We start from the raw sequence: 56695 nt of genomic DNA on the forward strand, positions 1-56695 counted from the left end.
TGTTGCACGACAACGGCTTCCGGATCGCCGCGCTCACCCCCCGAGCGGATTCGAAATCCCTTCGCGACGCGGAGCTGGGCCGGGGTTCAGTGGCGGTGCTGCTTGGCTCGGAAGGCCCGGGGCTCACCGACGAGGCCATCGAGGCCGCGGACGTCGCGGTCCGGATCCCGATGGTCAGCGGGGTGGATTCGCTCAACGTCGCCACCGCCGCGGCGATCACCTTCCACGCGATGAGCGGAGCGTGATGGACGCCCGGGAATCCGGCTGGGAGCTGCACGCACGATCCGGTCGCGCGGTGCTGGTGCGCGGCGTCGGTCGCGAGGTCGACCCGGCCCGGCTGAGGCTGCCGGGTGCGCTTGTCGCTGCGTTGCACGAGTGGGCGCACGTGGTGGAGGCCGTGCAGGCTGAGGAAACCGCGGACAACGACGCGGAGCTGGTGTCGCAGCGCGGTCGCCAGTTGGCGATGCGGCTCGCGGCGGAGACCGGCGGGCAGATCGGCTACGTCGACCCGCTCAGCGGCGAACTGGACCGCATCGGCCGGCCGCGCTCGGCGCACGCGATACCTGGACGCCGTGGCGGAACGCTCGCCCCGGTGCCGCCAACGCCGTGGGGTCCGGGCCTGGTGGTCAGCGCGATCATCGGGGCGATCGTGGCGGTGACCCTGGTGGTGGTGACGCAGGGGCTGGCGGACGTGAGCGGAATCCTCGCGGCGGTGGTCAACCTCGCGGTCGCGGCCGGGTTCACGCCGTCGATCTGGCTGGGCCGGTACGTTCCGGTCTGGCGCTGGGTGGCCTACGGAACGGCGGCGGGCATAGTCGCCGCCTGGATAGCGCTGACCCTCAGCCTCCTCGGCTGACACCGGATCGCGGCCGACCACGCAATTTCAATGCGCGTTTTTCAATCTCTTCTTGCGTTCTGGTGCAGGTAGCGGAACCTCAGCGGTCTTCTCGGCTGTGGGATCCCGGGACTTGTGTATGACCGACCAATACGCGGCGCCGGGCTGTCCTCGCGAGAAGACTGCTGAGAACCCGCGGCGGTGCAGGCTGCGAAGGTGGGCCAAGGCGGCTACGCCGCTTGCGGCAGCCCCGGACCGTGGGACTTCAGGCGTCGCGGCTGCGGATCGACCAGGATGACAAAGGCTCAGATGAAAAAGGCTCAATGGAAATCCGAACTCTGATTTCCATTGAATCGGGGGAGTTGTCCACATCTGTCGGCGTGTTTTGGTCCGACACGCCGACAGAGTGCAATTTCCATCGAAATCCAAGTGACCGTGGACATGCCAACGGGCCGGGTGAGCTTGGTGCTCGCCCCGGCCCCGTTGGGTTTCTGTCGTCAGCGGTGGGACCGGACGCCGAGCAGGACGTCCTCCCACGACGGCACGATCGGATGACTCTTGCGCCCGCGCCGCGGCTCCGCCTTGCGCTGCGCGTCGTCCTCCGCCGCCTCGGCGGTCGCGCCTTCGGCGCTTTCCTCCGCCACCGGCTCTTCCGCCGGCTCCGTCGGCGGGCCGGTGTCCAGATCGAGGCTCGGAGCCTCCGGCCGCGCCGCGGCCACCGGCTCCTCCATCCGCTCCTGCACCGGCTGTGCCTGCTGGTCCAGCTGCAGCGCTTCGCGCGCCAGCTCGGTGACCGGCCGGACAGTCCGCAGTGGGCGGTTCGGGGATGGGTCGAGCAGGTCGGCGGCGTGGTCGTCGAGCGCGGCGACGGTGCCGCCGTGCGCGCCCGGGTGGAAGACCCAGTGCGCGCGGTTTTCCGAGCGCCCGGCCTGCCAGGTCAGCTGCACGACCCACTTGCCGTCTTCGCCGCGCCAGGAGCCCCAGTTGGCTTCGGAGTACTCGTGGCCGCGCATGCCGAAGGTGTGCGCGACGACCTCGCCGAGCGTCTGGACGTCCGGGCCGTCTTCGCGGACCGGGTGCGCGCGCTGCGCCATCTCGGCGATCTGGGCGCGTTCGAGCAGCACGGGGTAGGCGTAGCGCTCGACCCGGTGTTCCGGGATGCCGGACGCCTCCGCGATCTGCGCCACGGACGCGCCGGAGCGGATGCGGGACTGGATCTCCCGGGGCCGCATCTGGGCTTCCATCTCGATCTGGACCTGGCCGAGCCTGGTGAGGTCGCCGCGGGCTGCGGCACGCAGTCGTTCGTCGGCGGGCACGGTGAAGCGCTCGCCGTTCTCCGGGTCCTCGCAGATGACGGATTCACCGTCCTCGTCGAGCCCGACCACTCGCAGCGCTCGCATACGCCAGCCTCCCGCCGACCTACATGTCACCAAGCTGTGACAGTAACCCGGCGCGCCGCCTTGACGCGGGAGGCACGCCGGGCACGTCGTATCCGCATTGGTCGCTCTCTCCGGCCTCGATCTTGCCGGAAAGGTGGTGCTTGAGCGAACGGGTAAAATCACTCATTTTCGGTGAATGTCACCAATAGTGGCCAACTGTTCACTTAGTGGAGTGGCGTTCGGGCCAAAAGCCGCCGGGATCGGCCTCGATCCCGGCGGCTATGCGTGTCAGGAGAGCTGCGAAACCACCCAATCGATGGACTTCGTCAGTGCGGTGACGTCGTCCGGGGCGATCGCCGGAAACATGCCGACCCGCAGCTGGTTGCGGCCCAGCTTGCGGTACGGCTCGGTGTCCACGATCCCGTTGGCGCGCAACGCCTTCGCGACCGCCGCGGCGTCGACGGAGTCGGCGAAGTCGACCGTGCCGACCACCTGGGAGCGCTTCGCCGGGTCGGCGACGAACGGGGTGGCGAACTCCGACGCCTCGGCCCAGGAGTACAGCCGCTGCGACGACTCGCGGGTGCGCTGGACGCACCAGTCCAGCCCGCCCTGGCCGTTCATCCACTCGATCTGGTCGGCGAGCAGGAACAGGGTGGCGACCGCCGGGGTGTTGTAGGTCTGGTCCTTGCGGGAGTTGTCCAGCGCGGTGGGCAGCGACAAGAACTCCGGCATCCAGCGGTCGGACGCGCCGATCTCGCCGATCCGCTCGATCGCGGCCGGGCTCATCGCGGCCAGCCACAGCCCGCCGTCGGCGGCGAAGCACTTCTGCGGCGCGAAGTAGTAGACGTCGACGTCGGCCGCGTCGAAGGGCAGCCCGCCCGCGCCCGAGGTGGCGTCGATCGCGATCAGCGCGTTCTCCGAGCCCTCCGGGCGGCTCGGCGCGAGCATCACGCCGGTGGAAGTTTCGTTGTGCGCCCAGCCGATCAGGTCGACGGACGGGTCCGACACCGGCTCCGGCGCGTCGCCCGGCTCGGCGGCGACCACCACCGGGTCGGCCAGGAACGGCGCGGTCTTGGCGGCCTTGGCGAACTTCGAGGAGAACTCGCCGTAGGTGAGGTGCAGCGACCGCTCGCGGACCAGGCCGAACGTCGCGGCGTCCCAGAACGCCGTGGTGCCGCCGACACCCAGCACGACCTCGTAGCCGTCGGGCAGCGAGAACAGCTCCTGCAGTCCTTCCCGGACCCGCCCGACCAGGGACTTCACCGGCTTCTGCCGGTGCGAGGTGCCCATCAGCGCGGCGCCCGCGTCGGCCAGGTGGGCGAGCTGCTCGTCGCGCACCTTGGACGGACCGCAGCCGAACCGGCCGTCGGCGGGCTTGAGTTCCTCGGGCAGCTTCAGGGTCGTCGGATCGATGGTCTCGGCCTGCGTCATGCCGGCGCCTCCGGGCGTTGTTGTGGTGACTGTGCAGGTGGCGGGGCGTGCCTCCCGCGCGCCAGTGGCCTGATGACCGGCGCCTTTGCCGGCTCGGCTCAAGTGTTGCAGCAGGGTTTCCGAGGGGTGACCCCGGTGCTGCGAACAGCCGCACCGCAACTTACTGCGGACCATCGCAGTTGGCCAACATCCCGCCGGGCAACATCACCTGATCTTGGTCGGCCCTGCGGCGGCGGTCGGCCCCGCGGCGCGTGGCTCAGGCGAAGCCGGGGGCTCCGCAGCACTTCTTGTACTTGCGGTCGGAGCCGCACCAGCAGGCGTCGTTGCGGCCCGGCGGCCAGGCGCTCGCGAGCCCGCGGCGGGCGGTTTCGGCGGCGAACTCCTCGCGGGCGGACCGCTCGCCAGGGGCTATTCCGCAGGACGCGGCGAAGTCCACCAGCGCCCCGATCGAGCCGATGACCACGGCAGGTGCCGGGTGCTGCCGCAGGGCCCGCTGGACCTCCCGGCGGTGCTCCAGGTGTGTGGTGCCCGGGTACCAGGTCGGGCGTCCTCGTTGGAGCTCGGCGAATTCCTCCGGCGGCCAGTAGAGGACCGCGAGCCGTTCGGTCTCGTCGTGCCGCCGGATCTCGCGGATCTGCTCGCCGATCTGGCGGCCGTGGTCGGTCAGGCGGTCGAGGAGGTCGTCGAACCCGTCCTTCGGCAGGCCCAGCTCGCGGCGCAGGAGGCTGCGCTGGCGCAGCAGCTCGGAACCGGCATCGCCCTTCTCCAGTTCGACGTCCAGGCTTGGGATGAACCGGTTGACGCCGACGTTGAGCCAGCGCAGAGCCTCCTGGGGTGCGTCGACGAGCTGGTAAGCGATCGACGCCGTCGCGTAGGCCCACTCGCAGTTCGAGCCCTCGCGGAGCAGCTGCGCGAAGCGTTCCTCGGCCTCCGCGCGCCGCCCGTGGGTCAGCAGGAACTTCGCGTACGCGGCGGCGCCGTTGAGCACGTTGTTGTCGTCGTCGACCTCGGCCGCGGCGCGTAGGGCCCGTTCTTCGCGCTCGTGCTCGCCCGCGAAATGCCAGTAATCCGCCGCTTCGACGAGGTCGTTGCACTGCTCGCCGCTGGTCTCCGCGTCGGCCTCCAGCGCTTCGGCGTACTCGACGTGCAACCGCCGCTGCGCATCGGTGGATGTGACCGTCACCACTCCACGCTACCGCTGCTGGGAGGTGCTTCGGGGGAGCGGTTCGGGGCGAACGGTCCGTCCGCGTCGGTAGACGGCGCGAACGGATGTCCGTTCGCTTCACCTCCGCCATCGGAGACGGAGCACGCCGCGATCACACCGGGGCGATCAGCTGGTTGATGGAGTCCCATCCCGGGACGTCCTGCGGGGAGCGCGGGTTCGGGCCGACGTACTGCGCCGACGGGCGCACCAGGCGGCCGGTGCGCTGCTGCTCCAGGATGTGCGCCGACCAGCCCGCGAGCCGGGCGCAGGTGAACATCGCCGGCATCATCGCCGTCGGGACCTGGGCGAAGTCGAGCACCACCGCGGCCCAGAACTCCACGTTGGTCTCGATCTGCCGGTCCGGTCGGCGCTCCCGCAGGACCGCCAGCGCGGCCTGCTCCAGCTCCCGGGCCACCTCGAAGCGCGGCGCGCGGAGCTGGTCGCAGGTGTTGCGCAGCACCCTGGCCCGCGGGTCCTCGGCGCGGTAGACGCGGTGGCCGAAGCCCATCAGCCGCCCGCCGCGGTCCAGGATCGACGTCACCACTGCGCGCGCGTCGCCGGTGCGCTCGGCTTCCTCGATCATCGGCAGCACCCGGGCCGGGGCGCCGCCGTGCAGCGGGCCGGACATCGCGCCGACCGCCCCGGACAGGCAGGCGGCGACGTCGGCGCCGGTTGAGGCGATGACCCGGGCGGTGAACGTGGAGGCGTTCAGCCCGTGCTCGGCCGCCGATACCCAGTACGCGTCGAGCGACTGCACGTGTTCGGGGTCCGGTTCGCCGCGCCACCGGATCAGGAACTGCTCGGTGGCCGTCGCGGCTTCTGCGATCCGGGCGTGCGGAACCGGCGGCTGGTCGCCGCGCGCGGACTGCGCCACGAACGACAACCCGAGCGCACTGGAACGCGCCAGCTGCGCGCGGGCCTGTTGCTCGTCGATGTCCAGCAGCGGCGGAAAACCAGCGGTCGGCGCGATCATCGCCAGTGCGGCTTGGACGTCTGCCCGCACGTCGCCGGTGCGGACCGGCAGGACTGCGTCGTCGGCAACCGGCAGGCCGTCGCCGAAGCGACCGTCCACCAGCAGCGCCCAGACGTCGCCGAAGGACACCGTGCCCACCAGGTCCTCGATGTCCACGCCGCGGTAGCGCAGCGCTCCGCCGTCGCGGTCGGGTTCGGCGATCTCGGTCTGGAAGGCGACCACGCCCTCCAGGCCAGGGCGGAATTCGGACTGGCCCGCGTTGCTCATGGCTGCCTCGTCTCCTGGGTGTTCGGTGCCGCGCGTGCGCGGCTCGGGGGACGTGGCGGGGCGTCGTGAACACAGTGCCCCCGCCCGCGAGGTGAAAGCAATCGGATTCACCTGGTGAAAACTCCGGAATGAGATAGATCACACGATCCGGAAATAATTTAGTTAGCGGCGCAAAATTTTGGAAAATAGGTTGTCCCGGTTCAATTGTCTGTCCGCTGGTAAAGCTGCAGTACAGCGCCGGGTGTTGCCGGTCCGCGTGGGTTCAATAGATACCCTCCTCAAGGGCGCGACAAGTTGCTCGTCTACGTTGCGGCCCGCCTAGCGTGCGAGTGGCTGGACCGCGGACTGAAGCCGGACTACCCCGAGGCGGTGGCCGTGATCGCCGACCACGTCGCGGAGGGTGCTCGGGACGGCCGGACCGCCGTGGAGCTGATGCAGAGCGGCCGCCAGGTGCTGCGCGCCGACCAGGTGCTCGACGGAGTGCCCGAGGTGATCCACGACGTGCAGGTCGAGGCGACCTTCCCGGGCGGCACGAAACTGGTCACGGTGCACGACCCGGTCACCTGATGCGGCGGCCCGGCCGGTCACTGATCTCGAATCGACACGCGCGAGGAGTTGCCCACCGCGCTGGCCGAGAACGCCGTGGCCGCCGAGCGCCGGCTCGCAGCGGCGATCGGTCACCATGCGAAGGATCTAGAGGTTCATAGCTGATGAATGCCACGGAGCGGGCAACGGCACCCGCGGCACACGGCGCGTAGACCTTGCTGCGCGCCGGGCGTCCGAACGGGTGTGGGAACGATCACTGCATCGGTTGCGGAATCGATCGTGTAGCACCACTGATTCGGCGTCCGTTCGGATCCCGTTTACCGTCGTAGGCGTGGTTGGCGCCACCAATCGTGTCGCGTCGGCCGTCCAACCCGTACCGTCCGGCGAACAGCCGGAGAAGTCGAGTCGTGCCGCTGCCGGGCGAGTCAGGGAGGAAAAAGCATGTCGGAGGCAAACGTCGCGTTGCCGTCCATGCGGGTGTCCTACGAGGCCGGGGCACTGGATGAGTCGTCGCTCGCCGCCACCTGGCATGAGCAGCTCCAGCTATGGTTCGACGAAGCGGTGCAGGCAGACCTCGTCGAGCCGAACGCGATGGTGCTGGCCACGGCCAACCCCGACGGCATCCCGTCCTCGCGCACCGTGCTCTGCAAGGGCTTCGACCAGCGCGGCGTGGTGTTCTTCACCAACTACACCTCGGAGAAGAGCCACGACCTCAAGGCCACCCAGGTGGCCGCCGCGACCTTCCCGTGGCTGGGCCTGCAGCGCCAGGTAAACGTGCGCGGCACGGTGGAGAAGGTGTCGTCCGCCGAGACCGCCGAGTACTGGGCGGAGCGGCCGCGCGGCTCCCAGTTGGGTGCCTGGGCGTCGCCGCAGTCACAGGTGGTCGCCGGCCGCGATGCGCTGCAGTCGTCGCTGAGCGGCATCCAGCGACGCTTCGCCGACGCCGAGAAGGTGCCGGTGCCGCCGCACTGGGGCGGCTGGCGGATCCGCCCGGATTACGTGGAGTTCTGGCAGGGTCGCGCGGACCGCCTGCACGACCGCCTGCGCTTCCGTCGCTCCAACGACCTCTGGACTGTCGAACGCCTTGCCCCCTGAGCTGGGCCCCTGAGCTGGACCCCCTGAGCTGGGTCACCCGGGCGGTGCGCAATTCTCGCGAGGAAATGCGCACCACCCGGGTCTAAACGACAGCGGCGCGAAGCGTCACCTCGGGGGGTGGCCGCCGGGCGAGGGGCTGGCGTGATTTTTCGGGAAATCGCGCCCTGCATCGGCCAGGCCGCGTTTTCGCAGGTGGTCGAGGCCGTGTTGGTCCCGGCCAGTTTTGGGCGGGTTTTGTCCGGTTTGGCGGAAACCTGTTAGACATCGGTCACACGGGCCCGGAAATGGCATGCCGTTAGCCGGTCTAATCACTAGGGTTTTGCAGCTGTGCAACCCAGCAGCGGAGCCCCGACCAAGTCCCGTCGATCCATCAGGTCCCTGCTGAGCAAGGTCTTCCTCGACGCCAGGCCGCTGCGGTACCCGGCGTACCGCCGCCTGTGGGTGTCCAACATCGTCACCGCCGTCGGAGCGCAGTTCTCTGCGGTCGCGGTGCCCAAGCAGCTCTACGACATCACCGGCTCCTCCGCCTACGTCGGCCTAGCCGGGATCTTCGGCTTGGTGCCGCTGCTGGTGTTCGGCCTGTGGGGCGGCGCGATCGCGGACACCGTCGACCGCCGCAAGCTGCTGCTGATCACCAACGGCGGCCTGGCAGGCAGCGCCGTGCTGCTGTGGTTGGTGGCCGCGGCGGACGTCCGGTCGGTCTGGCTCGTGCTGGTGCTCTTCGCCGCGCAGCAGACGTTCTTCGCCGTGAACATGCCGACTCGCGGCGCCGCGATCGCCCGGCTGATCCCGGTGCACCTGCTGCCGTCGGCGCAGGCGCTCGGCGCCACTGTTTTCCAGTTCGGTTCGATCATCGGGCCGCTGCTGGCCGGCATGTTGTTGCCGATGCTCGGGCTTTCGGTGCTGTACCTGGTCGACGCGGTGGCGTTGTGCGCGGCGCTGTGGGTGGTGTTCCGGTTGCCGCCGCTGCCGCCGCAGGAAGGCGCCCCGAAGCGCGCCGGGCTGCGCGCGGTGCTGGACGGATTCCGCTACCTGGCAATGCATTCCGTGCTGCTGGCGTCGTTCCTGATGGACATCATCGCGATGGTGTTCGGCATGCCGCGCGCGCTGTTCCCGGAGATGGCGGAGCGCACCTTCGGCGATCCGCCGGGCGGCGGCGCGGCGCTGGGCTGGCTGTTCGCGGCGATCCCGCTGGGCGCGTTCGCGTTCGGGGTGTTCTCCGGCTGGCTGCACCGGATGACGCGGCACGGCGTCGGCGTCACCGCCAGCGTCGTCGCGTGGGGCATCGCGGTGATCGGATTCGGCTGGGCCGACTCGCTGTGGCTGGCGGTGCTGTTCCTGGCCCTGGGCGGCGGGGCGGACCTGGTGAGCATGGTCTACCGGAGTTCGATCATGCAGGCGGCGGCCACGGACGAGATGCGCGGCCGCATCCAAGGCGTGTTCACGGTCGTCGTCGCCGGTGGGCCGCGGCTGGCCGACACGGTGCACGGCTTGGCGGGCGCGGCGGTCGGCACCTCGACCGCCATCATCGCGGGCGGGGCCCTGGTCGTCGTCGGCGCGGTGGTCGCGGCCGTCCTGCTGCCCGCGTTCTGGCGCTACCGAGCCCCGGCCGCCGAGTAGGCATGACGGTGCCGGAATGGGTATCTTGCCCCGTTTGATCCGGCCGCAGCAGTGCGGTTCGACCAGGGGTGGGCAGACAACCGGACGAACCGCCCTGCACACTTCTCTGCTATGGCCAACGAACAGACCGTGAACGACGCTGCGCCCGGCGGTGCGCAGGAGCCTGGCCTCAAGAAGGTGATGGGCCCGAAACTGTTGCTCTTCTTCGTGGTCGGAGACATCCTCGGCACCACGATCTACTCCCTGACCGGCAAGGTCGCCGGTCTGGTCGGCGGGGCGCTGTGGATCCCGTTCCTGGTCTCGTTCGTGGTCGCCTTCCTGACCGCGTTCAGCTACCTGGAACTGGTCGGCAAGTACCCGAAGGCGGGCGGCGCGCCGCTCTACGTCCACAAGGCGTTCGGCATCCACTTCCTGACGTTCCTCATCGCGTTCGCGGTGATGTGCTCGGGCATCACGTCCGCCTCGTCGGCCGCACAAGCGTTCAGCGGTGACTACCTGGACGCGATCTTCGGCGAGGGCGTGCCGTCCTTGCTGGTGGCGTTGGGCTTCGTGCTGCTGCTGGCGGCGGTCAACTTCCGCGGCGTCGGCGAGTCTGTGAAGATGAACGTGGTGCTGACCTGCATCGAGCTCACCGGCCTGCTGATCGTGATCGGGTGCGGCCTGTGGGCGATCTTCGTCGGCAACAGCAACCCGGACCTGGTTCCGGACCCGAGCCGGTTGGGCCAGCTCAACACCCAGACCACGCCGCTGCTGGCGATCACGTCGGCTACCGCGCTGGCGTTCTTCGCGATGGTTGGCTTCGAGGACTCGGTGAACATGGCCGAGGAGACCCGCAACCCCGCCAAGAACTTCCCGCGCGCCCTGCTGCTCGGTCTGACCATCACGGCGTCGATCTACCTGGTGATCGCGCTGATCACCTCCACGCTGGTGCCCACCGACGAGTTGGCCGGGTCGAGCGGGCCGTTGCTGCTCGTGGTGCAGGCCGCGGCGCCGTGGTTCCCGCCGGTCGTCTTCTCCATCATCGCGCTGTTCGCGGTGACGAACAGCGCGCTGATCAACATGCTGATGGCCAGCCGCCTGGTCTACGGCATGGCGAACGAGGGCATCGTCCCGGCAGTGTTCGGGAAGGTGCACCGGGCCCGGCGGACCCCGTGGGTGTCGATCCTGTTCACCAGCATCATCGCGTTGATCCTGGTGAGCCTCCTGGACATCGGTTCGCTGGGCAGCACCACGTCACTGCTGTTGCTGGCGGTGTTCACGGTGGTCAACGTGGCGGTTCTGGTGCTGCGCAAGGACAAGGTGGAGCACCAGCACTTCAAGGCGCCCACCTGGGTCCCGGTGCTGGGCGCGATCCTCTGCGCTTTCTTCGCCAGTCCGCTGTCGGGCCGTCCGGCGACCGAGTACTACATCGCAGGGGCGCTGCTGGGGATCGGCGTGATCTTCTGGCTGATCAACTACTTCATCAAGGGCCAGACGAAGTTCGATGCCGAGGCGTTGAACAAGTGAGTCCCGATCGGGTCACCGTTCGCGGTGACCCGATCGCCGCACCGGCCGTACAGTTGGCAGGTGCATGATCCTGTTCCCGCCACCGGACGGCAGTTCGAGATCGCGTCCGGAGCCTCGCGCGCCGTGATCACAGAAGTCGGTGCGGCGCTTCGGGTCTTCGAGGTCGACGGCGTGCCGTACGCGGAGACCTATGACGCGGACCGGCTGCCGCCAGCCGGTGCTGGCGGAGTTATGGTGCCGTGGCCGAACCGGGTCGCCGACGGGCGCTGGCGGTTCGACGGCGAGCCGCAGCAGTTGGCGCTGACCGAGCCCGCGCGGCACAACGCGATCCACGGCCTGTTGCGGCACACCGCGTGGACCCTCGTCGAGCATGCCGAGTCGACGGTGGTCCTGCACGCGATGGTGCCCGCGCAGCCGGGTTGGCCGGTGCCGCTGCTGACGTCCATCGGGTACGCCCTGGACGCGGACGGCCTGACGGTGACGCACACCGTGGAGAACCTGGGGTCGCGGGCGGTTCCGTTCGGGGTCGGCGTGCATCCCTACCCGCGCGCCGGCAACGCCGAAACCGACGACTGCACGCTCCGGCTGGCGGCGTCGACGGTGCTGCCGGTGGACGCGCAGCGGCTGCTCCCGGCGCGACCGCCGCGTGCCCTGCAGGGCGACGAGATGGACTTCCGCACCGGGCGCAGGCTGGCTGGTGTGCTGCTCGACACGGCTTTCGGCGGCGCGACCCCGGCGCCGGGCGACGAGTTCGTGCGGCACACGCTCACCGATCCGAGCGGGCACGGCGTCCAACTCTGGGCCGACCCGGTGTTCAAGTGGGTGCAGGTCTACACGGCGGACGACTTCCCGGGCCGGGGCAGGGCGATCGCGATCGAGCCGATGACCTGCCCGCCGAACGCGTTCAACTCCGGCGAAGACCTCTTGGTCCTGCAACCCGGCGAGAACTGGATCGGCCACTGGGGCCTCAACCCGTTCTGACACCAACCCCTTTCCGCAACCTGACACCAACCCCTTCCGCAACGCGGAATCCCGGTTCCCCTGTCCGCAATTTCAATGGAAATCGGACCTTCAATTTCAATGGAAATTGCGGACCTCCGGTGTGTCGGGTGCCCGACACACCGGAGGTTGTGGATAACTTCCGCAATTTCCATTGAAATTGCGGACGAGAGGTCAGGGCTTCGCGAGGTGGCGGGCGATCAGCATGCGTTGGATCTGGTTGGTGCCTTCGAAGATCTGCAGGACTTTCGCTTCGCGCATGTAGCGCTCCGCCGGGAAATCCCGGGTGTAGCCCGCGCCGCCGAGCACCTGGACCGCGTCGGTGGTCACCTTCATCGCCGCGTCCGTCGCGACGAGCTTCGCCACCGACGCCTGCTGCCCGAACGGCAGCCCGGCGTCCCGGCGCCGCGCGCCGTCGAGGTACGTCGCTCGCGCCGAGTGCACGGCCGCGGCCATGTCCGCGAGCAGGAACTCCAACCCCTGGAATTCGATGATCGGCCGCCCGAACTGCTGCCGCTTCTTGGCGTAGTCAACCGCGAGGTCCAGCGCCGCCTGCGCCAACCCGACCGCGCACGCTGCAATGCCGAGCCGACCGGAGTCCAGCGCCGACAGCGCGATCTTCAGCCCCTGACCTTCGGATCCGACGAGCCGCTCGGCGGGCACCCGCGCGTCCTCGAAGTAGAGCGGCGTGGTCGGCGAGCCGGTGAGCCCCATCTTGTGCTCGGGCGGGCCCGCGGAAAGCCCCGGCGTGGCGGCGTCGACGAGCAGGCAGCTGATGCCGAGCGGCCCGTCGTCCGAGGTCCGGGCCATGAGCGTGTAGAAGTCCGCGATCCCGCCGTGGGTGATCCAGGCCTTGGCCCCGTTGACGGCGTACGAGTCGTCCTGGCGCACGGCCCGGGTGTTCAGCGCCGCCGCGTCGGAGCCGGCGTGCGGCTCGGACAGCGCGTACGCGCCGAGCAGTTCGCCGCCGATCATCCCCGGCAGCCACCGGGACCGCTGCTCCGCGCTGCCGAAGTTCGCCAGCGGGTAGCAGCTCATGGTGTGCACCGAGAGCCCGACGCCGACGGTCATCCAGGCGCTGCTGAGCTCCTCGAGGACCTGCAGGTACACCTCGTACGGCTGGGCGCCGCCGCCGTGCTCCTCGTAGTACGGCAGGCCGAGGAAGCCGGCCTCGCCGAGCAGGCGGAAGGCGTCGCGCGGGAACTTCTCCGCGGCTTCGTTGCCGGCGGCCCGCGGGGCGAGCTCGGCGCAGGCGATTTCGCGGGTCAGCGCTAGCAGGTCGGTGGCTTCGGAATTGGGAAGCAGGCGTTCGACGGGCATGGCGGTTCGCGCTCCTGAGGCCATTGTGACAGCTGTCGGTAGTACTGTTCCCAGTACTTTTGCCAGTACTGTAGGGCGTTCATGAGTACTGTGAAAGTTCGGAGCGGAAACTTCGAGCTACTGTTCGCGAGAGCTGTGGCAGGCTTCCACCGATGACCACCTCCGAAGGCCGTCGTCGGCCGGTGAACGCGCGGCGGGCCGAGCTGCTGGATCGGCTGCGCGACCTTTTCCTCGCGGAGGGGTTCGCGCACTTCACGCTGGACGACCTCGCCGGCCGGCTGCACTGCTCCAAGTCGACGCTGTACACCCTGGCCGGCAGCAAGGAGCAGCTCGCGGTCCGCGTCGTCGCGCACTATTTCAAGGGCGCCACGCGGCAGGTCGAGCAGCGGGTCGCGGCCAGCGACGACGTGCGGGATGAGGTGCGGCTGTACCTGGAGGCGGCGGCCGAGGCACTGCGGCCAGCGTCCCGCGAGTTCATCGACGACATGGCCGCCAACATCGCGACCCGCGCGACCTACGAGGCCAACGCGCACGCGGCCGCCGACCGGATCCGCGGCTTCATCCGTGAGGGTGTGCGCCAGGGCGTGTTCCGGGAGGTACACGCCGGGTTCGTCGGCGAGATGGTCGGCCGCACCATCGTCGGCATCCAGCGCGGGGAGATCGGCGAGCGCACCGGCCTGTCGGACGCGGCGGCCTTCGCCGCGCTGTCGCAGTTCCTGCTCGGCGGGCTGACCGCCGGCCCGGAGGTCTAGTACACAGTGGAGGAAATGTGATCGTCATCGGCGGCGAGGCGCTCGTCGACCTCGTCCCGGATCCGTCCACCGCGGACGGCGAGCTCGGACCGCTGCACCCCCGGCTCGGCGGTGGCCCGTACAACGTCGCGATCGCGTTGGGGCGGCTGGGGATTCCGGCCGGGTTCTTCGCCCGGCTGTCCACCGACCAGTTCGGGGACAAGCTGTTCGAGCGGCTGTGTCTATCCAATGTGGACGTCGAGCTGGTGGAGCGCGGCCCGGAGCCGACGACGCTGGCCGTGGTCGGGCTGGCCGAGAACGGTTCGGCCCGCTACAGCTTCCACACCGAAGGCACCGCCGCGCGCTTCGTCGCCGCCCGGCCGCTGCCGGAGCGGACCACCACGGTCTGCCTGGGCACTCTCGGCATGGTGCTCGAACCCGGCGCCTCGGTGTACGAGGAGGTGCTGTTCCGGGAGGCCGCGCGCGGCCGGTTCATCGCGTTGGACCCGAACATCCGCGCCGACCTGATTGCCGACCCCGATGCCTACCGCGCGCGGTTCGCCTCCTGGCTCCCGTCGGTGGGGCTGCTGAAGGTCTCGGACGACGACGCCGGATGGCTGGCGGGCCGCCAGGACGTGCTCGCGGCGGCCCGCGAATGGCGGCAGCAGGGTCCGGCCGCAGTGGTGCTGACCAGGGGAGCCGACGGGCTGACGGCGGTGACCGGCGACGGTGAGGTGACGGTGCCGAGCGTGCGCGCCGAGGTGGTCGACACCATCGGCGCGGGCGACACCGTGCAGGCCGCCCTGCTGGCCTGGCTGCACCGCAACGACGCCCTGTCGGCGGACGCCGTACGGGCGCTCGACCGGGCGCAGTGGGAACGGGCGCTGCGGTTCGCCGCGGCAGCGGCTGCGGTCACCGTGTCCCGGCCTGGTGCGGAACCGCCGTGGGCCGCCGAGCTGTCCTGATTGACCGAAACCGGCTACGACGTGCGCGAAGCCACCTTGTGAGGTAAACCGCGCGAGACCGAACGGTCCAAATATGGTTAGCCCGATCGGACGGGCTTGTTGGTCACGATGAACGGGCCGCTCGGCTCCAGAGGGTCGAAAATCATCCGCCGCGATCGGCCCGATGTGATGTGATCGTGGTCCCACCTGCAAAAAGCCGAAACGCGATAGCTGCGCAGGGGCCCCACTGCGGTCTAGCGTGACTACTGACAGGACCCCAACGGGGTGGTGCTGCGGCGGTTCGGACACCCCGACCGGCGCGCAGGCGACGACGCAGCCCTGCCGCTTGGCCGGGCAGCGCTGGTCGTCTTGATAGCGCACCCCGACGAGCGCGAGAGGTTCCCGAATGCCCGACGACGTGACCGCCAAACGTACCGTCGCGCTGCGCTATGACGCCGGCGAGCACGAAATGCAGGTGAAGCAGCCCACCGAGGGCTCCCCCGGGGTGGACCTCGGCAAGTTGCTGGCTCAGACCGGTTTGGTGACGTTGGATCCGGGCTTCGTCAATACGGCGGCCTGCCTCTCCGGCATCACCTACATCGACGGTGACGCCGGCATCCTGCGCTACCGCGGCTACCCGATCGAGGAGCTCGCGGCAAAGTCGAACTTCATCGAGGTCAGCTACCTGCTGATCTACGGTGAGCTGCCGACCCAGCAGCAGTACGACGAGTTCGCCGAGCGGATCCGGCGACACACCCTGCTGCACGAAGACCTCAAGCAGTTCTTCGACGGCTTCCCGCGGGACGCGCACCCGATGCCGGTGCTGTCCTCCGCGGTCTCCGCGCTGTCCACCTTCTACCAGGACAGCCTCAACCCGTTCGACAAGAACCAGGTGGAGCTGTCCACCGTCCGCCTGCTGGCCAAGCTGCCCACCATCGCGGCCTACGCCTACAAGAAGTCGGTCGGCCAGCCATTCCTTTACCCGGACAACTCGCTGGGCCTGGTGGAGAACTTCCTCCGGATGACCTTCGGTTTCCCCGCCGAGCCCTACGAGGTCGACCCGGTGCTGGCCCGCGCCCTCGACCTGCTGTTCATCCTGCACGCCGACCACGAGCAGAACTGCTCCACGTCGACGGTCCGGATGGTCGGCTCCGCCGAGACGAACCTGTTCGCCAGCATCTCGGCCGGCATCAACGCCCTGTTCGGCCCGCTGCACGGCGGCGCGAACAGCGCGGTACTCGAGATGCTGGAGGGCATCCAGTCCAACGGTGGCGACGTCGACTCGTTCGTCAACCGGGTGAAGAACAAGGAGCCCGGCGTCCGGCTGATGGGCTTCGGCCACCGGGTCTACAAGAACTACGACCCGCGCGCGGCGATCATCAAGAAGACCGCCGACGAGGTGCTCGGCAAGCTCGGGGCCAACGACCCGCTGCTGGACATCGCCCTGAAACTCGAGGAGAAGGCGCTCGCCGACGACTACTTCATCGAGCGCAAGCTGTACCCGAACGTCGACTTCTACACCGGCCTGATCTACAAGGCGATGGGTTTCCCGACGAAGTACTTCACCGTGCTGTTCGCGCTCGGCCGGCTGCCCGGCTGGATCGCGCACTGGCGCGAGATGCTGGAGGACCCGGCCCGCAAGATCAGCCGCCCGCGGCAGGTGTACACCGGTTCGCCGGAACGCGCCTACCAGCCGATCAACCAGCGCTGAATCGAAACCTGAATCCAGTCGGTAGCCGACGCGACCGACCCACCAGCGGCCCCGGACACCGGCCTCTCGGCCGGTCCCCGGGGCCGATCCGTGTCTGAACAACGGCTCGACCTGCCGGGTCCCAGTGCAATTTCAATGGAAATCAGAGGTTCGATTTCAATGGAAATTGCGGTTCAGGACGCGTGGAGGGCGTCGCGGACCTTCACTCGGGAGCCGGTGCGCAGCACCGCGTTGGAGTAGATCCGGCCGCCGAGGCGAGCAGGACGGCGATGGCCGCGATGCTCAGGACGGTGGCCACCGCGATCTCCCAGGGGGCGGCGACGCCGAGCGCGATGCGCATCGGCATCAGCGTCGGCGAGAAGCCCGGGACCAGGGAGAGCACCGCCGTGAACGTGCTGTCCGGCGAGCTCGGCAGCATCGAGACGCCGATGACGAACGGCACGACCAGCACCATGATCACCGGGCTGATCACGTTCTGCAGCTCCTCGTGGCGCGACACCAGCGAGGAGGCCGCGGCGAGGACCGTCGCATAGGTGAAGAACCCGAGCACGAACCAGACCAGCGCCCAGGCGAGGGTGCTCGCCAGCGCCGCGGACGGCAGCGTCAACATGCCGCCGACGCCGGCCGCCAGCAGCCCGGCACCGGCGATGATCAGCAGTTGCAGCAGGTTCGTCAGGCCGATGCCGACGACCTTCCCGGCGAGCAGCTCGGTCGGCTTGATCGTGGACAGCAGCAGCTCGACGACCCGGCTAGCCCGCGCGCACGGTGAAGGTCATCTCCCGCAGCGCGGTGACGTTCCCGTAGCGCTTGGAGATCCGGTCGATCTCCAATTCGCGATCAGGCATCCCGTCTCCCTCGGTTGGTCTCGAAAGACGATTGTGCCTGATCACGGCCGAATCCGTGGGATATTTGCGTTTACCGGAGGCGACGCGGCGGTCCGGGTAGCGGAACCTCAGACGCCGCCTGGTCTGCGGGATCCCCGACGCCAATTCACCACGCTGGGGACTGCCTCGCCAGACAACGTCTGAGAACCCGCGGCGGTGCAAGCTGCGTGCATGGGCCAAGCGGCTGGCGCCGCTTCAAAGACAGAAGCCCGCCCTGCCACACCCCGGACGACCACTTCCAACAGCCTCTATAGCCCAAAAGACTCACGGCCTGCGTTCGCTCAGTCGGAAACTCCGGGCAGTGCGCGTTCGACGAGTTCTTCGACCACGGGGAGGGCCGATGCGCGTTCCGCGGGGTTCAGGCCGATCCGGCTGCGCCGGTCGAGGACATCCGCCGCGTCGAGGGCTCCTTCGTGGCGGACCGCCCACAGCACCTCGGCGGCCGTGAGCCGCAGGCCCGGCGAGACCGGTTCCGCGAGGCCCGGGTCGAACTCGGCCAGCGCCGCGACGCGCGCGGCCTCGGTGCCGTACTTCGCGACCAGCGGTGCGGCCGCTTCGACGTTCGTCAGGTGGCGGCGCGGCGCGGCGCCGACCAGTGCCACAACCGCGGTGCGCGACGGCCCGGCGGACAGCCCGCTGGCGCGGACCGCCGCGTCGACGGCGTCGGCGCCCATCTTCCGGTAGGTGGTGAGCTTCCCGCCCACCACGGTCACCACGCCCTCCGGCGAGGTCAGCACCGCATGCTTGCGCGACAGGTCGGCCGCCTCCTTGCGGCCCCGCTGCTCCAGCAGCGGACGCAGCCCCGCGAACGAACCGAGCACGTGCTCGCGCTCCAACGGCTGCCCCAGCGCATCGCGCACCGCCGCGAGCAGAAAGTCCACATCGGACTCTGGTACCTCGGGCACGGACGGGATCGGCCCTGGCACCGGCTCGTCGGTCAGCCCGAGCAGGGCGCGGCCGTCGGGCTGCGGCAGCAACAGAACGAACCGGCCCGACTCGCCCGGCATCGGGACGACCAGCGAGGTCCCGGCGATCCCGGCGGCATCCGCGTCGACCAGCAGGTGCGACCCGCGCGACGGCCGCAGCTGGACGTCCGGCGAGAGCTCCCCGGCCCACACCCCGGCCGCGTTGACCACCGAGCGGGCCCTGATCCGCAGCGACTCGCCAGTGCGCTGGTCCACCACGTCGGCCCCGCCGCCGTCGATCCGGCGCGCGCGAACGTGGGTGAGGATTCGCGCGCCGAAACCGGCCGCGGTGCGCGCCAGCGCGACGACCAGGCGCGCGTCGTCGACGAGCTGGCCGTCGAAGCCGAGCAGGCCACCGCGCAGGTCGGCGGCGCGCACGCCCGGCACGAGGGCGAGCGCCTCCGCGGCGGGAATCCGCCGGGGAGGCGGGAGCACGCTCGACGGGGTGCGAGCCGTGCGGCGCAGCGCGTCGCCGGCATGGAGCCAGGCGGCGAGTACCAGCTCGGAGCGGCGCGACACGCTGCCGTGCAGCGGGATGAGCTGCGGCAGCGTGCGCACCAGGTGTGGAGCGGTGCGCGTCATCAGCACGTTGCGCTCGACGGCGCTTTCGCGGGCCGTGGCGACGTCGCCGTGGGCGAGGTGGCAGAGGCCGCCGTGCACGAGCTTGCTGGACCAGCGCGACGTTCCCCAGGCGAGGTCCTCGGCTTCCACGAGCGCGACGGAGAGCCCGCGGGCGGCCGCGTCCAGGGCGGCCCCGGCGCCGGTGACGCCGCCGCCGACCACCAGCACGTCCACCTGGTCGTCGGCCACTGCGGACAGGCCGGCGGTGCGGCGCGCGGCGTTCAGCGAGGTGGCGCGCAGCGAACCGGCTGGCAGCGGGGTGGTGATCATCGGACCTCCGGGCGGCTCGGTGGGGTACCGGGGACCCAGTTTCAACTGAAACTGCGCACGGTCAACGGTTTCCCGCAGTTTCAATTGAAACGGTCGAAAACCGGTTCGGTCGGGGATCGGCGGGCGGCGGGCCCAGGGCGCCGTCGAGGAGGTACGTGAGCTCGTCGGTCAGGGCCGTCGGGTCGATGCCGCTGGTGGCAGGGCCGGCGGAGACTACGAACGACTGCACCAGCAACAGCAGGGCACGGGCCTGCACGGCCGGGTCGGCGCGTCGGATCGACCCGTCCTCGTGACCCCGCACGAGGTATTCGCGGATGAATCCCTCGGCGGCGAGCTGCGTGCTGCCGAGCCGTTCGACCAGATAGGGCAGCAGGAGCTCGGCATCGGTCTCCAGGACCCGCCGCAGCAGCGGCGCCGATTGCAGCAGGCGAACGCCGTGGACCGTCGCGGCGACCAGGCGCTGCCGGCCGCTTCCGGTCGCGTCCCCGGTGCTGGCCAGCTGCAGGATTTCGCCGAACTCCATCGTCATCAGCGCGGTGACGAGGCTGTTTACGTCGGGGAAGCGCCGGTACAGCGTCATCCGGCTGACCCCGGCGCGGCGCGCGATCTCGGTCAGGGTGGTGCGCCGGACGCCGTTGGCGAGCACGCATTCCCGGGCGGCCCGCAGCAGTTCGGCGTCGCCGACCCGGTTCGCCGCCGGGCGGGTCGGTCGGTCCGCTGCCGGGGTCGGCCCCGCCGCGGTGCTGTGACATTGCGACGTGCTGTGACATTGCGACGTCATGTGTAACACTGTACTGGTGACCGGCCTGATCGAACACACCCTCCGCGGCAGCTGGACCCCATCAGGTGCGTCGGCCGCACCGCGGTCGGTACGTTCGCTGCGCTAGTTGCGGCAGCGAACCGGCCTGGCCGAGATGACGACGCCCGCCTGACAGCCACCAGGCCCTGGTCGCCGCCATCGAGCCGCGCGGGCTCGCCTACCTGCACACCGGCCTGCGGCCCCGGTGAGCGGGCACGCTGATCGCGAACTTCAACGCCGGGATCCGACGGCGCAGCGCTGTAGCGGCTGTTTCCAGGTTCGTTTGCGCATTGGTGCGTCCTCGCTGGCTGGGTGTGGGGTGAACGGACCGTCCGTCCCGGTAGGTGAAGTGAACGTCCGTTCGCTCCATCCGCGCCACGTGTGGCGGCGACCCGCTGGCGGTGTTCGACGCGCTCGCGGAAACGGTTCGCGGCACCGGATTTCCGCGCCTGCGCCTCGATCAACACGATGGCCGAGATGGCCGACCCGGACAGCGCGGCGCACCGTGTTGCGGCCGAGCACAAGGAAGACGTCACCGACTACCTGGACGGCCTGCTGCGGGAGGCGGGCCGCCGTCGCCACCGGGAGCCGGCCGAGCAGTTCCTGCTGCTGGTCGACGGCAGCCAACGTCACCGCGCTGCGCGAACGACTCGAAACCTAAGCGCCCAAGGAAATGCTGTCGAGCAATCAGCTAGCGGGGAAACTCAGGCTAAGCGGCGTAGGCGTGAAGGGCGCCTTCTGCCGGTCGACTTGGCAGCGAGGTGCCCTGCACTCACTCCGCTCGGTCCGCACAGGAGAAGCTGCATCAGGACTCCTTCTTGCGGCGGGGGCGGAGGCTCGCGGCGAAGCGTGGCTTTTCGAGGGCGCTGTGGAGCGCCATGTAGGCCGCCTGGACTTCGCGGCGGGAATCGTCCGGAGTGGACGCCCGCGCCGCGGGGTCGGGGTCAGGCATGCTCTTGACCTGCATCCACCGCTCGTCCCACAGCGCCTCCATCGCGGCGTTCCATCGCTTGCGCACGTCTTCGACGACCTGCTCGCGCTGCTCGTCAGCCGCCTCCCGGCGCTGCCGCCCCGCGGCGACCGCCTCGCCGAGCTCGCCGGCACGCTCCCGCTCGTGCCGGCGCAGCTGCTGCGCGGCGGTGGTGGCCAGGGCGGTGATCTCTTTGTACCGGTCCGCCGCCGGAACCTGCTCAGTCACCAGCTTCCTCCCGGATCTCGCACGGCTCGTCCGCCGCCCGCTGCGCGGGCACCGTCAGCGCTGGTTTGGCCTGGTCGCCGAGGTCGAAGGGCAGGACCACCTCGGGCCGGGAGTGCACCGCGCGGTCGAAGAACAGGCCGCGCCGCGCCCGCGGCGACCAGTTGACCATCTGCCCGGCCGCGAACGCGGCCAGCTCCTGGCCGTGCACGTCGAAGGCGACCCACGCGCCGATGTCGTCGACCGGCCCCATGCCGAGGGTGTTCTTCACCCTCTGCGCGCTGCGCCACCAGCCGATCACGTGCACCCGCAGTTCCGGGCCCTGCTTGAGGATTTTCCGCAGGTGGTCCAGCCCGCTGACCCTGGTGGTCGGGTCCTTGCGCTCCAGCGTGGTGTGCGCCGCGTCGGCGGCGTAGAGCACCAGGCAGTGCGGCACGTCGGCGCCGGAGCGGTGGTCGATCGTCTCGGCCGCGGCCGCCAGTGCGGCCTCGATGCCGTCCAAACCGACCAGTTCCACGTCGTGGCCGTCGTTGCGAAGGGTTTTGGCGACGCCGCAGGCATCGTCTTCCACGTCGTCCAGCAGGGCGGCGATGGTGAACTTGATGGTGCCCGGATCGTATTGCCGGGCAAGGGAAAGCGTCGCCGTGCCGAGCACGCTGATCGCGTCCGCGAGCACCGAGCCGATCACCGCGACGTTGCGCCCCGGCGATCGCGCGAGCCGCACCGCGGCGGCCGTGCCGTTGACGTCGATAATCTGCCCGAGCAGCACCTTCGGCACAGCCACCGGTGCGCTCAGCTTCGCGTAATCATCCAGTGTGGACAGTTCCGGCAGGTTCGAGCCGTCGAACAACCTCGGCTGCCGGGCGTCGTCGTCGAGCTTCTTGCAGAGCGCCAGCTGCAGCGCGTCGAAGGTGTTCTTCGCGGTCGCGTCCGGGATGCGCGCGATCTTGTTGCCGTACTTGACGCCCGACTCGTGGTTGACGACCGCGTGCCACCGGGGCAGCTCAATCGCCGCGTTGTTCTGGTCGGCCAGCACCCGCCGGGCCTTGGGCAGCGCGATCCGCAGGATGAACTGCTCGAAGATCGCCGGCTTGCCCCAGAACGCCTCGATCCCGGACACGTCCTGGCTGGCCAGCACCAGGTGGATGCCCTGTGAACGGCCGCGCCGCGCGACGTCCTCCAGCAGCGAGGCGGCCTGCGCGGTCACCGGGTCGCGCTCGGCGAATAGGTACTGGAACTCGTCGATCACGGCGACTATCCGCGGCCACCGGCCGGTCGGGTCCTCGGCGCGCAGCTCCTCCAGTTTGGTGACCTCATGCTGCTTGGCGGACTCCGCGCGCCGTCGCATCTCGTCGGCCAGGAAGCGCAGCAGCGCCAGCCCGAACTCGCGGTCGGTGTTGACGTTCACCCCGACCAGCTTGGCGTGCGGCAGCCAGCTCGGATCCCGGCGGCCGGGGGTGAACTGGGCGAACGACACGCCCTCCTTGAAGTCCAGCAGGTACAGCTCCAGCTCGTCCGGCGAATAGCGGGCGGTGAGCCCGCCGAGCATGCCGTAGAGGAAGTTCGTCTTGCCCGAACCGCTGGGGCCACCGATCAGGGTGTGCGGGCTGCCGTCACCGAGGGTGATCCACACCGGTTCGCCCTCGTCGAAGCCGACCGGCGCGTGCAGCCCGGCCGTCGAACGCTGCGTCCAGAGCTGCTCGGGCACCAGGTCGTCGAAGGTCCGCACCCGGGCCCGCCGGGCGAGGAACGCCTCCGCGATCATCGAGCACGCCTTGGTGGCCTCGTTGCGCGACGGGGACTCGTCCAGCTGCACAACGGCTTCCGGGCCGGTCATGCTGGTGCGAGCCCGGTTGCTGCGGAGCAGCGTGATGGATTCGATCGCGCTGTTCACGGTCAGCGAGAGGTCCACGACGATCAACTGGATGCCGCAGGCCAGGCCGTTGCGGGCGATCCGCTGCAACTGTTGCTGCTGCTCCTCGCGCAGCGGCTCGCCGTTGCCGAAGAGCACCGCGATGCGCCACGGCTCCGAGCGGTGCCCGGTGTCCGCGGCCAGCGAGCGCAGCGAGGTGTGGCCGCCGACCAGCGAATCGGTGTGGATTCGCCGGATGTGGTCGGAGAGCGCTTCGAGCATCTCGTCCAGCCGGGTCGGATCGTGCGCGGTGAGCAGGCCCGCGCGGGCCAGCGGGTACAGCCCCGGCAGGGTCCCGGCCAGCTGCGCGACGTCCCAGACGTGGATGCGCACCTGGCCGGGCTGGAAATGGCTGAGCAGCCGCAGCAGCAGGTTCTGCACCAGCGCTTCGGCGGAGTCGGGGTTGTAGTCGGTGATGATCCGCAGGTGCGACTCGTCCAGCAGCGGGATGGCGGCCGGGAACGGTTGCGGGGCGGGTGAATCCGGGACGGTCGCGGTGCCGATCCGCCACAGCTCGGGCGGCGGCGCGGCCGCGTCCCGGGTGCCGATCTCGCCGAGCCACTCCCGCCACGGGAGCCCGGCGGACCCGGGAGCGGCCTCCGCCGCGAGCCTGCCGAGCTGCTCCGGCCCCCGCTCGGTCCACTCCGCGTAGATCTCCGCGCGCATCCGCTGCGCTTCCCGCATCGCGGCCTGGAACACCGGGTCCGCGGAATCGGAGATCTCCGCCGGTTGGCGTTCCGCAGCGGCCACCCCGACCTGCGCGATGCGCAGCGCGTACTCCTGCTGCGCGCATTCGGCGAGGACGCGGTCGTGTTCCTTCTCGGCAGCGCCGAGCGCCGAGGCGATGCTGGTGCGCAGGCGTTCGAAGGCTGCTTCGATCCGACTCCGCCGCTCGTTGCGTTTACCCACACCCCACCTCGGAACCCGTGTTACAGACTGTGATCAAAATACCACTCGACGAGGAACCGGGCAGGCCCCTGGGGTGCCCATGTACAAGGCCGAATGCGGCGCAGTTGAGCGCCGAACACGGAAAGCCGCCGCGTACTACAGGCGGGTGGCGAAGTCGCGGACCGTATCGAGGATGCGCTCGATTGCCGCCTGCGTTCCCTCGATCTGGTCATCTGCGCGGGGAAGGCCCGGAGGGATCGCGGATGCGGGGTGCTCCGGGTCGAGTTTCGCCAGCGCCTGCTGTGCCTGGGCCAGCGCGGTGCGGCAGGTGGCGAGGTGGGCACCCGCGTCCTCCAGGCGTTCCTCCGCGGTGCGCAGGGTCTGGATCAGTTCGTCGAGAGTCGACACGGGGCCACCGAGCCTGTCTTCGAGTCGGGTCGATCTTCTGTCGTTGCGGCAGTATGGCGATTTCGCGCGAAATCGCCATAAGGCACGCGTGGGGGGCGGCGATTTCGCGCGAAATCGCCGCCTCGCAGAACGGCCGGGAGCCTACAGGCGGCCCGCGTAGCCCTCGGTGGAGTTGATCGTGGCGCTGAGCGTGCCCTGCACTCCGTTGATCGTCTGCATCACCTCGGCGAGCATGCCGTGCGCGTGCTGCATCTCCTCCTGGGTGCTGCCCTGGGTCGCGGACACCAGTGCGGCTTGCGCCTCTTCCAGTGCGAGGTTGCCCTGTTGCAGGGCGGCGATGGCCTCCTGCATCTTCTGGTTTGCCAAGGCAATGCCCGCGCGAACTTCTTCGACGCCCGCCATCTGGACTCAGGACCTCCGTGGTGCCCAACGCTGTACCGGTCCACAAGTTAGCGTTCGGCGTCGCCGACGGCGCAAGCAGGTGGGTGCAGGTGATCACGGGGTGATCGCGGTGCGTGACGACCAGCGGAATTGATCACCGACCGGTATGCCCCCGGGTGGGTGGGCGCCGTGCCGGGTGTCGAGGGAGTCGGTCGCGGCCGGCGGCCACTGTGGATTTCTATTTGTCCGTTTCCGGATCGATCGCCGAGATCTCGATCGACGCCACCCCCGACGGCGGCGTCGGGGCGGCCGTCCACCGGGCGGTGGCGTGGTGCTCGTCGACGCGCAGCCGGGACCAGCCGGTACCGCCGAGCGTCGACATCGCGCCGAGCACGATCTCCGGCAGGTCGCCGAGCGCCGGCCCGAGGTCCATCGCGACCCGCACCAGCGGCGGATCGACCGCGTACTCGGTGATCGTGGCCGTCCGGGACAGGCGGCTGGCCACCGCCCGGGCGGGCCATTCCGCGCCCGCTCGCCGCTCCGTGACCACTTCCACCAGCAGGCGCAGCCGCGGCCTCAAGTTCCCGTGCTCGTCCACGTCGCCGATGCCCTGCGGGACCTGGGCGGGCGGCTCGTCCGGATCTGCGAGATCAGACCTGCCGAACAGGATCGACCCGCCGGACCACGCCTCGACCAGCATTCGCTCCCCGCCGCCGACCAGGTCGCCCACCAGGTCCGGGTGGTCCACCACGGCCCAGGCCGTCGGCGGTTCGCAGGACACCCGGTGCCGGGCGTAGTCGGGACCGAGCGCGCGGAGGAAGTTGCGCACCGCGCGGGACAGCCCGGCCACGTACTGCCCGGTTTCCGCGCTGCCCCTGCTGATCGTGACCGACCAGCAGCCGGGCTCCTCGTCGGAACAGTCCCCGGAGGCCACGATCCGGCCGCCGATTCGTTGCACCAGGTCGCGGCACGCGGCGCGTGCAGACGCCTCGTCGTCGGCCGCGACGACGACGGTGATCAGCAGTTCGAGCTCGGTGTTCTCAGCCATCGCGAGACGCATTCTCCCGCACGGGCCCGGAACGTCGAACGGATGATCGGGTGAAGTCGCGCGAACCGGCGCGGTGCTCAGGCTTCGCCCTCGTCAGGCCCGGTCGGCTCGCCCTGGCCGAGGCCGTAGTAGTGGTAGAGGTCGCGGCCCTCCTGGTCAGAGAGGTGGCCGTGCTCGGCCTCGACGCGCGGGGCGTTCTTCACCCGGTCCCTGGAGACGCCCAGCTCCAGGCGGTTCTCCTCGGTGGTCGCGCCGTTGAGCGGCACGAAGGTCTCCTTGACGCCGAAGATGCCGATCCGGACGGTGACCCACTCCGGCTGGTGCGTGACGTCGTCGACGTAGACGTTGCCGACCCGGCCGACCCGGTCGCCGTTACTGTCGAACACCGGAGTGCCGATCAGGTCCTGTGCGCGCTCGACGTTCATGGCCACCTCGCTTGCTCCGCCCCGCCTGGAGGCCGACCCCCGTCGGCCTCCTCAAGCTGCATGCGGTGGACCTGAGCTGCAACCGCGCAAGCGACACGCCTCACCTAAACAGGTAATGATCGTGATTTCCGCCCGCTATTAACAATGTTCGGTGTTCGGCAGGTGCTGCCCCAACCGCCACGCAAGACGAGCCGGGAAGCGGGGCCCTACGAGTTCAGCTCGCGGCCGATGAAGGTGAGGATGTCGTTCATCACCTCGGCCTTGTTGGTCTCGTTGAGCAGCTCGTGGCGGCCGCCCGGGTAGATGTGCTCGTGGAACTCGCTGCCGCGGATGCGGTCGATGCCGGTGCGGGTGTCGGCCTCCGGCACCAGCTCGTCGTCCTCGCCGTGCACCCACAAGGTCGGCTTGTCCAGCATCGGCCCGTCGTTGATGGCCAGCAGGCAGTCGTCGATCGCCTGCAGAGTGGCGCGCTTGAACGGGCCATGCCAGACCAGCGGGTCGGTGACGTAGGCCGCACCGACATCGGGGTCGCGGGACAGCGTCGCCGGGTCGATCGGGATGTCCGGGATCACGTCGTACTCCAGGAGGTCCAGCACGTGCCAGGTGCCCAGCACCGGAGCGGACAGCACGACCGCCGCCAGGTGCTCCTGGTGTTCCTGGGCGTAGCGGGCGGCGAGCATCCCGCCTATCGAGTGTCCGATGAGGACGACGGGCAGTTCCGGGTGTTCGGCGGTGACCTCCCGGCGCAGGGTTTCCAGATCGGCCACGATCGTCTCGGCGTCCTCGAAGTAGACCCGATCGCCGGGCGAGCGGCCGTGCCCCACGTGGTCCGGGGCGTAGGCCAGCGCGCGGGCGCCCACCAGCTGCTCGGCCACCCACTGGTACCGGCCGGAGTGCTCGCCGTAGCCGTGCGCGATCAGCGCGATCCAGCCCGGGTTGGTCCCCGACCACTCCCGCACTGCCAGCTCGCCGTGCCGTCCGCTGACCACTCGATCCGTTGGCTCGATCATGCCGCCACCCCAGCACACCTCATACGGCCGGGCCAGCCCCCCTGGGTTTTCGCCGTTCGGTCTTCCGCCGCGCCGGTGTCGTCGCAGCTCAGCAGTGGAGCGACCGGGGCGGAGGCCGGTTCTGCGGGAAACCGGCCTGACCGGCGTCACTGGTGGTACGCGCTGTTGTTGATGGCGCCGAAGCCGCACACCGGGCCCAAGTTCCAGGTGACGGCGAGGGCATCGGTCTCGTCCGGCGGGATGACCTGCGCGCTGACCGGAGTCGGCTGGCACGGGCCGTCCGTCGGCTCGCCCTCGTGCGGGACCGCCGTCCAGTGCAGCGTGGCGCTGGCCGACCGGCCTGGCGCGAGCGTGATCAGGTTCGGGCCGGGGTTCGGCGTCCGCTCCATGGTGGTCGGCAGCGGCTTGCCGGACCCGTCGACCAGCTGCATGCCGCCGTAGCCGTAGAGGATGCAGGTCTCCTTGCTGGTGTTCTGCAGCACCAGCTGCGCGTAGCGCTGGCCCGCCCCGGCCTCTGAGTTCTGCAGCGAACCCGCGAGCATCGAGGTGTGGCAGCGCTCCACCTTGCTCGGTTGGTGACGCGCCTCGGCCGTCGTGGGCGTCGCCCGGCTGCCGGTGCTGCCGGCGTTGCCGGCGTTCGTGTTGGTGTTGCCGTCGGTCCCGGGTTGGGGCGCCAGCTGTTCTGCCGGACTGGCGGCCGGTGGTGCCGGTCGGACGTTGTGCGCCGGTGCCGTGATGGCTTGGCCGTTCTGGGCGCCGCAGCCCGCCATCAGCCCGGCGATCAGCAGTGCTCCGGACGCCTGGAGCGCCCGCGGGACGAAACTCCGGAATCGGTGCGGGATCACGATGACCACCTCCCGTCCCCGTCCTCGCGGCGGGGCCGTCGGTAATTGCTCTACTGCTCTGAAGACGTCCGGCTGTCGGTGTGGTTGCCTCCGCCACCGATTTTCCCGCCGTCCGCGACCGTTCGATCCGCCTGCTCCACGTGCCGCAATCGGCGCCCGCGAGCAGTGGATCGAGTGACGGTCCACTGCACCGAAAAGGTCGTATTGCGGCCGAGAACAAACCCGACCTGGGTAATTTCCCGCACCGCGATTTCGCAGCATCTCGCGCGGGTATCGACCAATCGGGTGGTGATCTTGACCTGAACGGCGGGACTGCCCGAATGCTGGACTTCGATAGTTTGGCACCGGCAGGAGGCCGTAGTCAGGGGGTTGATCATGGCCGAGCGAATTCGCGGTATTGACGTCTCGCGATATCAGGGGGAACCCGACTGGGGAGCGGTTCGGGGAGCTGGATACGCGTTCACCTACATTAAAGCGACCGAAGGCGTCGGATACGTGAGTCCGACGCTGGACTCCCAGCTGGCCGGTGCGCGTGGTGCCGGGCTGGTCACCGGGCTGTACCACTTCGCCCGCCCGGACACGAATTCCCCGCAGCAGGACGCGGCCGATTTCGCCGCTGCGCTCGGGCGGTTGAACTCCAGCGCGGCGGGCAACCTGCCGCCGTGCCTGGACATCGAAACGGATGCGCCGAACCTGGGCGGCTGGGTCAAGGGGTTCATCGACGCGATCCGCGGGCACACGGGCCGGCACGAGGTCGTGGTCTACGCCTCGACGTCCTGGTTCCAGGGCAAGCTCGCGCCGGAGACCTGGGTCGACCCCGGGGTGTTCCTGTGGGTCGCGCACTACGGCCGCCCGCCGGGCGAACCCGGTTACCTCACGGACCGGGTGGCGATGCACCAGCACGCCTCGGACGGGCAGGTTCCGGGGGTCGGCGGCAACACCGACCTGAACGTGTCGATGGTTCCGTTGGAGGTGCTCACCGGGGCCGGTGGGCCGCCTCCGCCGCCACCGCAGGAGACCTACGTCGTGCAGCCCGGCGACACGCTCCTCGAGATCGGGCAGCGAGTGGGCGTCGATTGGCGGGAGATCGGCCGGGTCAACGGCATCACCGACCCGGACCTGATCTACGTTGGCCAAGTGCTGAAGATCCCGCGCTGACCTAGCCGTCGTTCGTCGCAGAATCCCGTTCGTTCCGGGAGCGAACGGGATTCCGGCTGCTCCGGCCTGTCGTGCACGGACCGGGCGCACCGCCAAAAATTACCGCCGAGTATGTCGTTGCCCGCTCGCGATCAGTACCGACTACCGTTTTTCGGGTGAACATCGCGAAGTGCGGAGGTGAACGCGATGGCGAGTACAGCGGAGCTGCTCCGTTGCCACTGGACGCGTGGTGAACCGGGTCGCGAGGCTCCCCGGGAACTCGTGGTCGCGCTCTACCGCTCGTGGGTGGCCGCGATGGTGCTCAAGATCGCGGGTGCCACCTGGGACATCTGCTGGCACTTTCGGTGGCTGCGCGACGATTTCGCGCCACCGCACCTGATCAACACGGTCGGCACCGTGATCGTGATCGGCCTGGTGGTCTTCCACACCTACACCGGGATCGGCGTCGACCGCGCCACGCTTCGCTGGATGCAGTGGGGGCTCGGCATCTTCCTGGTCGCCGCGCCGCTGGACGTGATCAACCACCGGATCAACGGGCTGGACATCACCGCGTGGAGCCCTTCGCACGCGTTGCTCTACCTCGGCACCGGGCTGCTGAGCGTCGGCCTGCTCCGCGGGTGGGCCCGCTACGGCGGCGGTGGCCGCTATTTCTACCCGATCACCTGCTTCCTGTGGTTCACGGTGCTCGACAACTTCCTGTTCCTCAACCAGCACCAGGAGTACGGCGTGCTCGGGTTGGCAGCCTGGGAGCGCGGTACTCCGTACGCCGAGGACACCCTGCTGCAGTTCGCCGCCGACGACCTCGGGCGGCCCCTGGACTGGATCGCGGTCAAGTCGTTCACGCTGCCGGTGCCGGACTGGGTGTACCCGACGTGGGCGACGGTCACCGGGCTCGGCACGCTGGTGCTCGCCCGGCGGCTGGCCGGGCGCCAGTGGACGGCGACCACCATCGCCGCGGGTTACCTGATTTTCCGTTGCGTGGCTTGGGCATTGCTCGGGGCGGCGGGCTTCCCGATCTCGGCCGTGCCGTTCTTCCTGCTCGCCGGGGCCGTGGCGATCGACCTCTCGTTCCGGCTGGCGCCGGCGATCCGGCCGTTCGCCGGCGCGGCGGTCGTGACGGCGGTGACGTATCTGGCGTTGTGGATGCAGCAGACCTACCTCGCTTCGCCGCCGGTCGACTACTGGTCGGCGCTGTACGCGGTGGTCTTGTTCGCCGCGGTGTGGTGGCTCGTCTCGTACCTGCTCGACACCGAGAGCGGTCGCCGGAGCTGGCGGCGGGTGGTGTCGCGCGGTCAGACGATGACCGGGGCGCGGGAGAGCACGACCCCCAGGCCGTAGGCGATGCCCATCACGCCGACCTCGGCAGCGGCCCAGCCGATCAGCGCGGTGCGCTGGTGGCGCGCGATGCGGGGCAGCAGGCGGAAGCGCATCTGCGACGCCACCGCACCGAGCACCACCAGGCACCCGGCCTTGGCCAGGATGATCTGGCCGTAGCCGGTGTTGATCAGGCCGGGCAGGCCGACGGCCGGCGTGATGATCAGCTCCATCAGGCCGTTGAACAGCCCGGAGATCCCGACGACGAAGATCGCGATGGTGGCGAGCTTCGAGAAGCGCGGCAGGGCCTCGGCGAGCAGCCCGCGGCGCGGCGCCACGAACAGCGCGACGGCGGCCAGGCCGCCCGTCCACATCGCTGCGCCGATCACGTGCAACTCCATCGAGATCATGCTGAAGTCGTGGTACTGCCAGTCCGTTGCGTGACCGGTCAGCGGCATCGGGAGCAGGCCGAGCAGCGCGATGATGGTGCGCAGTTCCGCCGGGACCTTCTCGCCGACCCGGACCGCGACCAGGCCCAGCGCCGCGCACAGCAGCCCGGCGCCGGCGCTGGCGAGCAGGCCGGGACCTGCCGGGACGTTCGCCACGTAGTCGATCAGTAGCCCGGTTGTGAGGGGGCGGTCCGGGCTGAGTTCTGCGGTCTGCAGCACCAGTGACAGCAGGGCGCTGAGCATCCAGACCAGCGCGGTGACCACCGTGAACTGCCTGGCAAGCGCCATGACCGGCTCGGTGTGCTTGGGGCGGTCGAAGCCCAGCAGCTTCGGCAGCAGGCTCAGGCCGACGGTCGCCAGCGCCGCGACGTCGAGCAGGGCTCGCACGGCCGGCAACCCGAAGCGCACGAGCGGCGGCAGGTCGGGGAGGCCCGGGATGGTGCCGACGGCCGTGTAGGCGGTCGCGGCCAGCGCGGTCAGCAGCGCACCGCCCAGGAGTGCCGCCACCACGGCGGCCTTGGCGCCGACCACATTGCGCTCGTCCGTGTCGGCGGGGTGCGCCGGCTTCGCGGACCGGCCGTGCTGGGAGACGTCGGAGTCGGCAGCCACAAGTGCATCGTCTCACCCGGATGAGCAACCATTGCCGTTCGGTCCGGAGGAAGCGCCGGATTTCATCACTGGTCGTGACCGAATTGTTTCGGTGCGCGAACAGTTTCGCGGGCGTGATGTTGTCGTGGTGTCGCATTCGTCACCGTTTCCGCACCGAATAGTTGATCTTCGCCCAATGCGATTTCCCTGCTGGCGGGGTGTCTTCACCCGGATATCGACAATCCGCGGGTTTGTCCACCGGGCAGTGCCGTTCCGGTCCGGCTTGGGTGGGAAGTGTTGCTGACAAAGTCCTCAGCAACGTTGTTCTACAGTCGTGCATGTGTATCCGGCGGACAGTGCAGAGGCGCATGCGGGGGGTGCATCCGGCGCGCCTCGGTCGTGCGCGGGTGCAACGATTCCGAAAGTTGCTGGGTTCTTTCCGCACGTTTCGTCGAACAGTCGACTTTCGTTCACCGGATCGGTTCGCACATATTCGTCTGGCGTTTCACGGGCCGCCGCAATTACGTGCTTTGCTGTAATGCCCGGTGGGCGGACCGAGGTCGGCATGCGGGTTTCCCGGAGGCTTGACCGGGGCGGTGCCGAACCGCGTTTCCGCAGGCCAGGAAGGGTTTCGGGGTCGATCCAGGGGCGTCGTGACCCAGCGGTCCGGCGGGCGCCCCAGGGTGCGAACCTGGCACGTCTCAGGGAAATTGGGGGTCCGGCCCCGGATGTGAGTCGGACTCGCGAGACGCGAGATTGAGCGGTGTGGACGAACAGCGAAGGCAGGAATCGGCGGATTCGGAACCTGGCACTGGTAGTAGGCCGACGCGGCGGACGCCGCGGGGCTCGACAGCGGGACGTGGCATGGATCGCGCACTAGGGTGTTCGGTAGTCGAACGTTCCCGCAGCCTGCTGAAGAGGACTGACCCGGTCGTGCACCACCATCCGACCACACCCACGGGGAGTGGTCCGCGATGACTGCAATCGCGGTGCTGCTCGCCGCGCTGGGGGCCTGCGGGTACGCCGTGGGAGCACGACTGCAGCACGCCGCGGTGCACGACACGATGGACGGCGGCGGGCTCGGCCTCCGCAGCCAGGCCCAGCTCCTCCGCAACCCTCGCTGGTTGGGGGGCTTGGCGGCGCTCGGCAGCGGCACGGTGCTGCACGCCTGCGCGCTCGGCCTGGCACCGCTGAGCGTGGTGCAGCCGGTCGGCGTGCTGGCGCTGCCGATCACCGTGCTGCTGAACCTCCGGCAGCAGGGCATCCACGCGCGCGACCTCAAACCCAGCGTCGTGCTCTCGGTGGTCGCGGCCACCGGCGGCGTCGGCGCCTTCGTGTTCCTCGCTGCTGGCAGCGCCACCGCCACTCCGATCGCGGGCGGCGAGCAGCTGCTGGCCACCCAGCTGGTGGCCGGCGCGATCCTGATGCTCGGCGTACTGGCCGTGCTGACCCGGTCGAAGGCGCGTTGCGTGCTCTTCGCAGCTGGCTGCGCGGTGGCGTACGGGTACGTCTCGGTGCTGATGCGGGCGGTGGCGCAGCAGCTCGGCACGACCGAACTGCTGGACATCAACCCGCTGCCGCTGCTGGGCATCGTCGTCGCGATGGTGGTGGGCGGTTGGCTGCTGCAACACGGGTACGCCAGCGGCCCGCCGGACCTCGTGGTGGCCTGCCTGACCGTGATCGACCCACTGGTGGCCGTGGGCCTGGGCATCGGATTGCTCGGCGAAGCCGACCACGTCAGCACGTGGACGGCCGTCGGCGAAGCCCTTTGCGCCGTGGTGGCCTGCGCCGGCGTCTTCGCGCTGGCCCGCTACCACCCCGACACCCAGAGACAACGGGCTCCCGCCACCGCTGCGGCCACCGTGTCCTCCGCTGTTGGTCTGCCTTCCGCGACCACCGTGCATTCGACCACCGTGCATTCGACCACCGTGCATTCGACCGCTGTGCCCCCGACGACCTCCACGACCACCGCGACCTCCACGACCACTGCGACCTCCACGACCACTGCGACCGGCAGCAGTGATCTTGCCGGACCGAGTTCGACAGATCGTCCTGACGGGAGTTCCACTTGACTTCGCAACCGTTCAGTAGGCGCCCGCTGCGGATCGTGGTCGGCGCGACCACGTATCCCCCCGACGTGAACGGGGCGGCGAACTTCGGCCACCGCCTGGCGACCGGGCTGTCCGGTCGCGGCCACGATGTGCACGTCGTCTGCCACTCGACGGACCGGGAGTCGCGCACCGACGTCGAGGACGGCGTGACGGTGCACCGCGTCGCCTCATACGGCTCGCCGTTCCACCCGTCGATCCGGGGGCTTCTGCCGTGGCAGGCCGCCCAGGCCGACCGGCTGATCGCCGAGATCCAGCCCGACGTCGTCCACGTGCAGTCGCACTTCTTCATCTGCCGCGGCCTGATCAACTCGGCGCGCCGCCGGGACATCGGGCTGGTGGCCACCAACCACTTCATGCCGGAGAACATCTTCGGCTACTTCAAGGTCCCGCAGTTCCTCCAGCACGCGGCGGGCCGCCTGCTGTGGCACAACCTGGTCAAGCACTACCGCAAGGCGCAGCTGGTGACCGCTCCGACGCCGCGAGCCGTCCAGCTGTTGCAGGAGAACGGGTTCGCCGAGCTGGCGCTGCCCGTCTCCTGCGGCATCGACGTCGAGCGGTACCGGCGTCGGGCCCGGAGCTACCGCAAGCAGCACCCGGATCCGGGCACCCGCATCGTGCTGTTCGTCGGACGGCTCGACGAGGAGAAGCACATCGACGACCTGCTTCGGGCCATGGCGCTGTTGCGCACCAAGACGCCGACGCGGCTGGAGATCGTCGGCAACGGCAGCCGCCGCGCCGCCTTCGAGCAGCTCGCGGTGGAACTCGGCATCGCCGACCGGGTGCACTTCCACGGGTTCCTCAGCGACAGCGAGCTGCTCGACGCCTACGCCCGCGCCGACCTGTTCTGCATGCCCAGCATCGCCGAGCTGCAGAGCCTGGCGACCATGGAAGCCATGTCGGCGGGCACCCCGGTGGTGCTGGCCAACGCCATGGCCCTGCCGCACCTCGTGCAACCGGGCCAGAACGGCTGGCTGTACCCGCCGCGGGACGTGCACGCCCTGGCCAGCGCGATCGACGACGTGATCAGCGACCGCGTGACGATCGACCGGATGGGCGCGGCCAGCGAGCGGCTCGTGTCCCGGCACGACATCGACGAGATCCTGGGCCGGTTCGAAGCGATCTACCGCCACGCGATCGACCCGGACGGCGCCGTCGAGCTCGACGAGATCCGCACCGAGCTGGCGAGCTGATCCGGCATGACCACCCCGGAACTCCACCCCGCGGAGCGGGTGGAGCACATCGGCGGCGCCGAGCTGCACTACTGGGTCTACCGCGAGCACCTCGCCGAGACCAGCGACCTGGTCACCGCGGCGGGCCCCGCAGTCACCCAGGTCGGTTCGGTCGTCCCGATCGACCCGGTCGAACCTGCCGACACGGTGCTGATGGTGCACGGCCTGCGCGGTACCCACCACGGTCTGGAGCTCGTCGCGGCTGGCCTGCCGGACCAGCGCGTCGTGATCCCGGACCTGCCCGGGTTCGGGGACTCCGGGCCGATGAGCGGGCGGCGGCACGACGTCGCCGGCTACGCGCAGGTCATCACCGAGCTCATCGAGCGGCTCGGCGGCCGGACCCGGCCGATCGCGCTGCTCGGGCACTCCTTCGGCTCGATCGTGGCCGCCCAGGTCGCCGCCACGTCGCCCGAACTCGTGCGACGCCTGGTGCTGATCAACCCGATCGCGACTCCGGCGCTGCGCGGACCGCGCGTGGTGCTGTCCGGGCTCACGTCCGCCTACTACACGCTGGGCAAGCGGTTGCCGTTGCGGGCCGGGCATTCGCTGCTGAGCAACAGGTGGGTGGTCCTGGCGGCGAGCCGGGCGATGACGCGGACGAAAGACAAGCAGCTTCGCGGGTTCATCGACGCCAACCACCTGCGGTACTTCAGCCGCTTCCACAGCCCCGCCCTGCTCAGCGAGACCTTCGAGGCTTCGGTGACGCACACCGTGGCCGACCACGCCGACGCGCTCCGGATGCCGACCCTGCTGATCGCGGGGGAGTCGGACGAGATCGCGCCCCTGGAGGGCCAGCGCGCGCTGGCGGGTCGGCTCGCCGACGCCGAACTCGTGGTGATCCCGAACGTCGGCCACCTGGTGCACTACGAGACGCCGGGGCCGGCGGCCGAAGCGATCCGACACTTCCTCGGAGCGCCATGAACGGCCCGCGGCCGCAAGGGAGCGGTACCGCCGACCCGAGTCCGAGTGCGGCCGGGTCAAGGACGATGAACGTCGTCGTCGATGCGCGCTGGACGCGGACCGATCAGCACGATGGGATCAGCCGCTACGGCGCGAGCTTGATCGAGGCATTGCACCACCTCCATCCGGTGACGATGTTGATCCATGACGAGCGGCAGCTGCGGCTGCTGCCGTCCGGTGTTCCGCACGTGAAGGTCAACAGCCCGTTCTCGCCGCAGGAGCTGTGGCTGTCGCGCACCCTGAACCGGCTCGGTGCGGACGTCGTGTTCAGCCCGCTGCAGGTGATCGGCGGGTTCCGGCGCGACTACCGGCTCGTCCTCACGCTGCACGACCTGATCTACTACCGGCATCCGCAGCCGCCGGGGTTCCTCCCGCGGCCGGTGCGCGCCGCATGGCGGCTCTACCACAAGGCGTTCTGGCCGCAGCGGGTGATGCTCAACCGGGCTGACGCGGTGGTCACGGTCAGCGAGACGACCAGGAAGCTGATCGCGGAGCACCGGCTCACCCGGCGCCCGGTGACGGTCGTCCACAATGCACCGTCCCCGCCGCCGGAGGACGACGTGCTCGAGGGGGGCGAAACTGGTGCGGCTCAAGAACAACCGGGTGGGCCGCGGGAGCTCGTGTACATGGGTTCGTTCATGCCGTACAAGAACGTGGAAGCGTTGATCGCGGGCATGGCTCTCCTTCCTGGGTATCGCCTGCACCTGGTGAGTCGAGTCGCGCCTGCGCGCGAAGCGGAATTGCGCGGACAGCTACCTCCTGATGTCGATGTCGTTTTCTGGCGGGGAATCAGTGAATGCGATTACCAGGCGCTGCTGGGGAGGGCGAGCGCGCTGGTCACCGCTTCTCGGGACGAGGGTTTCGGGCTGCCGATCATCGAGGCGATGAACGCGGGGACGCCGGTGGTCTGCAGCGATCTGGAGATCTTCCACGAGGTGACCGGGGGACACGCGAGGTTCTTCGATCCGGGGTCGTCGAATGACTTCGCCACCGCGGTGCGCGCCGTGGAGGATTCCCGTACGCGTGCGGAGCTGGTCGCCGCGGCTCGTGGTCAGGCGGCGAAGTTCACCTGGGCCAACTCCGCCGAGCGCCTGCTTGAGCTGATGCGGGATCTGGTCCGCTGAGTTGTTGTCCTGGCGGTTGCGTCCGACGTGCCTGGCTTTGCCCGGGGGTTCTCAGAGCCTGTTGGTGAATGGTCTGGGTGGGTGGTCGCTTAGCGGAACCTGAGAGTTCCCTGGACTGCGGGTGCCCCTCCTGATGTATGTCTAATACGCGGCGGAGGGGCCGTCCTCGCCAGGAAACCTCTCAGAACCCGCCGATGGTCGTCTTGGCAAGGTGAATGCAAGCGGCTACGCCGCTTCCAAGGCGCGGACGGCATTCGCCGACAGGCTCTCAGGTGTCGTCCCGGTAGGCCGGACACCTGAGTCGGGGATTCCGGGCGAGCCCGGGGGCTGGGATTCCCCGGAGGCGCGCGCAATCGGTTCAGGACGGTTTCTCGGCGGTCAGTGCGACCAGATCTTGATCGCCCGGGCGACGTATGTCGCCCGCGGTGTTTGGGAACCCGTTGGATACGTGGCGAATTCCGCACCGCTGTCGCAGTAGGGGTCCTGGTAGACCGTCACCGGATGACCGGTGTTGTTCACGAAGGACCGCACCTCCACGTCTTGCCGGAGCTGGACGCACTGCTCCAACGTGGTCGTCTGGAGGCCGACCTCGTGCACCTGACCGGCGTACTCCTCCTCCGGGTAGCTGCAGAAAGTTCCTGCTGCGCAAGGCTTTTCCGGCGGTGCGGCGTACGCGCCTCCGGAACCGACGGAGATCGCGGCGAGGGCGAACAGCGCGGGGACGAATATGCGCCAGACGCCGGTCCGCCCGGTCCGACGCCAGGAGGACGACCGGGTGCCGACGCGCAACGGCGCGGCGGAAGCGAACTTGGACATGCGAAAACCCCTTCGTGAGCGGATAATGAGTGGCTAGCGGCCGGAATCGGCGCACTGGAAACAGGATTCCCGAATCCCGGATCGGAATGCCAGCGAATTTGCTGGATACACCCCGACCGGGTGGATTTCCGTGTGTGGGGAAATGTTGCGGCGCCGCAGCGGAACGGCCCGGTGAGCTGTCGAAGCGCCTGCGGCTGCGGTATACAGACATCCGGTTACCACTCGGTAGAGCGGAGGTCGGCAATGACGTTGGACGCTGATGTCATCGTGGTTGGCGCCGGCCTGGCCGGCCTGGTCGCCACCGCGGAACTGGCCGACGCGGGCCGCCGGGTGGTGCTGGTGGACCAGGAACCCGAGGCCGCCCTGGGCGGCCAGGCGCACTGGTCGTTCGGCGGTCTCTTCCTGGTCGATTCCCCGGAACAGCGCTGGTTGGGCGTCCGGGACTCCCGCGAACTGGCGCTCCAGGACTGGCTCGGCTCCGCCGGTTTCGACCGGCCCGAGGACCACTGGCCCCGGCAGTGGGCGGAGGCCTACGTGGACTTCGCCGCCGGGGAGAAGCGGGCTTGGCTGACCGCGCAGGGCGTGCGGTTCTTCCCGCTGGTGCAGTGGGCCGAGCGCGGCGGCTACCTGGCCACCGGGCACGGCAATTCCGTGCCGAGGTTCCACATCACCTGGGGCACCGGCCCCGGGGTGCTCGCGCCATTCATTCGCAGGGTGCGGCAGGCGGCCGAACGAGGCCTGGTGTCGTTCCGGTTCCGGCACCGCGTCAGCGAGCTGATCACCAGCGGCGGCGCGGTGACGGGGGTGCGCGGCGAGGTGCTCGCGCCGAGCTCGGCGGAACGCGGACAGCCGAGTTCTCGCGACGTGGCAGGGGATTTCGAGCTGCACGCGCAGGCCGTCGTCGTCGCATCGGGCGGCATCGGCGGGAACCTCGACCTGGTGCGGCGGAATTGGCCCGAGCGCTACGGCCAACCGCCGAAAGAGATGGTCGCCGGGGTGCCCGACCACGTGGACGGGCGAATGCTCGAAGTGGTGTCCCGCAGCGGCGGGCACATCATCAACCCGGACCGGATGTGGCACTACACCGAGGGAATCCGCAACTACGCGCCGATCTGGAGCAAGCACGGCATCCGGATCCTGCCCGGCCCGTCGTCGCTGTGGCTGGACGCGGAAGGGCGGCGGCTGCCCGCGCCGCTGTTCCCGGGCTTCGACACCCTCGGCACGATGGAGCACATCGCGAAGACCGGACACGAGTACACGTGGTTCGTGCTCGACCGGCGCATCATCAGCCGCGAGTTCGCGCTGTCCGGCTCCGAGCAGAACCCGGACTTGACCGAGCGCAGCCTCCGCAAGCTGCTGCAGCGAGGCGGCGGTGGCACCCCGGGCCCGGTCGCTGAATTCGTCCGCCGTGGCCCCGACTTCGTCGTCCGGCGCACCGTTGCGGAGCTGGCGCGCGGGATGAACGACCTGGTCGGAGACCAGCTGATCGACGCTGCCGCGCTGGAGCGTGAGATCGTCGCCCGCGACCGCCAGGTGGAGTCGGGGCTGGGCAAGGACGAGCAGGTCATCGCCATCCGCGCGGCCCGCCGCTACGTGGTCGACCGGATGATCCGGGTCGCCGAGCCGCACCGGCTGCTGGACCCGGCCGCCGGGCCGCTGATCGCGGTGCGGCTGTCCATCCTGACCCGCAAGACGCTGGGCGGGCTGGAAACCGACCTGTCCGGACGGGTCCTGCAGGATTCGGGCGAGCCGCTGCCCGGCCTCTACGCGGCCGGCGAGGTCGCAGGATTCGGCGGTGGTGGCGTGCACGGGTACCGGTCCTTGGAGGGAACCTTTCTCGGCGGCTGTCTGTTCTCCGGTCGGCAGGCCGGGCGAGCCGCCGCCGCCGCGCTGGAATAGCCCTTGTGACCTGCGGAATCCGCCGGATGTGCGGACAATCGGATCATGCGGGATCCGGCCGGGTCGAGCTCGTGGGTGCTGCGGATCGGGCACGAGGAGCTGCTGATCCGGAAGCGGTACGAGTTCATCAGCATCGTCAATGACTTCCTGATCGCGATCTGGTTCATCGCCGGCAGCCTGCTGTTCTTCCACGGGGACACGGCTACCGCGGGCACCTGGCCGTACCTGCTGGGCAGCTGCGAGCTCGCGGTCCGGCCGATGATCAGGCTCGCCCGGCACGTGCGCCTGCGACGGTTGCGGCCGGTCGGCCTCCGGGGATCGGTCCAGGATTTCTGACCCGGCGTCCGAATGCGATTCCATCAGAGGTAGCAACCGCTGACGAATCCGCTGACGCGGGTGCGGCGATTCGTGATGTCGAACCATTCCGAATTCGCCGATCCGTCCGGGCAGCGGACGGATTCCCCGCCGACCGCCTCGCGGATGGTGGCGTTGTCCCCGGGATTTCCCGCGCCGCGCGCGGCAGCGGCGGTATTGGGTGCCGAGCGGATCCGGACGCCGGGCCCACGGAAGTCGCCGGCCCGGCCGTGCGAGGCCTTTTCGGCCAGTTCGACCAGGCCGTTCTTGATTTCGGCCGCGATGGTGGCGGCCTGGACGCCCAGCCCGGACACGGGCAGGACGGCGGCGGTGACCGCAGCGAGCAGTGCATTTCGAACCGTTCGCATGGAATACCCCCCCGATACGCCCGCCAGGTCGCTCCCCATTGCCCCCTGCTATTGCTGAAGCGTCCTTTTCGCGGGCAACTCCAGTTTATGGAGAATTGCGGTCGACCGGCAGTATCCGATTGGGTAGAGCGCAATTGTGAGCGGGTCGGTGACTCGCGGCGATCGGGGTGAACGGCGAACCCCACCTGTGGGTTAGCGGTGCAGCGCCACCGATGCGGTGCGTGCCGACGAGAACGTCTCAACATTCGTCTGCGAAGTGCCGCAGCCGCTTCCAACCGCCGCCCCGGCCGCGGTCGCGAAGCTCAGCTTGACCGGCCGAAGCTGCCGCAAGCGCCGCAGGCGCTCAGCCCACGCACGCAGCTTGCGCCGCCGCGGGTTCTCAGGCGTTGTCTGGCGGGGACAGCCCCGAATCCGCGTATTGGCCGCAAGTCGGGGATCCCGGAGTCCAGACGGCGTCTGAGGGGCCGCCTACGTGCACCGCCACGCAGAGAACGAGCCTGGAACCAAACGTCAGCCGGCGCGGGAGCCGATGCCGGTCAGGGAGCGGACCTCCATCTCGGCCTGGCGCACCTCGTCGACCGAGTCGCGGCCCACGAAGGTTCCGATGATTCCGCAGATGAACGATACCGGGATGGACACGATGCCAGGGTTCTTCAACGGGAAGAAGGCGAAGTCCATGCTCGGGAGGATCGAGTCCGGCGAGCCGGAAACCACCGGGGAGAAGATCACCAGCAGCAGGCAGGAGCCGAGCCCGCTGTAGATGCTCCACAGCGTGCCCGTGGTGTTGAACCGCTTCCAGAACAGCGAGTACAGCAGCGTGGACAGGTTCGCCGAGGCGGCGAACGCGAACGCCAGGCCGACTAGGAACGCGATGTTCTGCCCGATGACGAGGATGCCGCCGAGGATCGAGGCGATGCCGATCACCAGCGCGGTCAACCGGGCTACCCTCACCACGGAGTCCGAGTCGATGTCGCCGCGGCGGATCACGTTGGCGTAGACGTCGTGCGCGAACGACGCCGATGCGGTCAGCGTCAACCCGGCCACCACCGCCAGGATCGTGGCGAAGGCGACCGCCGCGATGATGCCCAGCAATACCGTGCCGCCGATACGGTAGGCCAGCAGCGGGGCCGCGGAGTTCTCCGCACCCGGTGCGCTCAGGATCGCGTCGGTGCCCACCAGCGCGGCGGCGCCGTAGCCGACGACCAGGGTGCAGATGTAGAACACCGCCACCACCCAGGTCGCCCAGACCACCGAGCGGCGGGCCTCGCGGGCGTTGGGCACGGTGTAGAACCGCATCAGCACGTGCGGCAGGCCGCCGATGCCGAGCACAAGGGCCAGCGACAGCGACACGAAGTCCAGCTTGGTCAGCTCGGACTTCCCGTACTGCACGCCGGGGGCGAAGATGTCGCGGCCGTGCGGGTTGTTGTCGGCGGCGTGCTGCAGCAGGTTCGTGAAGCTGTAGCCGAACTTGCCGAGCAGGAAGATTGTGATCATCGCGACGGACAGCAGCAGCAAGGCGGCCTTGATGATCTGTACCCAGGTGGTGCCCTTCATGCCGCCCACCAGCACGTAGGTGATCATGATCGCGCCGACCGCGGCGATCACCAACGCTTGGCCGAACGTGCCGTGCACGTTGAGCAGCAGTGCGACCAGACCGCCCGCGCCGGCGATCTGGGCGATCATGTAGATGATCGTGATGGCCAGCGTCGAGGCGGCCGCCGCGGCCCGCACCGGGCGCTGGCGCATCCGGAAGCTGAGCACGTCGCCCATGGTGAAGCGGCCGGTGTTGCGGGTGCGCTCGGCGAGCAGTAGCAGGTTGATCAGCCAGGCGACCAGGAAGCCGATGGAGTACAGGAAGCCGTCGTAGCCGTAGGTCGCGATCGCCCCGGCGATGCCCAGGAACGACGCGGCGGACAGGTAATCGCCGGAGAGCGCGATGCCGTTCTGCGCACCCGTGAACGAACTACCCGCGACGAAGTAGTCGCTGGAGGTGCCACGGTTGCTCACCCGGTACACGATGAAAAGCGTGATCAGTACGAACACGGCGAAGACGCTGGTGTTGATGATCGCGCTGTCGGCCGGGATCAGCTGCGGCTCATTCACTGGTCGTACTCTCCCGCGTCATCTCGGATCCGGTCGACATCGGGGTCGATGCGGCGGCGGGCGAAGCGGACGTAAAGCCCGGTCAGGCCCACCGTGGTGATGAACTGGCCGATGCCCATGACCAGTCCGACGTTGATCTCGCCGACCAGCGGTCGGGCCATGAATTCCCGGGCGTAGGCGGCGATCGCCACGTACCCGAGGTACCAGATCAGGAAAAACGCCGTAGCCGGAAAAACGAACCACTTCAGCCGGCGGCGCAGGGCGCGGAATTCCGCGCTCTCCTGTATAGCGATGAAATCGGGGGGTTCGTTAGTCGCGCGAACGGAGCTCTTGCCGATTCCGCCGAAGGCTGCCCCCGGATTTCCGGGCTGGTCGCGCTGACTGCCGCGCAGCGCGGATTGCGTTGCGTTGCTCATGCATCCTTCCTGGAACTTCGCGGTTGGCCCGCTGGGCCGAGTCCTGGCAGCGGCGGGGAATTCTAACCACTCGGCGCAGATGATCAACAGTGTGGTGATCGCCACCTGGTATCGGATTCCGAGAGTACTGGTCGGCGGTCCGCGGGCTGCGGAGAGGCGACGCTCCTTGGTTGCGGTCCGGTATTGCCAGGTCAGCGGTCCGGCCTCGCGGCAGCGATCTTCCTGACCAGGCCTTATGGGGGGATCGGGTCCGAGATTGAATACCCGCTTTAGGCTGAACGAGTGAAAAAGCGCAGCGGGCGAAGTGGGGTTGACCACTCGGCGTGACATCGCCTGTTTGTCCTAGCGAAATGCGAAAAAAGCCCCCGGTACTATCACGGGTTACGGGGCTTATAGTGCTGAGGCACTGAAAGACAGTCGCGCGATCCGAAAGGTCACGGTTCGGTACCAGTGTTCGTAATGCGCCAACCGGGGGCGCGCGTGGTTACGCAGAGTGCATCCGAATCTGCATTGGTACGATGCAGTATCGTAAGGCGTTTCCGGTTGCCGGGTGCTGCTCGACCACGGCTGGATTTCACCCTAGACAGCCCAGACGACGATTGCGGGACCGCACGCATGCGCCGTTCTCCAACGCATTGTTCGCCCGAGGTCCAGACCGCGACTGACCTGCACGAGGGCCCTGGCTCGCAGCCGGGAGCGCGGTCGTGACGGCGGGCCGGTTAGGGCGCACCCGCGACGCCGTGGTGCAGTGGCGCAACTGGTCGCTGCCGACGAAGTTGGCCGCGGTCGTGCTGGTACCGGTCATCTTCGCGATCACGCTCGGTATCGGACAGATCCGGTGGCAGGTCGACAAGGCGGCCGAGTACGACCTCGTCGAGCAGGTGCTGAACACGGTCGGTCGGGTCGACCAGCTGGTCGTCAGCATCCAGCAAGAACGAACCCGCGCGGTGGAGTTCCTGGTCGGCGACGGCGAGTTCGGCCCGATCGAGGAGCAGGCGGCCGTGGTGGACCGGGCCGCCGCCGACGTCGGGCAGCACCTCTCCTCGTCCGACGTCGCCACGGGAGTCGTCGCCGACCGCTACGGCGAACTCCGGCCGCTGCTGGACGGGCTCGGTCAGCTCCGCCAGCAGGTCCGCGACCACCGGATCGGCGAGGCCAAGGCGATCGACGAGTACACCCGCGTAATCGCCTCGGTGCTGGCTCTTGACCGCGCGCTGAGCAGCAGCCTCGCCGACCGCAGCCTGTCCAGCACGGCGACCGCGCTGCAGGACATGATGGGCCTGACCGAGGAAGTGCGGTTGCAGCAGGCCTGGGTGCTGACCGGGCTGTCCGAGGGCGAGCTCAAGCCGGCCGCGCTGGAGAGCCTGAACGGCTCGCGCGCCCGGTTGCAGAGCAAGATCACCGATGCTCGTGCCACCGTTGTCGCGAACTGGCAGCAGCGGCTGGACCAGACATTCGCGGCTTCGGCGATCGCGGACCGGAACAGTATGCTCCGCGCGATCATGACCGAGAGCACCGACAACGTCTACTCCGGTGGGTTCTCGGTGAAGCGCGACGCGTGGAACTCCGGCACCGAAGCCTCGGTCGCGCTGATCGACCAGGGGCGCGGCGATCTGGCGGCCGACGTCCGCGCCACCGCTTCGCGGCTGGAGGACGAGGCCAGCAGCGCCGCCGGCTGGGATTCGGTGCTGCTGCTGTCCGCGCTGATCGCAGCCGCCGCGATCATCATGGTGATCGCGCGACAGCTGCTCGGTTCGCTGCGCGTCCTGCGCAGCAGCGCGCTGGACGCCGCGGAGTACGAGCTGCCGGCGGCGGTGGCCAGCATCCGGGAGGGCAATGTCGCGGACGCGGTCGTCGAGCCGTTCCCCGTCGACACCACCGACGAGGTCGGGCAGCTGGCCCGCGCCTTCGACGAGGTGAACCAGCAGGCGCTGCGGCTCGCGGTGGAGCAGGCGGACCTGCGCCGCGGCTACGGCGAGGTGTTCGTCAGCATCTCCCGGCGCAGCCAGAGCCTCCTGGAACGCCAGCTGCGGCTGTTCGAGCAGCTGGAGCAGGACGAGGAGGACCCGGACCAGCTCGCGCGGTTGTTCCAGCTGGACCACCTGGCCACCCGGATGCGGCGCAACAACGAGAACCTGATGGTCCTCTCCGGCAGCGACCTGGCGCGCCGCTTCACCCAACCGACCGACCTGGCGGACGTGCTGCGCGCCGCGGTTTCCGAGATCGAGCAGTACCCGCGGGTCGTGGTGCAGCCGCCGCCGTCGGTCAAGCTGCGCGGGCACACCGCCAGCGACCTGGTGCGGCTGGTCGCCGAGCTGTTGGACAACGCGGCCAACTTCTCCGCCCCGGACACGACCGTCACGGTGTCCAGCTACCAGGCCGGTGACGGCACGGTGGTGCTAGACGTGCTGGACCAGGGCATCGGCATGGGCCACCAGGAACTTGCCCGGGCCAACGAACGGCTGGCCCACGTGGACGAGGACGACCTGGCCACCTCGCGCCGGATGGGGCTGTTCGTCGCCGGGCGCCTGGCGGTTCGCCACGGTGTCGGCGTCGAGCTGCACGGCGGGCCGGACGTCGAGGGCATCCGGGCGACGGTGATGATCCCGGCCGAGCACGTGGTCCCGGTCGAGTCCGGGCCTGCCCTGGCGCCCTCGCCGGAGGCGCCTGGCCAGCGCAACGGGCACGCGCACACCGACCTGCCGACCTCCGGCGTGCTGCCGCGCCGCGGCGAGCGGCCCGCGGTCGCGCAGGACAGTTCGCCCTGGCAGGAGCCCGCTTCGGCGAGCCTCTCCGAGTCCAGCGTCCCCGATCGCGAGGACTGGCCGACGGCGCACCTGTTCGACGCGCCGATCGACATCCCGCAGCAGCCGCGCGCGGTGCCGTCGGACCTGGGTGTGGACTGGCCGGAGGCCGAGCCGCCTGCGGACCGGCCGTCAGCGGAGTCGCCGGTCTTCACCGAGGCCTCCACCCGGTGGTTCCAGCCGGCCAGCGAGAACCTGTACCTGACGTCGCGGAACGAATCCGGCGAGGTCAGCTGGCCCGGCGCGGAGAACGAACCGGCCGCGGGCGTGGGTTTCCCGCAGAACTCGGACTTCCTGGCGGGCGACCGGGAGGCGGAGGAGCCGTCGTTCACCTCGTCCGGGCTGCCGCGCCGCGTGCCGCGCGGCCAGCAGACGGCGGAACCGGCACCGGTACCGACGGCGGATCCGGCACCGGTACCGGCGGCGGAATCGGCACCGGCGGCGGAACCGGCTGCCGACATGCCCGCCCGCATTCCGGAGGACATCAGCCGGAAGCTTGCCCACAACGGCGTTCACTTCGGGCACCCGGCGGAGACCTCCGGGGCGGGCTCGTGGATGCAGGAGCCCACCGGGCAGGATTCGTGGGCGTCGGAACCGGAGGGATCGGACGACTGGGGCTCGGCGCCCGTCGAGCCCCAGCAGTGGGTCCCGGACACTTCCGGAGACACTTGGAGCTTCGCCGCCGATAGCGCGCGCGAAGCGGCGGAGGCCGCAGTGAACCCGCAGCCGACTTCGTTCACCCAGGCGGGCCTGCCGCGCCGGACCCCGAAGGAGCATCTGGTTCCTGGCAGCGTGGCGGATTCCGGGCCCCAGGAAGCCGCGGCGTTCCAGCGCGACGCGGATCAACTCCGCGGGCGGCTGGCCGACTTCCAGAGCGGTGTCAGTCGTGGGCGGCATCGAGCAACCGATGAGGGCTGACATGAAGTCCGCAGCGCTAAGGCGTGATCACCTCGGCGACGAACAGGAGGTTGCATGACTGCTCAGGAAATGATTTCCCACAGGTTCGGCTGGCTGATCACCGACTTCACCGAGCGCGTGGCCGGTGTGGCGCACGCGATCGTGGTGTCCGCCGACGGCCTAGTGCTGACCGCCTCGGCGACGCTGCCCAGGGACCGGGCCGATCAGCTGGCCGCGGTCGCCTCCGGGCTGCTGAGCCTCACCCAGGGCTCGGCGAAGTGCTTCGAGGCAGGGCGGGTGGTGCAGACCATTGTTGAGATGCAGCGCGGCACGCTGCTGCAGATGGGCATCAGCGACGGCTCCTGCCTGACCGTGCTCGCCGCCCCGCAGTGCGACATGGGGCTGGTCGCCTACGAGATGACCATGCTCGTGGAGCGCGTCGGCCAGATGCTCACGCCGGAGATCCGGTCGCAGCTGCAGGGAGCGCCGAACGCGTTCACCGGCCAACTGGTGTGAGGATGCGATGAGTAGACGCTCGGAATATCCACGGCGGGGCCGAAGACGGGGCAATTCGGGGGACGACAGCTTCGCCCATGTCGTCAACGGGTTCACCTTCGGCAGCGGTCGCAAGCGCAAGCGCGGGCGGGACGAGCCGCAGGAGCAGTACGCCGAGCATTACGAGGACCAGTACGAGGACCAGTACGACGACCAGTACGACGATTACGACGATGACGACGATCGGAATGAGGGGGTCTACCCGGACGATCCGGTCGAGCCGGAGGCACCGGCCGCGTCCAGCATCCGGTCCTACACCTGGACCGGCGGGCGTACCAGATCGAACCTCCAGCTGGAGCTGGAAACCCTGGTCTCCACCGGCGAGATGTACCAGCCGGGCGTGGCGGTTCGGCTGGAGCACCAGTCGATCGCCGAGTTGTGCCAACACCCCAGATCGGTGGCCGAAGTCGGGGCGCTGTTGTCGGTGCCGATCGGGGTGGCCCGAGTGCTGCTGGCCGACATGTCCGATCTGGGGTTGATCACCGTGCACCAGACGGTGAGCGAAAGCGGTAGCGCACCACACATGGTGTTGATGGAAAGGGTTTTGAGTGGACTCCGTCGGCTATAGCGCGCCCCACCTCGGCTCCGCGCCGCCGCAGGCTGCCAATCGGGGCGGCACCGCGTCGACCTCGGCGAAGATCGTGGTCGCGGGCGGATTCGGCGTCGGCAAGACGACCTTCGTTGGCTCGGTGTCGGAGATCGTGCCGTTGACCACCGAGGCGGTGATGACGGAGGCCAGCCGGGGCGTCGACGATCTCGGCGCAACGCCGAACAAGACCACCACCACGGTCGCGATGGACTTCGGCCGGATCTCGCTGGCCTCCAACCTGATCCTGTACCTGTTCGGCACCCCGGGCCAGCAGCGGTTCTGGTTCATGTGGGACGACCTGGTGCGCGGTGCCATCGGCGCGGTCGTGCTGGTGGACACCCGGCGGCTGGCCGACTCGTTCTCGGCGATCGATTTCTTCGAGGACCGCGGGCTGCCGTACCTGGTCGGGGTGAACTGCTTCGACGGACAGATGGTGCACTCGATCGAACAGGTCCGCGAGGCGATGGCGATCGGCCCCAACGTGCCGATCGGGCCATGCGACGCCCGGGACCGGGAGTCCACCAAGCGCACCCTGATCGCGCTGGTCGAGCACGCGATGCGGCACTGGACGACCCGCCAGCCCGGCTGATCCCGGAAGAGTAGATCGTACGGGCCGTGCGTCTTCTGGGCTGCTAGGACTGCCCAGAAGGCGCACGGCCCTTCTCATGCCTTGCGGGCGACTCCGCCGACGAGGTTGTACTCGGCGTCGGACGGCTCGGTGAAGCGAGGGCCGTCGGGCCACCAGTCGAACAGGTAGGTCAGGCCGGGTTCGACCATCTCGAGGCCGCAGAACAGCGCCTGGATCTCCTCCCGGGTGCGGTAGTAGCAGCTGCCCATCATCGAGTTGAACCGAACTTGGGACTCGTCCGCGAGCTTGGCCCGCGAGCTGCCGTCGGCCGGGTTGTGCAGGTGCGAGATCGCGAGGTACGAGCCGGGGGCCATGGCCGAGGTGTAGGCGGACATGATCGCCTTCGGGTCCTCGTCGTTGGTGACGTGGTGCAGGGTGTTGCACTGGATCAACGCCACCGGGCGGCTCAGGTCCAGGTACTTGGTCACCTTCGGGTTCGCCAGGATCTCCGCGGGGTAGCGCAAGTCCCCGACCACGAAGTGGGTGTACTCGTTCTCCTCCAGCAGCGCGCGGCCGTGCGCTGCGACCGACGGGTCGTTGTCGACGTAGACCACCGTGGCCTCGGCGTTGAGCCGCTGCACCGCCTGGTGGGTGTTCTCCGCGGTCGGCAGCCCCGAACCCAGGTCGAGGAACTGGTCGATGCCAGCCTGGCCGGCCAGGAACCGGACCACGCGGATCAGCCACGCCCGGCACTGCCTGCCGACCTGCACTGCCTCCGGGGCGATCTTCAGGATCTGCTGCAGGACCTCGCGGTCCACCTCGAAGTTGTCCTTGCCGCCGACGAACGCGTCGTAGACCCGCGCGATGCTGGGCTTCGTGGGGTCGATCTGCGGCCTGTCAGCACTTGCCATGAGAAGGGTCCGCTCGGTCCGGGGTAGAAACGATCACGAGCAGGGTAATTCCGGCAAGGGCGACGGGTAAACACCTGTCACACGGCGACCGAGGTAATCCGCACGTCGTGGTCGGGGCGTCCGGCTCGGCGAACTGCAGCAACCGGCGGCCCTCCAGCCACGGCGTCGGCCTCCTCTTCGGACAGCTTCCGGTACGGCTCGATCAGCAGCGTCGCGGTGTGCTTCCGGCGGGACGACCGCCAGGTGCCGTGCCGGAAGCCGTCGACGAGGATCGTGCCGGGGAGCACGGCGTTCTTCATGCTGAACAGGCGTTTGCGGCCGTTCTCGTCGCGGAGAGTCCGCTGCCGCTCCGGGGTCGCGCGGTTGAGCTCGTGCAGGCCGAGCACGGTCATCGTTCTCCCTTCGCCGGGCGAACCCTACTCGGCTGGGCGGGCCGTCGGGTTCTTTTGGCGCGAAAGGACCGTTCGCCTCGATAGGCGGCGCGAACAGGCCGTTGGCTTCACCTCGCGCCAGCGCGAACCGGGCCGACGGGCCGGTGGCAGACTTGCGGCGATGAGCGGAGCGGTATTGGTCCTCGGGGGCCGCAGTGAGATCGGCGTCGAGGTGGCGGTGCGCCTCGTCAAGCGCGGACACGGCACCGTGGTGCTGGCGGCGCGGCGGTCGGCGAACCTGGACGCCGAGGAGGCCGTGCTCCGCGAGGCCGGGGCCACCGACGTGGTGCGGGTGGAGTTCGACGCTGCGGACGTCCGCAGCCACGCCGAACTGCTCCGCGGCATCGTCGACCGGCACGGCCCGATCGACGTCGCGGTGACCGCGTTCGGCGTGCTCGGCGACCAGGAGCGGGCCGAACGGGATGCGGCGCACGCGATCGACATCGTGCACGTCGACTACGTCGCGCACATCAGTGTGCTGACGCACCTGGCGAACCTGCTGCGCGAGCAGGGCAGCGGCAAGATCGTCGTGTTCTCCTCGGTCGCGGGGGTGCGGGTGCGGCGGGCGAACTACGTCTACGGGTCGGCGAAGGCCGGGCTCGACGGATTCGCCAACGGTCTTTCCGACGCGCTGGTCGGCAGCCGCGTGGAGTTGCTGATCGTGCGGCCCGGGTTCGTCATCGGGCGGATGACCGAGGGCATGAGCCCCGCGCCGTGGTCGAGCACCCCGGATCAGGTCGCGGATGCGACGGTCAACGCGCTGCGGCGGGGACGTCGCGTGGTGTGGGTGCCGCCGATCCTGCGCTGGGTGTTCGCGGCGATGCGCCTGGTCCCGCAGCCGATCTGGCGCCGCCTGCCCCGCTGAAGTTCCCGCTGGTCACGTGCCGTGGAGATTTCAACGCGTGGTCCCGCGAGACGAGTGCGCGTCGCGGTTCCCCCGTGGTGTGAGCGTGGGCCGCGAGCTCCGTCGCGGTCCAGGCCCGGCCGTCGAGCATCGCCAGGCAGAACGCGGCACGGGTCGGGTCGGCGAGCAGCCCGGCCAGCTGGGCGACATCGCGTGCCATCGTCGTGCCGCCATTCTGCGACGGCGACGTTTCGGCGGGCACCGAACCGTCCCGGCCTTACGGTGCGAACATGTTGCGAGAATTCCACGCGCTGCACCACGCGGATACGCCGTTGCTGCTGCCGAACGCCTGGGACTTCGCGTCCGCCGCGGCGCTGGTCGAGGCTGGTTTCGAGGCGATCGGCACGACGAGCCTCGGTGTCGCGGCGTCCCACGGGCTGCCGGACGCCGCGGGGTGCACCCGGACGCAGACGATCGAACTGGCCCGACGGTTGGCGGACCTGCCGTGCCCGATCACCGTCGACGTCGAATCGGGTTTCGGCGGCGGTGCCGGCGAGGTCGCGGAGCTGGCGGCGGAACTGGCCGGGTTCGGCATCGCCGGGATTAACCTCGAAGACGAGCTCGGCGATCCCGCACGCCACCAAGAGCTGATCAGCGCGGTGAAGGAGCGTGTGCCGGAACTCTTCCTCAACGCGCGTACGGACACCTATTGGCTAGGCGCCAAGTCGCTCGCCGACACGATCGACCGCGCCGAGCGCTACGCCGCTGCCGGCGCGGACGGCATCTTCGTACCCGGCATGGCCACCGACGGCGACATTCGCGCGCTGCGGGACGCGATCGACGTGCCGATCAACATCCTCTATCAGCCAGGCCAACGCATCGAGCACCTGGCAGAGCTCGGCGTTCGGTGCATCAGCATGGGCTCGCCGCTCTACCGCGCCGCGCTGCACACCGCTGTCGCCACGGCGCGCAACATCCGCGCGGGTGCGGCCGTGGCGGTCGGCATCCCCGATTATTCGACTGTGCAGGACTACGCGATCGGTGGCGGCCGTCGGCGAGGTTCCGGCGGCTTCCAGTGACCTCCGTCCGGTCCGGTCCAGCGTTCGACCCCGGCTCCGAGGTAGGTGCGGAACCACTCCGCGGCGAGTTCTTCGACCCGCTCCAGCGCGCCGGGCTCTTCGAAGAGGTGACCGGCGTGCGGCACGATCTCGATCTTGACATCGGTCAGCGGCAGCGACGTGAGTAATTCCGCCGCCTGCCGGTTGAGGTTGAGCACCTCGCGGTCGTCGCCGCCGACGATCAGCAGCGTCGGGGCCTGCACCGAGGCCAGCCCCTCGCCGCCGAGGTCCGGGCGTCCGCCGCGCGACACCACGGCGGCGACGCGGTCGGGGCGCCGGGCAGCGGCCTTCAGCGCGGCGGCCGCGCCGGTGCTGGCGCCGAACAGTCCGACCGGCATCTTCCTGGTGGCCGACCACTCGGCGAGCTGGTCGATGGCGGGCACCAGCCGCTCGGCGAGCAGATCGATGTCGAAGCGCAGTTCGTGGGTCCGCTGGTCGAACTTCGCCTCTTCCGGGGTGAGCAGGTCCAGCAGCAGGGTGCCGAACCCGCGATCCTGCAACGACTCCGCAACCGCGCGGTTGCGGGGGCTGTGCCGGGAACTCCCGGAACCGTGTGCGAACAAGACCACCGCCCGGGCTGGCGGTGGCACGACGAGATCCCCTTCCAGGTTTCCCTTGGGGGTCTTGACGATCACCGGCTCGGTTGCGACTTGAACCATGTGAGCCTCCTCCAGTTCCGCAAGCTCCGGCTACCCCGCTGCGCGGGCGGCGACACGCCTGCACGGTCGCCCACTGTCCCCTCTCCGAACAGGCCCGCGAGAGGATCGATCCCTGTCGGTGCCGGGCACTGCGTCCGGCCGGTGCACAGCGAACTCGACCGGTCGGCGGAGATCGACACGCTCACCGGCCAACTGGTGGACCAGTACGTTTTTGCGGACATCGCGGAGACTGTTTTGGTGGTGTGAACCACCGCTGACCAACGGATCGGCGCTGGTGGGCTGGCGGCCGTCGCGCACCGGATGTTGCGGTTCTTGGCGGAGGAGTTGGGGTTCCGGTCGTTGTCGTTGGAGGGCGACGACGCAGCGAGCGCCGAGCTCGACGCCTACCTGCGGACGGGGCGGGGCGATCCGCGAGAGCCGGACGCCTACGTGCTCGATCTGCGCGCCGACGTCCCGGAGGACGTGCGGGCCTGGCTCGACGCCCCGACGCGGACGAGGCTGATCGGCCCGTACTACGACCCGGACGACGATGCCACCTACAACCTCTCCGGCGGTTCCCTGGCGGAATGGCTGGTCCTCGTGGTCCACGTCCGCGGGGTCAGCGCCGCCCGCCTCCTCCGCTGACCCCGTTGCTCCGCCCGGCGCAGGGCTTCGGTGCGCGGCGTTGGTTTGCGACGATGCTGCTGACGATGCATCGCGTCCGGGTGGTTGAAACCGGAGGCGCCAGGCTTGGAACGGGTGGGGTGTGACCAGGTACCGACAGCAACTCTCGCATTGGGGCTCGTTCACCGCGGCGACCACGCCGGACGGCCTCGACGTGGTCGCCGACCCGGGCGATCCGGACCCGGCACCGTTGCTGCGCAACGTGCCCGCCGCGCTCGACGAGCGGGTACGAGTGCTCGCGCCGCACGTGCGGAAGGGCTGGCTGGAGGGCCGGGGCGAGCGCGGCCGGGACGAGTACGTACCGGTCAGCTGGGCGAAGGCGGTCGAACTGGCGGCAGGCGAGCTGGACCGGGTCCGCCGTACCTACGGAAACGAGGCGATCTACGGCGGCTCCTACGGGTGGGGCAGCGCGGGCCGGTTTCACCACGCGCAGAGCCAGGTCCACCGCTTCCTGAACGTCATCGGCGGCTACACCCGTTCGGTGAACTCCTACAGCCTCGGCGCCTCCACGCCGCTGCTGCGGCACGTCGTCGGTAGCGACGACCCGATCAGCCGCCCGACGGCGTGGCCGGTGCTGGCCGAGCACACCGAGCACTTCGTCTGCTTCGGCGGCATCCCGGCGAAGAACTCGCAGGTCAACTCGGGTGGCATCAGCAAGCACGCGGTGGCCGGGCACCTGCGCCGGGCGCGGGAGCGCGGTGCCCGGTTCACGTTGATCAGCCCGCTGCGTAACGACCTCGCCCCGGAGCTCGGAGCCAGGTGGCTCGCGCCGGTGCCGGGCACCGACACCGCGCTGATGCTGGCGCTGAGCCACGTGCTGGTCGAACGCGGTTGGTACGCCGAGGAATTCCTGCGCACGCGCTGCGCAGGGTTCGACGAGTTCTGGAAGTACCTGTCGGGCAAGGCGGACGGCGTCCCAAAGAGTCCACAGTGGGCGGAGGAGATCTGCGGCATCGACTCGGCCACCATCGTCGAGCTAGCCGAGTCCATGGCGACGCGGCGCACGATGGTGACGCTGAGCTGGTCGCTGCAGCGGGCCCGCTACGGCGAGCAGGCGCTTTGGGCGGGCATCGCGCTGGCCTGCGTGCTCGGGCAGGTCGGCTTGCCCGGCGGCGGATTCGGCCACGGCTACGGCTCGATGGCAGGGATCGGGACACACCCGCTTCCGTACCGGCTGCCGACGTTGCCGCAGGGCGAGAACCCGGTGCGCGAGTACATCCCGGTCGCGCGAGTCGCGGACATGCTGCTCAACCCTGGCCAGGAGTACGAGTACGACGGCGAGCGGCGCCGGTACCCGGACATCCGGCTGGTGTACTGGGCGGGCGGGAACCCGTTCCACCACCACCAGGACCTGGCGCGGCTGACCGAGGCGTTCCGCCGACCGGAGACGGTAATCGTGCACGACCCGTTCTGGACGGCGACGGTCCGGCACGCCGACATCGTGTTCCCGGCCACGACCACGCTGGAGCGCAACGACCTGGGCTGCGCCCGGGAGGACCGGGCGCTGATCGCCATGCGGCAGGTGGTTCCCCCGCTCGGGGAGTCCCGGTCGGACTTCGAGATCTTCGCCGCGCTGGCCGAAGAACTGGGGCTGGGCGAGGTGTTCACCGAGGGCCGCGACGAGTGGGCCTGGCTGGAGCACCTGTACGAGCAGTGGCGGCAGAGGTTCGACCCCGGCCTGGACTTCCAGCAATTCTGGGAGGCTGGCCGGATCGAGTTGCCTGGCGGGCCGGACGACCAGGTCCTCTACGACCGGTTCCGCGCGGCCCCGGAGGCGCACCCGCTGCCGACGCCGAGCGGACGGATCGAGCTGTTCTCGCAGCGGATCGACTCCTTCGGCTACGCCGACTGCCCCGGGCACCCGACCTGGTTGGCCGCGGAGGAGCTGGAGGTCCCGCCGGGCACCGGCGAGTTCCCGCTGTTCCTGGTCGCGAACAACCCGGGGACCCGCTTGCACAGCCAACTCGACCACGGCGCGACCAGCGCAGAATCCAAGCTCCACGACCGAGAACCGCTGCGCATCCATCCCGCCGATGCGGACGGCCGAGGACTGTCTACAGGGGACATCGTCCGGATCAGCAGCGCCACGGGCAGTGCCCTCGCGGCGGTCGTGATCAGCGACGATGTCCGCCCGGGCGTGGTCCAGCTCGCGACCGGTGCCTGGTTCGACCCGAGCGCCCCCGAGGTCGCGACCTGCATCCACGGCAACCCGAACGCCGTGACCCGGGACATCGGAACATCCCGCCTGGCCCAGGGCTGCACGGGGCAGCTGACCAGGGTAGAAGTCCGGCCCCACCAGGCCCCACTGCCACCGCTGCGAACCCGAACCCCGCCGATCGCTTCAGGCTGAACGTCCCCGCACCCCAGTTTTCCGCAATTTCAATGGAAATCGGGCCTTCGATTTCCATTGAAATCGGACCGTGGACCGTCGATTTCAATGGAAATTGCGGTGGTTGTCCACAGCCTCCGGCGTGTCGTGCCCCCGACACGCCGGAGCTGTGCGATTTCCATTGAAATTGCGGGGTTTCAGGCGGCCGCGTTGCCGAGGGTCATCAGCAGCCGGTTGTTCCAGGCGAACATCGCCGAGACCGCGACCAGGTCGCGGACGTCGTCGACGTTGAGCCCGGCGGAGTGCAGCCGCCGGATGTCGGCGGCCGCCAGCGCCGCCGGGGTTCGGGCCAGGGCGCTCGCGGCGTCGACGACGGCGCGCTGCCGCGGATCCGCCACGGCGGCCGGACCGGCCGTCGCCAACGCGACCGCGGTGATCTGGTCACCGGACAACTGGGCCTGACGGCGGCCGTGCACCGCGGCGCAGTATTCGCAACCGTTGATCAGCGATGTGGCGAGCGCGGCGAGCTCGCGGTCTGCACGGTCCAACGCGCTCGTCCCGGTGGTTATCGCGTTGTGGAGCGCGGTCCGCTCGGCCAGCACCTGCGGATCGTGTAGCAGGGTCAGGTGGAACGGGGTCGGCTCGGCCTCGGACTCCGGCGGCTCGGCCACCGGATCGACCCACGGAACCCAGCGCAGCACCTGGAACGCCTCGGCCGGAGTCGGCAGCTCACAACCGTCGGCGGTGGCCCCGGCCTCGATGGCGTTCACCGGCCCGGCCGGAACCGGCCCGTCCCCGGCCTGCTCGACCAGTGACAACCCGAGCAGTAACCGGACCCGGTAGCTCACGTACGCAACGACCTGCGAGGCGGCGACGACCTGGGCGGGGCTGAATCCCTGCGCCCGCAACTCGGCGATCTCGTCGAATCCCGCATCGGCCGGATCGAGCGCAACTTGCTCGCAGTGCGCGAGCAGCGCCTGCAACGAATCCGGAAGCCCGGACCAGCGCTCGACGTCCCGGACCGCGTCGGCAGCGCCGTCACCGGCCAGCGAATCGAGCTGGTCGGCCAACTCATCGGCGTATTCCCAGCGCTCGTTCACCAACGCGACGCGCAACGCGATCCGAGTGCGGTCGGCGTAGCTGAGCACGGACTCGTCCGACGGGCGCAGCACGGCGGCATCAACGCTCGCGGTGAGCTCGCGCACGTCCGGCCGGAGCGCGGCCAA

50 protein-coding genes and 3 pseudogenes (2 of these 53 cut by a window edge) are annotated in these 56695 nt (G+C 69.5%); 26 read left to right on the forward strand and 27 right to left on the reverse strand.

What is annotated here, in order from left to right; genetic code table 11:
* On the forward strand, positions 1-245 hold the final stretch of the coding sequence (locus ACRXBZ_RS22900) for a TrmH family RNA methyltransferase (RefSeq protein ID WP_433880844.1). It extends 559 nt beyond the left edge of the window; the window shows 245 of its 804 coding nt (coding positions 560-804); its start codon lies off the left edge, out of view; it ends in the stop codon at positions 243-245.
* On the forward strand, positions 245-856 hold the full coding sequence (locus ACRXBZ_RS22905) for a DUF2537 domain-containing protein (RefSeq protein WP_433880845.1): 612 nt from the start codon (positions 245-247) through the stop codon (positions 854-856). Before ACRXBZ_RS22900 ends, ACRXBZ_RS22905 begins: the two co-directional genes overlap by 1 nt.
* A gap of 476 nt (positions 857-1332) precedes the next feature.
* Here the strand turns inward: ACRXBZ_RS22905 and sepH are convergent, their stop codons facing one another.
* The 4 genes from sepH to ACRXBZ_RS22925 all read right to left on the reverse strand — a co-directional run bounded on the left by sepH (position 1333) and on the right by ACRXBZ_RS22925 (position 6089).
* Positions 1333-2235: a septation protein SepH gene (sepH, locus tag ACRXBZ_RS22910; RefSeq protein ID WP_433880846.1), complete on the reverse strand. Its 903-nt coding sequence runs from the start codon at positions 2233-2235 to the stop codon at positions 1333-1335.
* Between the two features lie 267 nt (positions 2236-2502).
* Positions 2503-3645, reverse strand: a complete 1143-nt coding sequence (gene serC, locus ACRXBZ_RS22915) for a phosphoserine transaminase (protein WP_433880847.1) — start codon at positions 3643-3645, stop codon at positions 2503-2505.
* Between the two features lie 256 nt (positions 3646-3901).
* Positions 3902-4828: an SEC-C metal-binding domain-containing protein gene (locus tag ACRXBZ_RS22920; protein ID WP_168586387.1), complete on the reverse strand. Its 927-nt coding sequence runs from the start codon at positions 4826-4828 to the stop codon at positions 3902-3904.
* 133 nt (positions 4829-4961) lie between these two features.
* Complete coding sequence (locus ACRXBZ_RS22925; protein ID WP_433880848.1) at positions 4962-6089, reverse strand: citrate synthase 2; 1128 nt, start codon at positions 6087-6089, stop codon at positions 4962-4964.
* Between the two features lie 276 nt (positions 6090-6365).
* On the opposite strand from ACRXBZ_RS22925, the pseudogene ACRXBZ_RS22930 reads away from it, so the two are divergent.
* The 5 genes and pseudogenes from ACRXBZ_RS22930 to ACRXBZ_RS22950 all read left to right on the forward strand — a co-directional run.
* A pseudogene (locus tag ACRXBZ_RS22930) lies at positions 6366-6656 on the forward strand (urease subunit gamma); the annotation flags it as partial.
* A gap of 420 nt (positions 6657-7076) precedes the next feature.
* On the forward strand, positions 7077-7730 hold the full coding sequence (pdxH, locus tag ACRXBZ_RS22935) for a pyridoxamine 5'-phosphate oxidase (RefSeq protein WP_433880849.1): 654 nt from the start codon (positions 7077-7079) through the stop codon (positions 7728-7730).
* Between the two features lie 327 nt (positions 7731-8057).
* Positions 8058-9350: an MFS transporter gene (locus tag ACRXBZ_RS22940; protein ID WP_433880850.1), complete on the forward strand. Its 1293-nt coding sequence runs from the start codon at positions 8058-8060 to the stop codon at positions 9348-9350.
* 111 nt (positions 9351-9461) lie between these two features.
* Positions 9462-10856, forward strand: a complete 1395-nt coding sequence (locus ACRXBZ_RS22945) for an APC family permease (RefSeq protein ID WP_433880851.1) — start codon at positions 9462-9464, stop codon at positions 10854-10856.
* A 60-nt stretch (positions 10857-10916) separates the two neighbouring features.
* On the forward strand, positions 10917-11837 hold the full coding sequence (locus ACRXBZ_RS22950; protein WP_433880852.1) for an aldose 1-epimerase family protein: 921 nt from the start codon (positions 10917-10919) through the stop codon (positions 11835-11837).
* Between the two features lie 192 nt (positions 11838-12029).
* Here ACRXBZ_RS22950 and ACRXBZ_RS22955 read toward each other — a convergent pair whose 3' ends face one another.
* A complete protein-coding gene (locus ACRXBZ_RS22955; protein WP_433880853.1) occupies positions 12030-13175 on the reverse strand; it encodes an acyl-CoA dehydrogenase family protein in 1146 nt (381 codons plus the stop codon).
* A gap of 152 nt (positions 13176-13327) precedes the next feature.
* Here ACRXBZ_RS22955 and ACRXBZ_RS22960 point away from each other — a divergent pair, with 152 nt between their 5' ends.
* The 3 genes from ACRXBZ_RS22960 (at position 13328) to ACRXBZ_RS22970 (ending at position 16561) form a co-directional block, all read left to right on the forward strand.
* Positions 13328-13927, forward strand: coding sequence for a TetR/AcrR family transcriptional regulator (locus ACRXBZ_RS22960; RefSeq protein WP_168586395.1), 600 nt, complete (start codon positions 13328-13330; stop codon positions 13925-13927).
* A gap of 17 nt (positions 13928-13944) precedes the next feature.
* A complete protein-coding gene (locus tag ACRXBZ_RS22965) occupies positions 13945-14871 on the forward strand; it encodes a carbohydrate kinase family protein (protein ID WP_433880854.1) in 927 nt (308 codons plus the stop codon).
* Between the two features lie 385 nt (positions 14872-15256).
* Positions 15257-16561: a citrate synthase gene (locus ACRXBZ_RS22970; RefSeq protein ID WP_433880855.1), complete on the forward strand. Its 1305-nt coding sequence runs from the start codon at positions 15257-15259 to the stop codon at positions 16559-16561.
* A 202-nt stretch (positions 16562-16763) separates the two neighbouring features.
* Here ACRXBZ_RS22970 and ACRXBZ_RS22975 read toward each other — a convergent pair whose 3' ends face one another.
* The 12 genes and pseudogenes from ACRXBZ_RS22975 to ACRXBZ_RS23030 form a co-directional block, all read right to left on the reverse strand.
* Positions 16764-17297: an ABC transporter permease gene (locus tag ACRXBZ_RS22975; protein WP_433883945.1), complete on the reverse strand. Its 534-nt coding sequence runs from the start codon at positions 17295-17297 to the stop codon at positions 16764-16766.
* A 16-nt stretch (positions 17298-17313) separates the two neighbouring features.
* Positions 17314-17406, reverse strand: a pseudogene (locus ACRXBZ_RS22980) (ABC transporter ATP-binding protein); the annotation flags it as partial.
* A gap of 320 nt (positions 17407-17726) precedes the next feature.
* Positions 17727-19301 carry a glycerol-3-phosphate dehydrogenase/oxidase gene (locus ACRXBZ_RS22985; protein WP_433880856.1) on the reverse strand — a complete coding sequence of 525 codons (1575 nt, stop codon included), beginning with the start codon at positions 19299-19301 and terminating at the stop codon, positions 17727-17729.
* Between the two features lie 61 nt (positions 19302-19362).
* A complete protein-coding gene (locus ACRXBZ_RS22990; protein ID WP_433880857.1) occupies positions 19363-20082 on the reverse strand; it encodes a TetR/AcrR family transcriptional regulator in 720 nt (239 codons plus the stop codon).
* 823 nt (positions 20083-20905) lie between these two features.
* Positions 20906-21298, reverse strand: coding sequence for a hypothetical protein (locus tag ACRXBZ_RS22995; protein WP_433880858.1), 393 nt, complete (start codon positions 21296-21298; stop codon positions 20906-20908).
* On the reverse strand, positions 21291-24116 hold the full coding sequence (locus ACRXBZ_RS23000) for an FtsK/SpoIIIE domain-containing protein (RefSeq protein WP_433880859.1): 2826 nt from the start codon (positions 24114-24116) through the stop codon (positions 21291-21293). Before ACRXBZ_RS23000 ends, ACRXBZ_RS22995 begins: the two co-directional genes overlap by 8 nt.
* Before the next feature lie 135 nt (positions 24117-24251).
* The gene (locus ACRXBZ_RS23005; protein WP_168586403.1) at positions 24252-24503 is read right to left on the reverse strand and encodes a hypothetical protein; all 252 of its coding nucleotides are present in this window, start codon (positions 24501-24503) and stop codon (positions 24252-24254) included.
* Positions 24504-24644: 141 nt separating this feature from the next.
* Positions 24645-24905 (reverse strand): hypothetical protein, encoded by a 261-nt coding sequence (locus tag ACRXBZ_RS23010; RefSeq protein ID WP_010308847.1) that lies wholly within the window; start codon positions 24903-24905, stop codon positions 24645-24647.
* 217 nt (positions 24906-25122) lie between these two features.
* Positions 25123-25932: a hypothetical protein gene (locus tag ACRXBZ_RS23015; protein WP_433880860.1), complete on the reverse strand. Its 810-nt coding sequence runs from the start codon at positions 25930-25932 to the stop codon at positions 25123-25125.
* 77 nt (positions 25933-26009) lie between these two features.
* Positions 26010-26357, reverse strand: coding sequence for a PRC-barrel domain-containing protein (locus tag ACRXBZ_RS23020; RefSeq protein ID WP_168586406.1), 348 nt, complete (start codon positions 26355-26357; stop codon positions 26010-26012).
* A 206-nt stretch (positions 26358-26563) separates the two neighbouring features.
* Positions 26564-27367: an alpha/beta hydrolase gene (locus tag ACRXBZ_RS23025; RefSeq protein WP_433880861.1), complete on the reverse strand. Its 804-nt coding sequence runs from the start codon at positions 27365-27367 to the stop codon at positions 26564-26566.
* Between the two features lie 146 nt (positions 27368-27513).
* Positions 27514-28212, reverse strand: coding sequence for a DUF4232 domain-containing protein (locus tag ACRXBZ_RS23030; RefSeq protein WP_433880862.1), 699 nt, complete (start codon positions 28210-28212; stop codon positions 27514-27516).
* A 375-nt stretch (positions 28213-28587) separates the two neighbouring features.
* On the opposite strand from ACRXBZ_RS23030, the gene ACRXBZ_RS23035 reads away from it, so the two are divergent.
* Positions 28588-29370: a GH25 family lysozyme gene (locus ACRXBZ_RS23035; protein ID WP_433880863.1), complete on the forward strand. Its 783-nt coding sequence runs from the start codon at positions 28588-28590 to the stop codon at positions 29368-29370.
* A gap of 186 nt (positions 29371-29556) precedes the next feature.
* Positions 29557-30708, forward strand: coding sequence for a hypothetical protein (locus ACRXBZ_RS23040; RefSeq protein WP_433880864.1), 1152 nt, complete (start codon positions 29557-29559; stop codon positions 30706-30708).
* Here the strand turns inward: ACRXBZ_RS23040 and ACRXBZ_RS23045 are convergent.
* Entirely contained in the window at positions 30663-31742 is a 1080-nt protein-coding gene (locus ACRXBZ_RS23045) for a copper resistance D family protein (protein ID WP_433880865.1), read from the reverse strand. The two genes, ACRXBZ_RS23040 and ACRXBZ_RS23045, sit on opposite strands and share 46 nt — an antisense overlap.
* A 953-nt stretch (positions 31743-32695) precedes the next feature.
* Here ACRXBZ_RS23045 and ACRXBZ_RS23050 point away from each other — a divergent pair.
* From ACRXBZ_RS23050 to ACRXBZ_RS23065, 4 genes are all read left to right on the forward strand, one after another.
* Positions 32696-33793 carry a DMT family protein gene (locus tag ACRXBZ_RS23050; protein ID WP_433880866.1) on the forward strand — a complete coding sequence of 366 codons (1098 nt, stop codon included), beginning with the start codon at positions 32696-32698 and terminating at the stop codon, positions 33791-33793.
* Complete coding sequence (locus ACRXBZ_RS23055; protein ID WP_433880867.1) at positions 33790-35022, forward strand: glycosyltransferase; 1233 nt, start codon at positions 33790-33792, stop codon at positions 35020-35022. Before ACRXBZ_RS23050 ends, ACRXBZ_RS23055 begins: the two co-directional genes overlap by 4 nt.
* Positions 35023-35028: 6 nt before the next feature.
* Positions 35029-35982 carry an alpha/beta fold hydrolase gene (locus ACRXBZ_RS23060; RefSeq protein WP_168586413.1) on the forward strand — a complete coding sequence of 318 codons (954 nt, stop codon included), beginning with the start codon at positions 35029-35031 and terminating at the stop codon, positions 35980-35982.
* A 65-nt stretch (positions 35983-36047) separates the two neighbouring features.
* Positions 36048-37145, forward strand: a complete 1098-nt coding sequence (locus ACRXBZ_RS23065) for a glycosyltransferase family 4 protein (protein WP_433880868.1) — start codon at positions 36048-36050, stop codon at positions 37143-37145.
* A 378-nt stretch (positions 37146-37523) separates the two neighbouring features.
* Here the strand turns inward: ACRXBZ_RS23065 and ACRXBZ_RS23070 are convergent, their stop codons facing one another.
* Positions 37524-37961: a peptidase inhibitor family I36 protein gene (locus ACRXBZ_RS23070; protein ID WP_433880869.1), complete on the reverse strand. Its 438-nt coding sequence runs from the start codon at positions 37959-37961 to the stop codon at positions 37524-37526.
* Between the two features lie 243 nt (positions 37962-38204).
* Between ACRXBZ_RS23070 and ACRXBZ_RS23075 the strand changes: the two genes are divergently transcribed.
* Together ACRXBZ_RS23075 and ACRXBZ_RS23080 are read left to right on the forward strand one after the other, a co-directional pair.
* A complete protein-coding gene (locus ACRXBZ_RS23075; RefSeq protein ID WP_433880870.1) occupies positions 38205-39860 on the forward strand; it encodes an FAD-binding dehydrogenase in 1656 nt (551 codons plus the stop codon).
* A gap of 45 nt (positions 39861-39905) precedes the next feature.
* Complete coding sequence (locus tag ACRXBZ_RS23080; protein ID WP_433880871.1) at positions 39906-40196, forward strand: YrhK family protein; 291 nt, start codon at positions 39906-39908, stop codon at positions 40194-40196.
* Between the two features lie 23 nt (positions 40197-40219).
* Here the strand turns inward: ACRXBZ_RS23080 and ACRXBZ_RS23085 are convergent, their stop codons facing one another.
* From ACRXBZ_RS23085 to ACRXBZ_RS23095, 3 genes are all read right to left on the reverse strand, one after another.
* On the reverse strand, positions 40220-40582 hold the full coding sequence (locus ACRXBZ_RS23085) for a hypothetical protein (protein ID WP_433880872.1): 363 nt from the start codon (positions 40580-40582) through the stop codon (positions 40220-40222).
* A 510-nt stretch (positions 40583-41092) separates the two neighbouring features.
* Positions 41093-42685: a solute symporter family protein gene (locus tag ACRXBZ_RS23090; protein ID WP_433880873.1), complete on the reverse strand. Its 1593-nt coding sequence runs from the start codon at positions 42683-42685 to the stop codon at positions 41093-41095.
* Positions 42682-43101: a DUF485 domain-containing protein gene (locus ACRXBZ_RS23095; RefSeq protein ID WP_210435568.1), complete on the reverse strand. Its 420-nt coding sequence runs from the start codon at positions 43099-43101 to the stop codon at positions 42682-42684. Before ACRXBZ_RS23095 ends, ACRXBZ_RS23090 begins: the two co-directional genes overlap by 4 nt.
* A gap of 704 nt (positions 43102-43805) precedes the next feature.
* Here ACRXBZ_RS23095 and ACRXBZ_RS23100 point away from each other — a divergent pair.
* Genes ACRXBZ_RS23100 through ACRXBZ_RS23115 form a run of 4 tightly spaced genes read left to right on the forward strand, consistent with a single transcriptional unit; the run spans position 43806 to position 48535 of the window.
* Entirely contained in the window at positions 43806-46823 is a 3018-nt protein-coding gene (locus ACRXBZ_RS23100) for a sensor histidine kinase (RefSeq protein WP_433880874.1), read from the forward strand.
* A gap of 54 nt (positions 46824-46877) precedes the next feature.
* On the forward strand, positions 46878-47318 hold the full coding sequence (locus ACRXBZ_RS23105) for a roadblock/LC7 domain-containing protein (RefSeq protein WP_168586420.1): 441 nt from the start codon (positions 46878-46880) through the stop codon (positions 47316-47318).
* A 7-nt stretch (positions 47319-47325) separates the two neighbouring features.
* Positions 47326-47925 (forward strand): DUF742 domain-containing protein, encoded by a 600-nt coding sequence (locus tag ACRXBZ_RS23110; RefSeq protein WP_433880875.1) that lies wholly within the window; start codon positions 47326-47328, stop codon positions 47923-47925.
* A complete protein-coding gene (locus ACRXBZ_RS23115; protein WP_433880876.1) occupies positions 47906-48535 on the forward strand; it encodes a GTP-binding protein in 630 nt (209 codons plus the stop codon). Before ACRXBZ_RS23110 ends, ACRXBZ_RS23115 begins: the two co-directional genes overlap by 20 nt.
* A gap of 74 nt (positions 48536-48609) precedes the next feature.
* Here ACRXBZ_RS23115 and ACRXBZ_RS23120 read toward each other — a convergent pair whose 3' ends face one another.
* The gene (locus ACRXBZ_RS23120; RefSeq protein WP_433880877.1) at positions 48610-49425 is read right to left on the reverse strand and encodes an SAM-dependent methyltransferase; all 816 of its coding nucleotides are present in this window, start codon (positions 49423-49425) and stop codon (positions 48610-48612) included.
* A 77-nt stretch (positions 49426-49502) separates the two neighbouring features.
* Positions 49503-49817: a DNA glycosylase AlkZ-like family protein gene (locus ACRXBZ_RS23125; RefSeq protein WP_433880878.1), complete on the reverse strand. Its 315-nt coding sequence runs from the start codon at positions 49815-49817 to the stop codon at positions 49503-49505.
* Between the two features lie 160 nt (positions 49818-49977).
* On the opposite strand from ACRXBZ_RS23125, the gene dprE2 reads away from it, so the two are divergent.
* On the forward strand, positions 49978-50721 hold the full coding sequence (gene dprE2, locus ACRXBZ_RS23130) for a decaprenylphospho-beta-D-erythro-pentofuranosid-2-ulose 2-reductase (protein WP_433880879.1): 744 nt from the start codon (positions 49978-49980) through the stop codon (positions 50719-50721).
* 82 nt (positions 50722-50803) lie between these two features.
* Here the strand turns inward: dprE2 and ACRXBZ_RS23135 are convergent.
* Positions 50804-50920, reverse strand: a pseudogene (locus ACRXBZ_RS23135) (transcriptional regulator); the annotation flags it as partial.
* Positions 50921-50990: 70 nt separating this feature from the next.
* Here ACRXBZ_RS23135 and ACRXBZ_RS23140 point away from each other — a divergent pair.
* On the forward strand, positions 50991-51779 hold the full coding sequence (locus ACRXBZ_RS23140; protein WP_433880880.1) for an isocitrate lyase/PEP mutase family protein: 789 nt from the start codon (positions 50991-50993) through the stop codon (positions 51777-51779).
* Here ACRXBZ_RS23140 and ACRXBZ_RS23145 read toward each other — a convergent pair.
* Complete coding sequence (locus tag ACRXBZ_RS23145; RefSeq protein WP_433880881.1) at positions 51731-52477, reverse strand: dienelactone hydrolase family protein; 747 nt, start codon at positions 52475-52477, stop codon at positions 51731-51733. The two genes, ACRXBZ_RS23140 and ACRXBZ_RS23145, sit on opposite strands and share 49 nt — an antisense overlap.
* Before the next feature lie 300 nt (positions 52478-52777).
* On the opposite strand from ACRXBZ_RS23145, the gene ACRXBZ_RS23150 reads away from it, so the two are divergent.
* The gene (locus ACRXBZ_RS23150; RefSeq protein ID WP_433880882.1) at positions 52778-53101 is read left to right on the forward strand and encodes a hypothetical protein; all 324 of its coding nucleotides are present in this window, start codon (positions 52778-52780) and stop codon (positions 53099-53101) included.
* A 121-nt stretch (positions 53102-53222) separates the two neighbouring features.
* A complete protein-coding gene (locus ACRXBZ_RS23155) occupies positions 53223-55490 on the forward strand; it encodes a molybdopterin-dependent oxidoreductase (RefSeq protein WP_433880883.1) in 2268 nt (755 codons plus the stop codon).
* Between the two features lie 176 nt (positions 55491-55666).
* On the opposite strand, the gene ACRXBZ_RS23160 is transcribed toward ACRXBZ_RS23155, so the two are convergent.
* Positions 55667-56695, reverse strand: the 3' portion of a protein-coding gene (locus tag ACRXBZ_RS23160) for a peroxidase-related enzyme (RefSeq protein WP_433880884.1). The gene runs 45 nt beyond the window's last position; the window shows 1029 of its 1074 coding nt (coding positions 46-1074); the start codon falls outside the window, past its right edge; its stop codon occupies positions 55667-55669.

This window comes from Saccharopolyspora hattusasensis (genome assembly GCF_050972075.1).
In the GTDB taxonomy this organism is placed as follows: Bacteria; Actinomycetota; Actinomycetes; order Mycobacteriales; family Pseudonocardiaceae; genus Saccharopolyspora; species Saccharopolyspora hattusasensis.

Bases quoted from the DNA above. Each gene is read 5' to 3' on its own strand.
- ACRXBZ_RS22905 (WP_433880845.1), top strand. From the start codon at position 245: ATGGACGCCCGGGAATCCGGCTGGGAGCTGCACGCACGATCCGGTCGC.
- ACRXBZ_RS23150 (WP_433880882.1), top strand. From the start codon at position 52,778: ATGTTGCGGTTCTTGGCGGAGGAGTTGGGGTTCCGGTCGTTGTCGTTG.
- pdxH (WP_433880849.1), top strand. From the start codon at position 7,077: ATGTCGGAGGCAAACGTCGCGTTGCCGTCCATGCGGGTGTCCTACGAG.
- ACRXBZ_RS23110 (WP_433880875.1), top strand. From the start codon at position 47,326: ATGAGTAGACGCTCGGAATATCCACGGCGGGGCCGAAGACGGGGCAAT.
- ACRXBZ_RS23035 (WP_433880863.1), top strand. From the start codon at position 28,588: ATGGCCGAGCGAATTCGCGGTATTGACGTCTCGCGATATCAGGGGGAA.
- serC (WP_433880847.1), bottom strand. From the start codon at position 3,645: ATGACGCAGGCCGAGACCATCGATCCGACGACCCTGAAGCTGCCCGAG.
- ACRXBZ_RS23145 (WP_433880881.1), bottom strand. From the start codon at position 52,477: ATGGTTCAAGTCGCAACCGAGCCGGTGATCGTCAAGACCCCCAAGGGA.
- ACRXBZ_RS23080 (WP_433880871.1), top strand. From the start codon at position 39,906: ATGCGGGATCCGGCCGGGTCGAGCTCGTGGGTGCTGCGGATCGGGCAC.
- ACRXBZ_RS22960 (WP_168586395.1), top strand. From the start codon at position 13,328: ATGACCACCTCCGAAGGCCGTCGTCGGCCGGTGAACGCGCGGCGGGCC.
- ACRXBZ_RS23040 (WP_433880864.1), top strand. From the start codon at position 29,557: ATGGCGAGTACAGCGGAGCTGCTCCGTTGCCACTGGACGCGTGGTGAA.
- ACRXBZ_RS22945 (WP_433880851.1), top strand. From the start codon at position 9,462: ATGGCCAACGAACAGACCGTGAACGACGCTGCGCCCGGCGGTGCGCAG.
- ACRXBZ_RS23060 (WP_168586413.1), top strand. From the start codon at position 35,029: ATGACCACCCCGGAACTCCACCCCGCGGAGCGGGTGGAGCACATCGGC.
- ACRXBZ_RS23025 (WP_433880861.1), bottom strand. From the start codon at position 27,367: ATGATCGAGCCAACGGATCGAGTGGTCAGCGGACGGCACGGCGAGCTG.
- ACRXBZ_RS23010 (WP_010308847.1), bottom strand. From the start codon at position 24,905: ATGGCGGGCGTCGAAGAAGTTCGCGCGGGCATTGCCTTGGCAAACCAG.
- ACRXBZ_RS22970 (WP_433880855.1), top strand. From the start codon at position 15,257: ATGCCCGACGACGTGACCGCCAAACGTACCGTCGCGCTGCGCTATGAC.
- sepH (WP_433880846.1), bottom strand. From the start codon at position 2,235: ATGCGAGCGCTGCGAGTGGTCGGGCTCGACGAGGACGGTGAATCCGTC.
- ACRXBZ_RS23020 (WP_168586406.1), bottom strand. From the start codon at position 26,357: ATGAACGTCGAGCGCGCACAGGACCTGATCGGCACTCCGGTGTTCGAC.
- ACRXBZ_RS22955 (WP_433880853.1), bottom strand. From the start codon at position 13,175: ATGCCCGTCGAACGCCTGCTTCCCAATTCCGAAGCCACCGACCTGCTA.
- ACRXBZ_RS23095 (WP_210435568.1), bottom strand. From the start codon at position 43,101: ATGAGCAACGCAACGCAATCCGCGCTGCGCGGCAGTCAGCGCGACCAG.
- ACRXBZ_RS23085 (WP_433880872.1), bottom strand. From the start codon at position 40,582: ATGCGAACGGTTCGAAATGCACTGCTCGCTGCGGTCACCGCCGCCGTC.
- ACRXBZ_RS23120 (WP_433880877.1), bottom strand. From the start codon at position 49,425: ATGGCAAGTGCTGACAGGCCGCAGATCGACCCCACGAAGCCCAGCATC.
- ACRXBZ_RS23075 (WP_433880870.1), top strand. From the start codon at position 38,205: ATGACGTTGGACGCTGATGTCATCGTGGTTGGCGCCGGCCTGGCCGGC.
- ACRXBZ_RS23050 (WP_433880866.1), top strand. From the start codon at position 32,696: ATGACTGCAATCGCGGTGCTGCTCGCCGCGCTGGGGGCCTGCGGGTAC.
- ACRXBZ_RS23065 (WP_433880868.1), top strand. From the start codon at position 36,048: ATGAACGTCGTCGTCGATGCGCGCTGGACGCGGACCGATCAGCACGAT.
- ACRXBZ_RS22990 (WP_433880857.1), bottom strand. From the start codon at position 20,082: ATGACGTCGCAATGTCACAGCACGTCGCAATGTCACAGCACCGCGGCG.
- ACRXBZ_RS23070 (WP_433880869.1), bottom strand. From the start codon at position 37,961: ATGTCCAAGTTCGCTTCCGCCGCGCCGTTGCGCGTCGGCACCCGGTCG.
- ACRXBZ_RS22985 (WP_433880856.1), bottom strand. From the start codon at position 19,301: ATGATCACCACCCCGCTGCCAGCCGGTTCGCTGCGCGCCACCTCGCTG.
- ACRXBZ_RS22925 (WP_433880848.1), bottom strand. From the start codon at position 6,089: ATGAGCAACGCGGGCCAGTCCGAATTCCGCCCTGGCCTGGAGGGCGTG.
- ACRXBZ_RS23140 (WP_433880880.1), top strand. From the start codon at position 50,991: ATGTTGCGAGAATTCCACGCGCTGCACCACGCGGATACGCCGTTGCTG.
- ACRXBZ_RS23125 (WP_433880878.1), bottom strand. From the start codon at position 49,817: ATGACCGTGCTCGGCCTGCACGAGCTCAACCGCGCGACCCCGGAGCGG.
- dprE2 (WP_433880879.1), top strand. From the start codon at position 49,978: ATGAGCGGAGCGGTATTGGTCCTCGGGGGCCGCAGTGAGATCGGCGTC.
- ACRXBZ_RS23105 (WP_168586420.1), top strand. From the start codon at position 46,878: ATGACTGCTCAGGAAATGATTTCCCACAGGTTCGGCTGGCTGATCACC.
- ACRXBZ_RS23015 (WP_433880860.1), bottom strand. From the start codon at position 25,932: ATGGCTGAGAACACCGAGCTCGAACTGCTGATCACCGTCGTCGTCGCG.